At 57.5% G+C, this 57671-nt stretch carries 36 protein-coding genes and 4 pseudogenes (1 of these 40 cut by a window edge); 26 read left to right on the forward strand and 14 right to left on the reverse strand.

The window, feature by feature from the left end:
- From JHD77_RS03200 to JHD77_RS33060, 4 genes and pseudogenes are all read right to left on the reverse strand, one after another.
- On the reverse strand, positions 1–477 hold the 5' portion of the coding sequence (locus tag JHD77_RS03200) for a class II aldolase/adducin family protein (RefSeq protein ID WP_078458409.1). It extends 192 nt beyond the left edge of the window; the window shows 477 of its 669 coding nt (coding positions 1–477); its start codon is at positions 475–477; the stop codon falls past the left edge of the window.
- A gap of 27 nt (positions 478–504) precedes the next feature.
- Complete coding sequence (locus JHD77_RS03205) at positions 505–2397, reverse strand: TonB-dependent receptor plug domain-containing protein (RefSeq protein WP_370695155.1); 1893 nt, start codon at positions 2395–2397, stop codon at positions 505–507.
- Positions 2376–2463: pseudogene (locus tag JHD77_RS33055) on the reverse strand (TonB-dependent receptor plug domain-containing protein); the annotation flags it as partial. The gene JHD77_RS03205 and the pseudogene JHD77_RS33055, both read right to left, overlap by 22 nt.
- Positions 2455–3189: pseudogene (locus tag JHD77_RS33060) on the reverse strand (TonB-dependent receptor plug domain-containing protein); the annotation flags it as partial. The pseudogenes JHD77_RS33055 and JHD77_RS33060, both read right to left, overlap by 9 nt.
- A gap of 383 nt (positions 3190–3572) precedes the next feature.
- Between JHD77_RS33060 and JHD77_RS03210 the strand changes: the two are divergent.
- The 8 genes from JHD77_RS03210 to JHD77_RS03245 all read left to right on the forward strand — a co-directional run bounded on the left by JHD77_RS03210 (position 3573) and on the right by JHD77_RS03245 (position 16136).
- On the forward strand, positions 3573–4592 hold the full coding sequence (locus JHD77_RS03210; RefSeq protein ID WP_017516933.1) for a ScbA/BarX family gamma-butyrolactone biosynthesis protein: 1020 nt from the start codon (positions 3573–3575) through the stop codon (positions 4590–4592).
- Between the two features lies 1 nt (position 4593).
- Positions 4594–5274 (forward strand): HAD family hydrolase, encoded by a 681-nt coding sequence (locus tag JHD77_RS03215; RefSeq protein WP_078458412.1) that lies wholly within the window; start codon positions 4594–4596, stop codon positions 5272–5274.
- Entirely contained in the window at positions 5271–6488 is a 1218-nt protein-coding gene (locus tag JHD77_RS03220) for a cytochrome P450 (protein ID WP_078458413.1), read from the forward strand. The genes JHD77_RS03215 and JHD77_RS03220 overlap by 4 nt, the downstream gene beginning before the upstream one ends.
- Before the next feature lie 17 nt (positions 6489–6505).
- Positions 6506–8047 (forward strand): MFS transporter, encoded by a 1542-nt coding sequence (locus JHD77_RS03225; protein WP_191519431.1) that lies wholly within the window; start codon positions 6506–6508, stop codon positions 8045–8047.
- 266 nt (positions 8048–8313) lie between these two features.
- Positions 8314–8820, forward strand: a complete 507-nt coding sequence (locus JHD77_RS03230; protein ID WP_017516929.1) for a sigma-70 family RNA polymerase sigma factor — start codon at positions 8314–8316, stop codon at positions 8818–8820.
- On the forward strand, positions 8817–9776 hold the full coding sequence (locus JHD77_RS03235; RefSeq protein ID WP_033992018.1) for a FecR family protein: 960 nt from the start codon (positions 8817–8819) through the stop codon (positions 9774–9776). Before JHD77_RS03230 ends, JHD77_RS03235 begins: the two co-directional genes overlap by 4 nt.
- A 493-nt stretch (positions 9777–10269) precedes the next feature.
- The gene (locus tag JHD77_RS03240) at positions 10270–14691 is read left to right on the forward strand and encodes an NACHT domain-containing protein (protein ID WP_078458415.1); all 4422 of its coding nucleotides are present in this window, start codon (positions 10270–10272) and stop codon (positions 14689–14691) included.
- 65 nt (positions 14692–14756) lie between these two features.
- The gene (locus JHD77_RS03245) at positions 14757–16136 is read left to right on the forward strand and encodes a multidrug DMT transporter permease (RefSeq protein WP_223697219.1); all 1380 of its coding nucleotides are present in this window, start codon (positions 14757–14759) and stop codon (positions 16134–16136) included.
- 189 nt (positions 16137–16325) lie between these two features.
- Here the strand turns inward: JHD77_RS03245 and JHD77_RS03250 are convergent, their stop codons facing one another.
- Positions 16326–17183 carry a hypothetical protein gene (locus JHD77_RS03250; protein ID WP_033992023.1) on the reverse strand — a complete coding sequence of 286 codons (858 nt, stop codon included), beginning with the start codon at positions 17181–17183 and terminating at the stop codon, positions 16326–16328.
- A gap of 282 nt (positions 17184–17465) precedes the next feature.
- On the opposite strand from JHD77_RS03250, the pseudogene JHD77_RS03255 reads away from it, so the two are divergent.
- Positions 17466–17954: pseudogene (locus tag JHD77_RS03255) on the forward strand (transposase); the annotation flags it as partial.
- A gap of 189 nt (positions 17955–18143) precedes the next feature.
- Positions 18144–19754, forward strand: coding sequence for a methyl-accepting chemotaxis protein (locus tag JHD77_RS03260; RefSeq protein WP_043157817.1), 1611 nt, complete (start codon positions 18144–18146; stop codon positions 19752–19754).
- Positions 19755–19975: 221 nt separating this feature from the next.
- On the opposite strand, the gene JHD77_RS03265 is transcribed toward JHD77_RS03260, so the two are convergent.
- On the reverse strand, positions 19976–20155 hold the full coding sequence (locus JHD77_RS03265) for a glycosyltransferase family A protein (protein ID WP_153576276.1): 180 nt from the start codon (positions 20153–20155) through the stop codon (positions 19976–19978).
- A gap of 447 nt (positions 20156–20602) precedes the next feature.
- On the opposite strand from JHD77_RS03265, the gene JHD77_RS03270 reads away from it, so the two are divergent.
- Positions 20603–22750: an NERD domain-containing protein gene (locus JHD77_RS03270; RefSeq protein ID WP_172402896.1), complete on the forward strand. Its 2148-nt coding sequence runs from the start codon at positions 20603–20605 to the stop codon at positions 22748–22750.
- Between the two features lie 1005 nt (positions 22751–23755).
- Here JHD77_RS03270 and JHD77_RS03275 read toward each other — a convergent pair.
- Positions 23756–25435 (reverse strand): YfjI family protein, encoded by a 1680-nt coding sequence (locus JHD77_RS03275; RefSeq protein ID WP_161564156.1) that lies wholly within the window; start codon positions 25433–25435, stop codon positions 23756–23758.
- A 264-nt stretch (positions 25436–25699) separates the two neighbouring features.
- On the opposite strand from JHD77_RS03275, the gene JHD77_RS03280 reads away from it, so the two are divergent.
- From JHD77_RS03280 to JHD77_RS03290, 3 genes are all read left to right on the forward strand, one after another.
- Entirely contained in the window at positions 25700–25897 is a 198-nt protein-coding gene (locus JHD77_RS03280) for a helix-turn-helix transcriptional regulator (RefSeq protein ID WP_078458419.1), read from the forward strand.
- A 482-nt stretch (positions 25898–26379) separates the two neighbouring features.
- Positions 26380–27042, forward strand: coding sequence for an inovirus Gp2 family protein (locus JHD77_RS03285; RefSeq protein WP_031690911.1), 663 nt, complete (start codon positions 26380–26382; stop codon positions 27040–27042).
- Between the two features lie 181 nt (positions 27043–27223).
- On the forward strand, positions 27224–27577 hold the full coding sequence (locus tag JHD77_RS03290; RefSeq protein ID WP_043157811.1) for a hypothetical protein: 354 nt from the start codon (positions 27224–27226) through the stop codon (positions 27575–27577).
- 72 nt (positions 27578–27649) lie between these two features.
- On the opposite strand, the pseudogene JHD77_RS03295 reads toward JHD77_RS03290, so the two are convergent.
- Positions 27650–27844, reverse strand: a pseudogene (locus tag JHD77_RS03295) (IS3 family transposase); the annotation flags it as partial.
- Positions 27845–28097: 253 nt separating this feature from the next.
- Here JHD77_RS03295 and JHD77_RS03300 point away from each other — a divergent pair.
- Complete coding sequence (locus JHD77_RS03300; RefSeq protein ID WP_078451195.1) at positions 28098–28313, forward strand: YgdI/YgdR family lipoprotein; 216 nt, start codon at positions 28098–28100, stop codon at positions 28311–28313.
- 263 nt (positions 28314–28576) lie between these two features.
- Here JHD77_RS03300 and JHD77_RS03305 read toward each other — a convergent pair whose 3' ends face one another.
- Positions 28577–31297, reverse strand: coding sequence for a UvrD-helicase domain-containing protein (locus JHD77_RS03305; RefSeq protein ID WP_161564155.1), 2721 nt, complete (start codon positions 31295–31297; stop codon positions 28577–28579).
- Between the two features lie 350 nt (positions 31298–31647).
- Here JHD77_RS03305 and JHD77_RS03310 point away from each other — a divergent pair, with 350 nt between their 5' ends.
- Complete coding sequence (locus JHD77_RS03310; protein ID WP_078458421.1) at positions 31648–33159, forward strand: Hsp70 family protein; 1512 nt, start codon at positions 31648–31650, stop codon at positions 33157–33159.
- Between the two features lie 130 nt (positions 33160–33289).
- On the opposite strand, the gene JHD77_RS03315 is transcribed toward JHD77_RS03310, so the two are convergent.
- From JHD77_RS03315 to JHD77_RS03335, 5 genes are all read right to left on the reverse strand, one after another.
- A complete protein-coding gene (locus tag JHD77_RS03315; protein WP_315986081.1) occupies positions 33290–34570 on the reverse strand; it encodes a DUF1173 family protein in 1281 nt (426 codons plus the stop codon).
- A gap of 54 nt (positions 34571–34624) precedes the next feature.
- Positions 34625–36772 carry an AAA family ATPase gene (locus JHD77_RS03320; RefSeq protein WP_031690915.1) on the reverse strand — a complete coding sequence of 716 codons (2148 nt, stop codon included), beginning with the start codon at positions 36770–36772 and terminating at the stop codon, positions 34625–34627.
- A gap of 120 nt (positions 36773–36892) precedes the next feature.
- The gene (locus JHD77_RS03325) at positions 36893–37615 is read right to left on the reverse strand and encodes a hypothetical protein (protein WP_124103094.1); all 723 of its coding nucleotides are present in this window, start codon (positions 37613–37615) and stop codon (positions 36893–36895) included.
- An 86-nt stretch (positions 37616–37701) separates the two neighbouring features.
- Positions 37702–37866: a hypothetical protein gene (locus tag JHD77_RS03330; RefSeq protein WP_162836228.1), complete on the reverse strand. Its 165-nt coding sequence runs from the start codon at positions 37864–37866 to the stop codon at positions 37702–37704.
- 70 nt (positions 37867–37936) lie between these two features.
- Positions 37937–38935, reverse strand: a complete 999-nt coding sequence (locus JHD77_RS03335) for a helix-turn-helix transcriptional regulator (RefSeq protein ID WP_088171585.1) — start codon at positions 38933–38935, stop codon at positions 37937–37939.
- A gap of 252 nt (positions 38936–39187) precedes the next feature.
- Between JHD77_RS03335 and JHD77_RS03340 the strand changes: the two genes are divergently transcribed.
- The 10 genes from JHD77_RS03340 (at position 39188) to JHD77_RS03385 (ending at position 56499) form a co-directional block, all read left to right on the forward strand.
- Positions 39188–39781, forward strand: a complete 594-nt coding sequence (locus JHD77_RS03340) for a hypothetical protein (protein WP_191519432.1) — start codon at positions 39188–39190, stop codon at positions 39779–39781.
- Between the two features lie 8 nt (positions 39782–39789).
- Positions 39790–40413, forward strand: a complete 624-nt coding sequence (locus tag JHD77_RS03345) for a hypothetical protein (protein ID WP_063891119.1) — start codon at positions 39790–39792, stop codon at positions 40411–40413.
- 106 nt (positions 40414–40519) lie between these two features.
- Entirely contained in the window at positions 40520–43918 is a 3399-nt protein-coding gene (gene recC, locus JHD77_RS03350; protein WP_078458424.1) for an exodeoxyribonuclease V subunit gamma, read from the forward strand.
- The gene (gene recB / locus JHD77_RS03355; protein WP_078458425.1) at positions 43915–47547 is read left to right on the forward strand and encodes an exodeoxyribonuclease V subunit beta; all 3633 of its coding nucleotides are present in this window, start codon (positions 43915–43917) and stop codon (positions 47545–47547) included. Before recC ends, recB begins: the two co-directional genes overlap by 4 nt.
- Entirely contained in the window at positions 47544–49577 is a 2034-nt protein-coding gene (gene recD, locus JHD77_RS03360) for an exodeoxyribonuclease V subunit alpha (protein ID WP_058199749.1), read from the forward strand. Before recB ends, recD begins: the two co-directional genes overlap by 4 nt.
- 703 nt (positions 49578–50280) lie before the next feature.
- Positions 50281–52680, forward strand: a complete 2400-nt coding sequence (locus JHD77_RS03365) for a dynamin family protein (RefSeq protein WP_058199748.1) — start codon at positions 50281–50283, stop codon at positions 52678–52680.
- A complete protein-coding gene (locus JHD77_RS03370) occupies positions 52677–53576 on the forward strand; it encodes a diguanylate cyclase regulator RdcB family protein (RefSeq protein WP_058199747.1) in 900 nt (299 codons plus the stop codon). Before JHD77_RS03365 ends, JHD77_RS03370 begins: the two co-directional genes overlap by 4 nt.
- Positions 53569–54645: a patatin-like phospholipase family protein gene (locus JHD77_RS03375; protein WP_034020251.1), complete on the forward strand. Its 1077-nt coding sequence runs from the start codon at positions 53569–53571 to the stop codon at positions 54643–54645. Before JHD77_RS03370 ends, JHD77_RS03375 begins: the two co-directional genes overlap by 8 nt.
- Before the next feature lie 2 nt (positions 54646–54647).
- A complete protein-coding gene (locus JHD77_RS03380) occupies positions 54648–55415 on the forward strand; it encodes a YaaW family protein (protein ID WP_058199746.1) in 768 nt (255 codons plus the stop codon).
- Positions 55416–55494: 79 nt separating this feature from the next.
- Complete coding sequence (locus tag JHD77_RS03385; protein WP_058199745.1) at positions 55495–56499, forward strand: helix-turn-helix transcriptional regulator; 1005 nt, start codon at positions 55495–55497, stop codon at positions 56497–56499.
- The last annotated feature ends 1172 nt before the right edge of the window (positions 56500–57671 follow it).

Genomic DNA, 57671 nt, shown 5'->3' on the forward strand with positions numbered 1-57671 from the left:
CCAGGGGTGCTCGCGCAGCGCGGCGACCACGGGTTCGCTGGCATAGCGCGGGCCCCATTCGGTGACGGGGATTGCCTGGTCTTCCTCGATGCCGAACAGCAGGGCGTTGGTGTGGGCCGGCAGCGGGCGGCGGGCGATGGCGAATGCCGACAGGAACGGCGAGTGGGTATGGATGACTGCCGTCGCGCGCGGTCGTTCGCGGTAGATGGCCACATGCAGGGCCGCCACTTCGCGCAGGTTATCGCTGGGGGTTCCCTGGGCATTGCTCAGGTCAAAGTCCAGCGCCAGCGCGGAGCCTGGCTGATCACCGTTGAAGGCGGCGATCAGCAGGCGCTCCTGGCCGGGCAGGCGCAGGCTCAGGTTGCCGGCGGCGCCGGGACGCAGTGCCTGGCTGTCGAGGAGCAGGCGCAGCGATGTCGCGACGTCCTGTTCGAACTGCTGGAAGAGGGCGATCGGGTCGATGGGAGTAGTGCTCATTGGGGGCTCCTTGGCTGGCGGGTGCGATCAGAAGGCGTAATCGGCTTTCACGTAGTAGAAGGCGCCTTCGGCGCCGGCGGGGGCGATGTTCGGGTACATCACGACCCCGCCGGCGGAACGGTTGCTGGTCAGTAACTTGTCGGGGTAGGAATCGAAGATGTTGTTGCCGCCGACGCTGAGCTTGAGCGCCGAGGTGAGGTTGTAGGCCAGGCTGGCATTGGCCACCCATTGGGCGCCGAAAGTCTGGTCGTATTGCTCGCCGTTGTTAGAGTTCAGGGTGTACTTGCCGTAGCGGATGGCGCTGGTCTCCAGCTGCCATGCACCCTGGCGGTAATCCAGCGCAAGGACGAGCTTGCTCTCCGGGCTGGCGCTCTCGACGTAGCTGAGCGCCTCGCGGTTGATAAGCACTACGCCGGTTCCGCTCAGTTCAGCGGGGTTTGCCTTGACGTGGGTGACCTGGGTCTTGCTCCAGTTCAGTCCTCCGTTGAAGGTCAGGGTGGCGGCGTTGGGCAGGTCGAAGCGGTAGTTGCCGTTGAGATCAAGACCATGGGTCTTGGTGTCCAGCGCATTGGTGAAGAAGCTGACTCCGGTGTAGGAGCCGTAGCCTGCGGCGTTCAGGATGCTGCGGACCTGCGGGCCGCTGAGGGTCTCCGACAGTGCGATGCGGTCCTTGATGCGAATGGCGTAGGCATCGAGCGTCAGCGAAGCGTTATCCACCGGCCGCAGGACCAGGCCCAGCGACAGGTTGGTGGACTTCTCGGGCTTGAGATCGGTCGCCCCCAGGGCGCGGGTGACTGGGCGGTCCACGCTGATGGTGCCGACCTGGTAGGCAATCGGATCACCCGGGTGGAAGTCGGTGGTGGTCGCCGAGGTACCGATCTGCCCCAGAGTCGGAGCCCGGAACCCGCTGCTGAGCGTGCCGCGCACGGCGACGCGGGGAGTGAAGTCGAAGCGTGCGGAGAACTTGCCCGTGGTGGTGGTGCCGAAATCGTCGTAGTGCTCGGTGCGCCCGGCGACGCCCAGTTGCAGCTGGTCCGTAAGCTGTTGCTCCAGGCCCAGATAACCCCCGAATACATGGCGGGAGTAGCGGCCCTCGTCGCTGTCCTGAATCCCCGGGAACCCCTGAGCGCCGGCGGCCTTGGCATTGGCACCGCCGTGTTGCCAGGAGGCCGGCTCGCCGGCGATGACTTCGTACTCTTCCTTGCGCCACGTCAGGCCGCTGGAAAACACCAGCGGCTGCTCGGCGTAGCCGACGCTGAAGTTCTTCACGTGGTCGAGCGAAACGTTGGTCTGCTCGTTGACCAGGGTGCCGGCGTCGAAGTCGTGCGGGCTTGCGGTGCCGAAGCTGGCGTTGAGGCTGTCCCCGACGTTGTACTGAATACGGTTCTGTCCGTAGGTAGCGCTGAGGTCGAAGTTGCCCAGCGTGTCGTCATCGAACTTCAGCCCTGCGGTGGCGGCACCATCGCGTGAGCGAACATCCAGCAGCGGCAGGAATCCATCGGGGTAGACGGCGGGCAGGTTGTTGGCGTCCACCGGACGGCGGAACAACGCCTGGGAGTGGGTGGTACGGTCCTGGTAAGTGGCGAAACCGTAAGCCTCGACCTGATCGTTGAGCGAGAAGCCGGAGTTGGCGCCGATCTTGAAGTCACCCAGCCCCGGCGATCCGTAGCGCCAGTCCCGGTCGGCGCTGGCCTCGCGCGGATCGCCGGCGGGGTAGAACCGACGGCTGTCGCTACCGCCGACGGAGGTGCGTTCCTGCCGGGAGCCCTCGGCGCTGAGCGTGAGAAAACCGTCGCCCGGCAGGCTGAACCCCTTCAGGCCGCTGACGCTTCGGGTGAAGCCGTCACCCTTACTGTACTGGCCGACGCTGCCCTGCAGGTCGCCGCCGTGGTCGTCCTGGCGCAACACGATGTTGATCACCCCGGCGATGGCGTCCGAGCCGTACTGCGCCGAGGCGCCATCGCGCAGAACTTCGATTCGCTCGATGGAACTCACCTGGATGGTCGACAGGTCCACCGATTGTGAGCCGCGGCCCAGGGTCGCCTTGGTGTTCACGAAGGCCGAGGCATGGCGTCGCTTGCCGTTGACCAGTACCAGGACCTGGTCGGCAGCGAGCCCGCGCAGGGTGGCCGGGCGTTGCGAAGAGACGCCGTCAGTGCCGTTGATCTGCGGAAAATTGACCGAAGGCACCAGGGTTTCCAGGACCTTCGCGAGGTTGGTGCTACCGACCGCCTGGATGTGTTGGGCGGTGAGAATGTCCACCGGGGCTGGTGCGTCCAGCGCCGCCAGGTCGGTGCGACGGCTGCCGATGACGGTGACGGTCTTGAGCTGCGGCGCAACCGCGGCCGGAACGCTCGCTTGCGGTACATCCCGACGATGCACCAGGACCGCACCACCGGCGATGCGCGAGAAGTCCAGGCCGCTGCCCTGGAGCGCGGCATTGAGTGCCTGGTCGCGGCTCAAGGCGCCGCGAATGGCAGGACTGTTGTAACCCTGTACCAGTGCCTGGTCGAAGGAGATCGGCTGCCCGGTCAGCCGTGAAATATCCAGCAGTGTGTCGGCCAGCGGTCCCGCCTCGAGGTTGAACTGCGTGACGCGTTCCTGTGCGGCGGGTGTTCCCTCCTGCGCCCATGCGCCGCCTGCCACCAGCGCACTGGCGAAGGCCACCGTGCATGCGCCAATTCCCCTCCGGATGATCCCCTTGTCCAGCATTCAAATCGCTCCATGGCCTGCAGATGAGTCGGCCGAGCGGTCTGTGCTTGCGCCGCGTCGTGCCGTTTTGGGTTTCTGCTGCCGTTGAGTGATTTGGCGGGGGGATTTTCAGTCGGTCGTTAGACCGTTTTTGCAGCCTCTCCAAACTTTTCGGGAAATGACCGGCTGCCCCCTCCTTATTAGCGGCGAGGGCTCTGGCACAGGACCTGCGGAAAAATCCGGGCGGATTTCGCATCGCCATAAGCGGCAAAGCAAACGATCTAAGGCAGGACTGAAAAATTGCGCTGGCAGTTGCTCACTGGGATGAGAACGGCATGAAGCCGCGTTGTTGTGAAGTGCAATTTTTGAAAGTGCCTGCAACCGTCTATGAAGGAGATCCCGACATGTCCGATGTCTCTCATTACGAGAACACCGTACCGCGCAGCATGGTGCATCGCGCCGCAGTCAGCGAAGTGTTCCTGACCGGTGCCACACGTTTCGACGATGTGAGCTTCCAGTGCGCCGCGCAGCTTCCGCGCACCCATAGCTATTTCAGCGAGCACTCTCACGGTGGCGAGCACTACGACATGCTGTTATTGCTCGAAGTATTCCGTCAGGCCTCGATCTATATCTCCCACGCCTTCCTCGGCGTAAGTCCGCAGGACAAGTTCCTCTATGTCGACAGCGATACCCGCCTGGTTCGTCGCGATCTGCTGCGGATCGGCAGCAGGCCCGCCTCGGCGCTGATCGACGTGCAGGTGGTCGACCACTACTGGCGCGACACCGTGCTGTCAGGTGTGACCCTGGACATGCAACTGCTGATTGATGGCCAGGTCGCCGCGCGCCACGAGCGCATGAGCATCCGCTGGATGCCTTCGGCCAGCTGGGACAAGTTGCGCGCCCGGGGCCTGGCAAGCGTTCCCGCCGATGCGGACCCACGGGTACAGCGCCCCGAACCGCTGGCCCCGCGGCGGGTAGGGCGGCACTGGCTGACCAACGTGGTGCTGGGGCGCGACCTGGACGAACAGGAGGACGGATTCTCCGCGAGCCTGATCGTCGACCGCGACAACCCGGCGATCTTCGACCACCCGCTGGATCACATCCCCGGCATGCTGCTGCTCGAAGGCTTCCGCCAGGTAGCGCTGGTCGCGGCACGTCGTTATCGCTCCATCGAGGCCGATGCGTTGCTGCTGTCGCAGTGCAAGGTTGCCTTCACCCGCTTTGGCGAGTTCGGCCTGGAGACCCGCTATCGGGTGCGCTCGGCCGACCTCCGGCTACAGGAGGACGGGCAGACCCTGTCGTTGCCGGTGGAGGTGGTGCAGGGCGGACAGGTGATCGCTCGTGCGGAAGTTCACCTGGTGCCGATCGCCTCGGCGCTCCCCCAGGAAGTCAGCGCCGTGCCGCTGCGCGAAGAGGTGGCCTGAGATGAGCGCACCCAAGTTCGTCTGGTTCGATTTCGGCGGCGTGCTCTCGCCGCCGATTCCGGAACTCTTCACCCAGTACCAGCGCAAGACCGGCATCGCACCGGCGGCCCTGCAGCAAGCCATGCAGGATGTCGCCGACGATCTGGGACTGCCGATGCTGGCGCCCATCGAGAACGCCGTGCTGAGCGAGGTCGAGTGGGGCGCGCGATTGGCCGAGGCGCTGCGCCGCAACGATCCTTCCCTGGACCTCTCCCGGGCACGTCTGGAGCAGTTCGGCCAGCAGTGGTTCAGTGGTGTCGAGCCCAATCCCGCGATGCGCGAGGCGGCGTTGCAACTCAAGGCGGCGGGTTACCGGGTCGGCATCCTCACCAACAATGTGGTCGAGTGGGAACCTTACTGGCGTGAGTTGGTGGGGCTCGACACGGTGGTGGATCTGATCGTCGATTCTTCCCGCGAGCGCTGCCGCAAACCGGACGCGCTCTTCTTCGACATCGCTGCCCGGCGCGCAGGATTCGCTCCCGCGCAGAACCTGCTGATCGACGACGTCGCCGAGAATATCGAAGCGGCCGCCGCGCTCGGCTGGCAGACACTGCACTTCCGCGACAACCCCGGTGCGCTCAGCGCTCTTGAGGCCTTGACGGGCATACCTTTGCGCGCGCCGCAGGAGGCACTTGCATCATGACCATAGCCCTTCACACACGTCCCCCCGTGCTGGTGTCGCAGATCCCCAACCTCGACGCGGCTGCGCAGTACCGCGTTGCCGAGCCCTCTGCGGGGCTGCCGCGAATCGTCCTGCCCAGCGGGCACCTGGCCTATCACCTGACGCGCTACGAGCACGTCCAGCAGATACTCACCGACGCACGAGCGATCCGCAGCCCGTGCAACGCCGAGGACGGTGCCAGCTTCCTGCCAACCATCACGCCCCCGGAAATGCTCCTCAACAATGACGCGCCCTTCCACAGCCGCCTGCGCAAGGTGATAGCCAAGGACTTCAGCCCGGCGGGTGTGGCCGAACTGGGTGAGCTCGTGGCGAGTGTCACCCATCAGCGCTTGGACGAGCTGGCACGGGCGGGCGAGGGGGCCGATCTGTTCGGGCTGGTGCTGGATGAAATACCCGCGACGGTGGACTGCCGCCTGCTGGGTATCGATCTGGCTGACCGCGCCTATTACCGGCCCCTGAGCCACACCATGCAGATCGCCTCCGACGAGGACGTTCCGGAACTGCTGCGGCAGTTCTGGGAGGTCTATGGCTACCTCACGGACCTGGTCACCGGCGTGCGGCCATCCCTGCCCGGCGGCCTGATCCAGCGTCTGGTCGCGGGGCGCGGGGACAGCGAGCCGCCGCTCAATGACAAGGAACTCGTGGGAATCCTCATTGGCGTACTGGTGGGCGGCGACCAGAACATCCTCACCGTCCTGACCAAGGTGCTCTATACGCTGCTCGCCGCGCCCGGCCTGTGGCAGTCGCTGGTCGACAACCCGGCGCTGATCCCCACGGCGGTGGAAGAGCTGCTCCGGCTGATTCCGCTGGGCACCATTTCCACCTTCCCGCGCCTGGCCGGCGAGGACATCGACGGGCCGTGGGGCGTGATCCCCGCCGGCAGCGCCATCTATGCCGATGCCTTCGCTGCCAACCGCGATCCTGAGGCTTTCGCCGACCCATTGGTGATCCGTCTGGATCGCCAGGGGCCGCGCCACCTGCAGTTCGGTTACGGCATGCACAACTGCATGGGTGCAGCGCTGGCTCGCCTCGAGATCACCACCGTCCTTCAGGTGCTGGTCGAGCGGCTGCCGCGTCTGCGCCTGGCGGTGCCCGCCCAAGAGCTGCCGTGGGTGCACGGCGTCATCCTGCGACGTCCACAGCACCTGCCGGTGCGCTGGTCCGCCACTCACTGACCTCGACGGGAGCTAGCATGAGCAAAGCACTGATCGACAAAGCCCTTCTGGGCGTAATTCTGCTGGCGATTTTCGTCGTGCCCAGTTCGATATCCGGCACGGCGCTGGCGCTGCCGGCGATCGGCAGCGATCTGTCGGCGCCGCTGACTGGTCTTCAATGGGTGGTCAACGCCTTCAACCTCGCCTTCGCCTGCTTCACCCTGACCTGGGGAGCGCTGGCTGACCGCCTGGGGCGCCGCCGTTGCTTCGTCATCGGCGTCGGCCTGTACGTCCTGGCATCGCTGTTCTCGGTGCTGGCGTTCCAGGCCTGGGTACTGGACCTCGCTCGGGCGCTGGCGGGAATCGGGGCGGCAGCGATCTTCTCCTGCGGTATCGCGATTCTCTCCACTTACTTCGAGGGTCCGGCGCGGCTGCGTGCCTTTGCCCTGTTCGGCACGGTGGCGGGGTTAGGCGTGAGCCTGGGGCCGACCATTTCCGGTCTGCTGCTGGACAGCGTCGGCTGGAGAGCCATTTTCGCTGCCCATACCGTGACGCTGGGCCTGGTGCTGCTGGGCAGTCCGTTGATACCCAAGGATGTCGCTCGCCCCGGCGGGCAGCGGTTTGACGTGCTCGGCGCCGGCCTGTTCATCCTGGCGCTGCTGGCATTGATGAGCGCTATCGTCCAGGGCTCGCAGTGGGGCTGGCAAAGCCAGGGCATCGGCTTGCTGGTGCTGGCGGCTGCGGGCCTGCTTGGCCTGTTCACCTGGCAGGAGAGGCGACATGTGCAGCCGATGCTTGATCTCTCGCTGCTGGCCAATGCCCCCTTCGTCGGTCTCGCCCTGGTGACGGTTGCTGCATCCTTCGGCTTCGTCACCCTGCTGACGTACCTGCCCAGCTACCTGTCCGGAGTCTTGCGCCTGGCGCCTACCCACGCGGGCCTGGCCATGCTGCTGCTCACCGCGCCGATGCTGGTTTGTCCGATCCTGGCGGGCAAATGGGTCGGTCGAGGCGTCTCAGCGGTGGGGATCCTCAAGGCAAGCCTGCTGGCGCTCCTAGCCGGGCTGGTTTCTCTGGCCCTGCTCAGTCAGCCGGGTGCGCTGCTCGCCCATCTGGCGGTGCCGCTGTTGCTGGTCGGGATCGGCATGGGGCTGTCCGCGGGTCTGGTCGACGGCCTGGCGCTGAAGACAGTCCCGGAGCAGCAGGCAGGCATGGCGGCTGGCCTGCTCAATACCTTCCGGCTGGGCAGCGAGGCGGTGGCGGTAGCGCTCTACGGCTCGCTGCTGGCGACCTTCCTCGGCCAGCAACTGGGGCCTCGTATCGCCCCGCTGGTTGAAGGGCCCGGCAGCCTGAAGGGTTGGTTGGATGCCACCGCGGCGGGAAACCTCGATGGGCCTGCCGGCGCCCCCGAGGGTCTGCTGCAGAGTCTGCAACCCTTGTTGCTGGCGGGCTACGACCAGGCTTTCCATGACGTGCTATGGGTGCTGGCTGGCATCGTGCTGGCCCTGAGCCTTGCGGTGGTATGGCTGGTCCGTCCGCTACGCGCGCAGGAACGTCAGGCGACGCTGGCCGGCGCGATCTGACGGCTGCTACAGAGCCGACAATATGCGCAACGGGCTCCTTCCGAGGAGCCTGCTGGCGTGTGTCCGCGTGTCGCATTTCATATAACGAAATTGCTGCAGCTTGAAATTTTTTATTTCTTCTTTGAGGCGATTGGATCATGCAGATTGATAGCCAACCGGTTCCTCGCAGGTCCCGGGTGCGTCGCCACGGCGCACGCCTCTTTCAACGACAGGCCCACTACCGCACCACACGTTGGCGTGAGCAGTCCCCAAAGGCCTCGATTCATATGGACCATGAAGCCCTCAAGCAGAAAGTATTCGGCCAGCTGTTTCAGCAGAACTACGCCTGGCTCTGTGCTCGCCTGTCTTATCGCACCGGCTGCGCCCACAGCGCTCAGGACATCGCCTCGGAAACCTTCCTGCGGGTCTGGTCGCACACCGACCCCAGCGCCATCCGCGAACCCCGTGCCCTGCTCACGACCATCGCCCAGCGTCTGATGTACGAAGGCTGGCGCCGGCGCGAGCTGGAAAAAGCCTACCTGCAGGTGTTGGCCACGACCCCGGAGGAAACCCATCCCTCGCCGCAGGAACAGTGGATCCTGGTGGAAAGCCTCCTCGCCATCGATCGCATGCTCGATGGCCTGTCGCGCCAGGCCAAGTCGGTATTCGTCTACAGCCAGATCGACGGCCTGACCTACAGCCAGATCGGTGAACGCCTGGGACTCTCGCTCGGGCGCGTGCACCAACTGATGGCCGAGGCGTTGCGTTGCTGCTACCAGGAGTTGGCCGGATGAGCCGCAAGCCCCTTGCCGATCCACTGGTGGAAGAAGCGATTCAATGGATGGTGCGCCTGCAATCGGGAGAAACCACGGAGCAGGAACGTCGAGCGCTGGAACACTGGCTGAGTACTTCGCCGCGGCATGAGGCGGCGTTTCAGAAGATTTCCCAGGGGCTCTCGCCGCTGCGTGAATCGCCATGGCGATCGCGCTCCGGGGATCAGCTGCTCAGCGCCATGCGGGCGCCGTCAGGGCGTCGCCAGTTCCTGCGCGCCAGCCTGGCGCTTGCCGGCCTGGCACTCGCCGCAGGCGCGATTCTACGTGTGGAACGCGCAGGGCTGGCGCTGCCCGGCGATCTCTACACCGGCACCGGCGAGCGGCGCTCCTGGAACCTGGAGGACGGCAGCCGCATCGATCTGAACGCGCGCAGCGTGGTTGCCACCTGTTTCGAAGAGCATCAGCGCGGCGTGCGGTTGCGTCAGGGCGAACTGTTGCTGCGGGTCGCGCCGGACCGTCGGGGAGCTTTTCGATTGGCCACCGGCAACGGGCAGGTGCTGGTCCATCGAGGCAGCCTGATGCTGCGCGAGGAAGCGCAAGGGACGCGCCTGGTCACCCTCGACACTCCTGCGCAGTTGACTCTGGGGAATGCCGGTACCCATGATCTTCAGGCGCACCGCAGCGTACTCTTCAATGAGAACGGCTTGTTGGCCAATGATGCGATGCAGCCATCGGAGAGTGCCTGGGTGGATGGATGGCTGGCGGCGCATGATCGCCCGCTGGCGTGGGTCGTCGAGGCAATCAAGCCCTATCGCCGCGGAATAGTCAGCTTAGATGCTGCCATTGCGGGCGTTCGCGTCAGCGGGCTATACCCGCTGGATAACAGTGACCTGACTCTGGAGATGCTCGAGCGCAGCCTTCCGGTGCGAGTAGTAAGGCGCAGCGAATACTGGGTCAGGATTGAAGCTCGGGGATAATTGGCGGGTCTGTGCTAACAAGCCCGTCTCTCTAGGCTGACAAGGTCTTGGCTGAGAGACTGCTACCGACCCTTTGCGGCCGTTCGTGGATGACCTAAACCGGCCAATAGCTGCCGTCCAGCGCTGTCCGCATTAAAGCTAGCGCTTGAGACACTGGCTTCGCTGTCCAGGCATAGTGCGTAGCAAACGTCGAGAACTCGACGTGGTGTCTCTGTGCGACTGCATGTTCCGTTGAACAATTTCCCCGACCTTGTCGGTGTCGAATCGGATGCGAGGCCTTCACCTGCTAAGATCGCGGGCTCGTATTAGCATATGAGAAAGCTTAGGGGCTAAATCGCGCGCCTTCTGAGGGTGAAATTGGGCGTTAAGCCCGTACAACTGGACTAGCTTCCCAGCGGTAACGGATAACCCACATATTGTTGCCTTCAGCTGCGTCTCTGGGTTCGCAGCAGAAGCCGATGCTGTCCTGGCAGCTTCTGAGCGTGAGTCACCTATGTCTGAAGACATCAAGAACACCGCGATCACCGCCGCAGGTTACATCTACCAGAACCGTCAAGGCCTCAGAGTCCTCTGCGATTGGCTTGACGCGCCGGCTCGTTACACCCGGGTAAAGTTAGAGTGCGACGACGAGGCTGTCGCGCCGACGGGGCTGGATGACATCGTTGTCGAGCGTGCAGATGGCCTGGTTGATCTTCAGCAGGTCAAGTTCACCCCGGCTCCAAACTCCCATCCGCTCTGTTGGGATTGGATGCTGGAAAAGACCGGCAAGACGGCGCGATCGAGGTCGATGCTGCGCAAGTGGTTCGATGCCTTCAAGGCGTTGGAATCGACGCGTATTGGTGTGCTTTCGCTGATGACCAACCGGCGGCCGGATGCCGATATCGAAGCTTGCCTGGAATGCGGCAAGATCTCCTTTGCCAAGATTGCCGAGCCCAGGCGTTCTCAAGTCATTGCGGAACTTGGTGATGAACAAGGCTGCGAGGCGTTCTTCAGCCAACTGCATATTCTTCACAGCGACAAGGGGTTCGACACGCTGGAGCAAGAGGTCGATGCACGACTTCGCAAGCACGGCACTCCTGAGGGCATTGCCACCCTCAAGAACGTAGCGTTGAACTGGGCAACGCGGAAAAACTTCCCGCCCCCTAACGGTTGGATCACGCTGGAGCAGGTCCGCACCATCCTGCGCTCGACGCCACCGGCGCCTTTGCCTGAGGACTTCGTTGTCCCACTGGGCTACGAGGTGCCTGATGAGACGTTCCATTCGGAGTTTGTCCGTGACGCCATCGGTGCTACCGGGAGTGCGATCGTGCTCACAGGGCCGCCGGGCCGTGGAAAGAGTACCTACCTGAGCGCGTTGTGCGACACGCTCGCGGAACGGGACATCCCCACAGTCCGACATCATTACTTCCTCTCGACGACGGAGCGGGGGCGCGACCGGGTGAACAGCTATGTGGTCGAGCAGTCCATCGAAGCGCAGGTCAAACGGTTTCATCCCGATGTTCAGGTACCAGCGGGCGACCTGCGCTCGCTCCTTGAAGCGTGTGCCTCTCACTACAAAAAACTGGCCAAGCCGTTCGTTCTCGTCCTGGATGGGCTAGACCACGTCTGGCGTATTAACGCCGAGGACAAGCGGCCGCTGGACGATGTGTTCTCCCAACTGATCCCATGCCCGGACAACATGGTACTCCTCGTCGGCACTCAACCTGTGGACGACGCCCAGTTGCCGACAGACCTGCTTGCCTTCGCGCCCAAGGCTGAGTGGCGTACGCTGCCGGCGATGTCTGAGAACGCAGTCCTGTCCTATTTGCGCAGGGCGCTTCAGGAGGGCAGGCTTACGACTGAATTCGAGGGCGAGGATGGTTCGGAAGCGCACCTGCAGGAGGCTGCAACCGCGCTTCGCACAAAGACCAATGGCCATCCTCTGCATGTCATCTATGCCGTCGCGGAGCTTGAGCATGCCCGTCGCAGCCTGTCGAAGTGGGATGTCGAGCAGTTGAAGGGCGACTTGAGTCAGGATGCAAAGTTCTACTACGCATCGCTTTGGGAAAGCCTCCTCCCAAGCCTAAAGGACACATTGCGGCTCGTATGTGCCTTTTCGTTCTTCTGGCCGAAGCCTGCATTCACAGAGATTGCGGCGAAAGTTGGCGCGGCGGAACCGGAGGTCTCGAAAGTGGAGCATCTGCTTCATTCTTCAGCAGCTGGCCTGAAGGTTTTTCATGAGAGCCTGGCGGTCTTCGTGCGTACAACCGCCGGATACACCGACCGCATCAACGAGCTGATGCCGGCGGTGGCAAGTTGGTTGGAGACCACTGCGCCTACCTCGCTACGCGTGAACTGGCTTTGGACGGTCCAGGCGAGGCTAGGTGAACCCAAAAACCTCATCGCCGGCCTCACCCGCGACTGGATCATGCTCCGCCTGGAGGAGGGATATCCAGAGTCGCTCTTTGAGACGCTGTTGTCTGAGGCTCTGGTCGCAGCGCTGGACATCCACGAGTTCGCTGAAGCCTATCGACTGGAGCACCTCAAAGCACGGATGGTTGGTGGCAGCCAGTATCAGATGCAGAACGACGACGCGGCCAGGCTGATCTCGTTCACGTTGATCCTGACCGCAGAGGAGGGCGTCGTGCGCGAGGCTGTGGCTTCCAGGCATGAGGCAGACATCCTGCGGCTTGCCGCGCTCGGGTTGGCCCTGCGTGCACGGGGCGACCAAGTTGTCGCCGAGGCGTGCGGTGAAGAAGCGCTTCGTCGATTCAGAGGCGTGAGCCGTTTCTCCAGCAGGTACTCGTCGGGCGCCGGCTCTGATGAGTTCCAGTTCCTGGTCGACGCATTTGCGCGGCTTGGTGCCATCGGATCGACCCCGACAGCGCTGGCCCGGCTGGTGTCCGAGAACGGGCCGGTCGTTTGGCTGCCGCGAGTCCAGATGCTGGTTGAGGAAGGCAATTTGGATGACTTGATGGCAGCCGCTGCTTCGCTCGCCCCAGGTGAGAGTAAGAGTCTCATCAGTGATGCGTGCGTCCGCGCGGCAGCGACCGCTGGAGTGAGCATCGCAGAGCGCGATGACTTCAGCGAGCTCGGCCGAACCCCGTTAGTCGCTGCCGTGGAGGCAGCCAGCATGCGGGCTTCCAAGCCGTTGAACGCACCTATCCCTACCGAGTGGCTCAAAGGCGGCTACTACGAGCGCAAGGAAGATCTCGCGACGCTCGCGCACCACTGGTTTTTCAGCGCCGTTCAGTTGAGCCTGTGCATGGCTGCGGAAGGGCAGACCGCCTTTGAGTTCGTGCGGGCTCCCGCCTACGAAGACCGGAAGAACATCACCGACTTCCTCAACGCACTCTCTGTGGCTGCGGCACAGGTTGCGCAGCACTGGTGGCGGGGGGAATTGGTGGACTTCCATGAGTTGTTCAAGTTACTCAAGGCGGTGGAGTTCAGGCGTTTCAGGCAAGGCCATGACGAGAGCTCTGCAGCCGAAGACTTCCGGAACGCGCTGCATCGTATTGCCTGCGACATCCGCCTGGGCAGCGTCCTACTGGACCACTTCGACAATGTGGCCCTGACCAAAGAAACCATGGAGGCGGCCGGGCAGTACGTTTGGTTTGACAGCGAGTCCTTCCGAACTCAGTACGCGGCCGGATTGCTGACGAGGATGAGTGACGATGCGGCGGCGGCCTTCGTCGAGTCCCAGCGTGTCCTGCTTGATGCAGAGATCCGCCATGAAACCAGCGTACATCTTCAGACGCCGCTCCAGCTCTGTGCCATTGCGCTAGCCCATGGGTTGAGCAACAGCGCTCGTGAGTTGTGCAAGCAGACGTGGGAGTTGACCACTGGCTATGCGCATCGCAAGGACCCTACGCTGAACAACACTGTCGACGCAATCGGCTACTTGGTCGATGTCGCGCCGAACGACGCTCGCCGATTGCTCGGCCGTATTGCGCCGCAGGTCCACCACGTCCTGGACTACACCGACGGGAAGGGCACCAGGCATGTACTGACGGCCGCCGATCGGCTGCTTGCGAAGTTGAAGCCGTCCGCTCTGGTGATTAAGTACGAGGAGCACACGCACACAGGCGACTGGTCGCAAGCAGAAGACAGTTTGCGGGAGTACGTGGTGCAAGGCATCAAGGACGGTTGGCCCCTGGACGCGTTAATGCGAACCGGACTGCATCCTGCGATCCATGACGTGCTGAGTAGACTTGCACTGGAAGGCAGCTCAAGCGCTGCGGAGCGACTTCGAGTCCTTCGGGAGCACGCCGGTTGGGACATTGGCCTGCTGCAGCGATCGGAGTATCCCGGCAGCGGTAGCGAGAGCAAGCCTTACACGGGGGATGTCACGACCTTTGCGCCGGAACAATTCGGCGACCTGCTCGACAGCCTATCGGCGAGCTACAACGAGCAAGCGAGACTTCTTCGCGACTGGTATCAGCACTGGGACAAAGCGGGGCAGGGAATGCGACTGCTCGCGGCGCTCGACGGCTTGCTTCTGTCAGAAAAGGGTTGGCCCAGGGGAGTCCTGGTACTGTCTGACCTGGTCTTTCAGACGAGGCGCAAGCTAAGTGGCGTAAAGTCGGCATGGAAGTACCTTGTCCAGGCGCACATCCGAAACGGGGCTTGGGTCGGGTTCGCGGAGAAGGAAGAGAAAACCCTCAGTAGACTCGATTTGGTCGTCAAACACTATCCGCAGCGCTGTGACGAGTTCGTGGCTGCGACGACCTACGGCATGTTCGGTGACCCCGAACTGCCACGTGTGGCGCCCACAGAAGTGATGGTCTACTTCTACGCACGACAAAAGCGAATCGCGGAGGCCGTGAAGTTTGCGGAGACGATGGTCAATTGCGTCATTGAAGACACCCGCACCCTGCCGTTGGAGCGGCCTCGCTGGGCGGCTGAGTTGATCTGCTCTACAGGGGCGGAGGCTTGATGGACGAGCTTCGTATACTCATTGGCCGGCTTGGTTGGCCGTCGACGTCTACACGGTGGTGGACCATGCAGGAGCTGGCAGCCCTGCTAGGTGAGTCGAGCTCGAGAGCTGAAACCGAGACCGCGTTGCTCCAGCTGCTGAGCTCACGCAAACTTGAGGCCGAAGCGGTCGAGGTCCTGTGTATCTTCTGGATGGCGGCACACGCATACGACTACTCACCCACTCCCAAGCTGGCTGGGAGCATCCCGAGGTTATCCATCCTTTCGGACCTGCTACTAGAAAGCCTTGGTCTGTTGAGAGAAGGCGACGACAGCGAGTTGGAGGAGGTTCCCGAGGAATTTGAGATCCCCCAGGATTTTGATGGCGTGCAAGGCATAGATCTGCCCCGGATTTTCCGCACTTCTATGCGCGAGCTCGATAAGCATACTCGGCTGCCTTTCGTTCGGCAGATGGCCTTTGAGTGGACGTCGAACCGCGCCGCCTATCCAGAAGCTCCGTTCCAAGGAGACCCCTGGCACTTCTTAAGGCCCATGGGCGAGGGTTTCATCGGACAGCTCTCCTCACGGACGGCCCTTCGTGCCATCTCCGCCTACCTTCGGACGCTGGCGGTTGCCGAGGATTTGTGGGGCATGCCAACGGAACTGGCGGAAGAAAAGGCACTTTTGGCATTGCCTGTCCATCCGACCTTAGCTTTGCTGAGACCTCAGCGCCCGACTTGGTTCCCCGCGACAACTGACTTCGACGGTGATTCAGAGGCGATTGAAACATCGTTACGAGCCCTGCTTGGCCGTATACATACAGCGCGGCCGGGTGACGAACTGCTCGCGTTCAGCTCACCAATCGTGATGTCAATGGAGCGGTGCGTTGAGGTTTCGATTATCAGATGGTCGCAAGCGGCGGGCAGCACCACCACCGATGCGGAATTGGCTGCGCATTTGGCGAGCTTCTGGTCCCACGGGCGGATGCTGCGCAGCGTGGCCCCAGAGCCACTGAGCACGACGACCCTCTTGGCACCGGCCGATCTTGACGGACTGATAATAGATGAGCAGTGCAAGGCCTGGCCGCTTGCTGCGCCGCTCGGCCTCGACCGTTTAGGCTATCTTCAGCACGATCTATATCCGGGGCGGCTTTTCCTTCCAACGCTACCTGGCTCCGACCTGGCTGAACTCATCCCTTGTGGCGGGGAGTTGGAGGTCAAAGTGGACGAGCAGGTCATCGCGGACCTCTGTTATTGGAATACAGGCTGGGGAGTCGCGCGCCCGATGCAGTTCGGTGGCAACTGCGGTACAGCACTCATTTCACGAGGCACGAGCTACCGGGAAGGGGTTGCCTCAACGGAAGGAGCGGTGCGCTCATTCTATCTTTGGCAGGTGAGAACACTGCACCGAGACAACACCTTCGACAGGTTTAGCCAAACGCTGACGATGGGCGCTATGTTCGTCTAGTGAATTCCACATCACTGTTGATGACCGATGACCGCTTATGGCCGGTTTCTGCCTGTCGCGACCGACAGAAGCCGACCCATTGCAACAGCTCACAGGTGACCTGAACCGGCCAGAAGTGGGCGCTGGCGCTCCCAGCCTCAAGCCTAAGGCGTCCCCGATTTTCCAATTCTCGTGGACAGGGGCATCTGATTACAGCTTGAAGTCATCGTATCCACTATTGCTTCGCTTCGTTCTGGCGCCGTGGCCTGGTCCATCAGTGACTGGCGACGATGAAGACACTGGAGGGAGCAATGGCTGGGTACCGTTTTGAGGGTCAGAGAAGTTGATCCAGCTGTTGAACGCATTGGCCTCTTCGGCGAGAAAACGCTCCAACTGCTTTTGCTGCTTTGGGTTTAAGAACCTACCGGTGGCGCCGATCGTTAGCGTATCAATTAACTGATCCAAATCATTGGCGGTTGGTTGATCCAAAAGCTTCACGGAGCTTGTTCCGTAAATCAGCATCATCAGCCCATTAGTAAGCAGGCCTTCTGAACGTATAGCGGCGAAAATCCGGGCGAATCTTGTCGTGTTGTCTCCTCCAACTGGCACCTGCTTTAGCCACTCCAACAAGCTGTAATGCTGTTCCATGGCCGGATATTTGTCGGGCAGCATTGAGGGCTCTGAGTAGTTGGTGGCTGCCAGTGTCATCTCTGGGAAGTCGTAGGGCTGAGGCTTTTCGTAATACGGCATTAGGGATGCCGTGTTGTAAACGTAGATAATGGGAAAACCACATCTTTCGAAGCTCAGATTCTCCTTGTATTGCTCCTCCTCAAATCTGATCAGCTCCCCCCCTTCCTGCACCTTCGTTTCGGCGAGCAGGAGTGTTGAGTCATCCAGCGTCGCAAGGAAATCCGCGCAAACTCGATTTACCCCATCGCCCTGTTGGTTTGCAAAGTACTCAAGGTGGCTGCAGCGGATCCTTTTGTCGCGGCAGTAAGCCCCCAAAGCGCCGATGATTGCGGATTGCAGCTCGTTTTCCTTCTGGGTGCGTTCACGTCTTTGTCGCATTGGAATACCTAAATCAGAGAGATAAGCAGGGAGGAGGATGCTTGGATGAGCTGGCCATCGTCGCTGGTGATGACGGCCTTACTCTCATCAGCAAAAAACCGCTGTGCGCCAATATGCCAGAGTCCCCTGGCCAGTACTGGCTGTTTAGCAGCTGAATCGCCCCTAGTTTCGTCGTGACTACCGAATCTCATAAGGGGCTTAATCAATGGCGGCTTCTGGTCCAGGCTGTGTGAAAACGTCGCCCTCGCCTAGAGTTGCTGGAGTATTGTCGCGGGGCGGGGTATGAAGCGATTCATCGAAGAGGTGAGCCGGGCGCAGGTCAGCTTGCATTCCCGAATGCCTGGATGACTTCGTCGCCGAAGAATATCCGATTCGCTTCGTCGAAGCCTTCGTTGAGCAACTCGACTTGGTGGCCCTGGAGTTCGATGGGGTCACCCCTGCCGTAACTGGGCGACCGTTCTATCACCCCCGTGGTGGTGGTGAAGGTCTACATCTACGATTACCTCAACCGTATTCAGTCCAGCCGTCGTTTGGAGCGCGAATGCCAGCGCAACCTCGTGTTGAGGTGATTGACTGGGCGGTTGGCACCGGACTTTAAACCGTTGCCGACTTCTGGCTCGACAATGGCACAGCCATTCGCAATGTCTGCCGGCAGTTTGTCGCCCTGTGTCGTCAGCTCGACTTGTTCTCCCGGTCGCTGGTTGCCATCGATGGCAACAAGTCAAAGCGGTCAACAACCGCGCTCGAAACTTCATTCATGGCAAACTCCGGATTAATAGAGTCCAGTGCGGTCTCTTCAGCCGCTCGGAAATAGCTGCAGTCGGCAGCCGAGGCTGCAACTTTAGTGGCCTCAGACCATGGTCTATTCGGGCGTACTTTTCCGGTCAACTTCATAAAAAAGAGTTTCTACTGTGTTCCTTGACTGCCAATTAGTCACTTCTACCTACGAAGGAACCTACTATGTCCATCAGAAACATTCGCGTCTCGACTCGTATCAGCCTGGGCTTCACCGGGCTAGTGCTGCTGCTGATGGTGGTCGGCGGTGGCTCGCTGCTACAGATGCAGCGTATGAACACGAGTTCGGCGGAGGTTCATGACAATTGGCTGCCGAGTATTCTCGCCTTGGATGAGCTAAATGGCGCCTCCATGCGCGTGCGAATTTCGACGTTGCGCGCGGCGGTCCGCCTGGAGGCCGATGCTCTGCCGCGCATCGAGCGGGAACGGGCCGGCCTGGCTGAGGCCCAGGAGCGCTACCGCAAGTTGATTTCCAACTCCGAAGAACAGCAGATCTACGAGCGCTTCGCGGCTAACCAGCAGACCTACATCGAAACCCAGAATCAGTTGCTGGAGCTGCTGAAAAACGCCAAGAGAGAGGAGGCCGACAACCTGATCGGCCAGATGAGCAGCCGAGCGACGAGCATCGCCAGCGACCTGGAAGCACTAACGAAGCTGAACAGCGATGGCGCTACCAGCGCGGCCATGACCAGCAAGACCGCCTATGAGAACGCGAAGCTTATGGTCTGGCTGATCCTGGCTGGCACTGTGGCCCTTGCCATTGGCCTGGCCGTGCTGCTCTCGCGCAGCATCGTGCGGCCGCTGGCACAGGCGGTGCAGGTGGCACGTACGGTGGCCTCGGGCAACCTCAGCGAGCATATCCAGGTGGAGGGCCGCGATGAGGCGAGCCAGTTGCTGGAAGCGCTGCGCAGCATGCAACAGGGCCTGCGCAAGACCATCAGCACCATCTCCGATTCCTCGGCGCAACTGGCCTCGGCCTCGGAAGAGTTGCATGCGGTGACCGACGATTCTAACCGCGGGTTGTTGCAGCAGAACCAGGAAATCGAACAGGCGGCAACCGCCTGCAATGAGATGAGCGTGGCGGTGGATGGCGTGGCGCATAACGCCGCCAACACCCTGGAGGCTTCTCGCCACGCCGACCGCACCGCCAAGAACGGCCGCGAGCAGGTGCAGCAGACGGTGCAGTCGATCAATGCCCTGGCCAGCGATGTGACCGGCAGTGCCGAGCGCGTGGAGCTCCTAGCGCGGCAGATGCAGGATGTCGGCAAGGTGCTGGATGTGATCCGCGCCATCGCCGAACAGACCAACCTGCTGGCGCTCAACGCTGCCATCGAGGCGGCGCGGGCCGGCGAACAGGGCCGTGGCTTCGCCGTGGTGGCCGATGAGGTGCGGCTTCTGGCGCAGCGCACTCAGCAATCGACCCAGGAGATTGAGCAGATGGTCGGCGCCCTGCAACAGGAAGCCGCCAGCACCGTGCAGACCATGCAGGATAGCACCACCCTGGCCCAGTCCACCGTGCAGCTGGCGGAGGCCGCCAGCGCCTGCCTGGACGATATCACCGACACCATCGCGGCTATCAATGAGCAGAACGTGCTGATCGCCAGCGCTGCCGAGGAGCAGGCCGCGGTGGCCCACGAGGTCGAGCGCAACCTGACCAACATCCGCGACCTCTCGGCGCAAACCGCAGCTGGCGCCAGCCAGACGAGCGCCTCCAGCCAGGATCTCTCGCGCCTGGCGGTGGACCTGCACTCGGTGGTGGCGTCGTTCCGCCTGTAAGGGCGACTCAAGCATTGTTAGGCGGGTATGGTGGGCGCTGCTCTTTGACTGTGCCGCTGCTACTCGCCTGCGACTCGCCACCCAGTTCGGGATGATTGCTGCCCAATATAAAACGCGCCTTGGCCCGCTCGCAGGCGCGTGCCATAGCGGTTGACGCCTCCGCGCAGGAAAAACGGTCATCCGCATCCAGCCGCGCGTCCCAGGCCGCCGCAGGCAGGTGCTCATCCACCCAATCCCAGTAGCGCATTGCGGGCCTTGGCTGCGCTGCCGCAGTTCGCTGTGAGCACGATTAGTTTCGGATTGGACAACAAGGACTCGAACGCCGATTGCCAGTTATCACTGGAGCCATCATCGAGGATCACGACTACTCCTCGGCCCTGCTGCACGATCTGCTGCCTCATGGCAGAGTCGAGTGCGCTTGGCAGCTTGCCGGCTTGATTGTGCAGACAGATACCGATGACGACTTCGGCCGTGCTTGCGCTGGCCGATAATTCACCGACCAAGTGAGTCCCGCGCGAGTAGACGATACGCGAGCGTCGGCGTGGCGCACGAAGGTGGGCGCAGACTGATGCTATTGCCCGGTGCAGCAACTCTGTGCGCCTCGGCACTGTGCTAATCAAAACCCTGATCCCTGGCATCAGCTCTCCAAATTCAAGTCAACAGATGTTGTTCGAGGTGGTCCTAGACGTGTTCGTGTTGGTCGCTGGACATTCGAGTGGGCTCGTACGATGAGCATTTCCCCTGGAGGGGCAGGGCTCAGGCGAAATGCGGAGCTGTTTCAATGGCAGCCTCAGTTTTGAATGCAGTAGGCTCTTGTCAGGCCAAAAGCGCTAATAGGAGTGCAGTGGGTGAGCGAGAAGGGAAATCGATGCCTGCAGCATTACCTGGCGGTCTACAGAAGGACTTTGTTAACTGGTAGCAGCCGTGCTCTCGATGAGTGCTTACACCACTTCTTGGATCAGCGACCTGCAGGCAAGCATCTATCGGCTCTCGATCGTGCGATCGGCTTAGCTTCAGCACCGTTCTGGTGGGACCCGCAGGCCGTACAGGGATCCGAAGTGGCCAGTTTGGCGCTTAGCCGAGTACTCCATTTCGACAACGCCATCAGTCTCGATCTGCTGGTACATCTGGCTAACCAAAACCCTGAGACGCTCAGGTGGGCAATTCGCTACTCAAAGCTCTTTGAGCGTACAGGTTCGCCTCTATGGACTGGCCTTAGAGCAGCGCTCGAAGAGGAGGGGTGGCAGATCTTCTTCGGTGTCTGCGAGCGCCTGCTAGAGCAGCTAGAGCCTTTCGATGAGCTCATATCCAAGGCCGAAAATCAGCTCAAGCATTTATCGCTGCTTGAGCTGCTCTCTTACCTCAGTGTTCTCGCCTATCAGGCGTTTACTGATGAGGTTCAGGCCGATCCTTCCGGACAGCAATGGGAGGTCTATAACCGCATCATTTTACGGAAGCTCCAAACCTGCCAGGAGGGAGATTTCCGTCTGAATGAGCTACGGTTGGGGCGCTCCCTGAAACAGCATCTCGCTCCGATTCTCTTCAAGGAACCAGGGGCAGCAGACTCGGCAGAGTGTCGTGCCAATCTCGAATCGTTGGCTGTGCTGGTCGCTGCAACCCACGAGCGAGTCGATTATGAAGGCTCGATCAATTGGTTCTGCTACGACCCTGAGTGCCGGTACCAGTTAGCGCCTGGTGAGTCTGTTCTCTACAACGCCACGGAAGAGGGAGCAGAGCGGTGGCGGCGAACTGAGCGTAAGCATGACCTGCTGTGGCACTACTGGATGAAGCGCGCCGTGCAGGAGCTCGTCGACTCCGGTATGGCAGGGGAGATGATCGGATCCGCTGAGAATCACGAGCTGAACCAATGGGCCTACATCAAGACGCTTCGCAGCAAGCTGCAGCTGCAGACGATCTATGGTGTCGAAGAGCATCTCTCGCTTGGAGATGGTTCCAAGGTTCAGCTTCAGCACGTGCTGCTGGCGAGCGAGCTGACCTCTGTTTTCTTTCAGAAGGAATTCATTCAGCCATTCCAAGAATACTTCCGTAGGTCCGGCGTGGTCGCCCATGCGCTGGGACTACTAGCTATGAAAGGCATGCAGGTGGGTGAGAATCGATTTCCAATGACCTGGTCGGAGGAAGAGGAAAAGATTCGAAGGATCAGCGGGTGGACTGTCTGTGAGGAGCATCCCAAGGGCAGCGCAGATTCGGCCAAGTCGATCCTGAAATTTTGGACCAGCGACCTAAAGTCATTGTCGCTGCAACTGAAGGCGAAGCCTCGAATGCCGGTGCCTAGGCTCTATGAGCGTCCTTTCTACAAAATTGGGCGCTACAGCTTTCAGTTCCCTTGGATTGTCGCGCAACAAAACAACCTGACCGCAACCCTCAACAATCTAAGGCGATTGGGTGCTCGCAGAGTCGATATGCAGGCAGAGACTCGGCAGGTAGAGCTCCTGCTAGCTGAGAGTTTGAGGCGTCGTGGCTTCGCCGTTGAGGTTGGCTTTCGGCCGCCGGTAACTGAGGACGATGATGCGGGTGAGGTCGACCTGATTTGTCAGCTGGATGGCGTACTGCTGCTTTTGGAGGTCAAGTCAGGATACATCCGCTCGACAACTCATGAAGTCTGGCTCCATCGATCGAATACCTTGCGTAAGGCCGCGTGGCAATTGCGACGTAAGCTCGTTGCAGTTGCAGGCGCGTTGAGGGAGGACCAAAGCCTACGATCGAGGTTGGGATACCGTGGCGAACATCTGGAAAGAGATCTGCGTGCTTGGATCGTCGATACTTCCATCGAGCTAGATGGGCAGTCAATCGATGGGTATAGAGTCGTTTCTCGTGAGGCCCTTGAGGTCATCTTACGGGACGAAAAGCACCTACTGCAGCCGGTTGGGCAGGTTGGCGCAGATGACCAGGACTCGTTGTTTCCTGATGGATTCTCCGCGGGCCGATTCGTCGAGATTGTCGAATCAGGGGCGCTTTGGCGTGATCTCTGTTAACGATCAACATCCAGACGATGACTGACCTGTTCACCTAGTGGGGTAGCAAACTCCGGGTCGCCCCCCTGGAGGGTGCTTTTAATCGAAACGTCCCTACGCTTGTCGATTTCCGGTTTTGGCGCAGTTTCGGCATTGGCTCAATGAAGGAGAAGTGATTGTGGCCTCGGTCGGCACGAGAGATGAGTTTAAAAAGGAAACTATCCGCACACTTCAGGAGCGTGCTGGGAACAAGTGTTCAGCTAAAGGGTGCGAGCGCCTTACTTCCGGTCCTAATCTTCAGCCAGATAAGGCAAGTCGTATCGGCGTGGCTGCGCATATCACAGCTGCTGCACCTGGTGGACCGCGTTACGATCCCTCTCTTTCATCTGAAGAGCGATCCTCTATCCGTAATGGGATATGGCTTTGTCAGAACTGCGCCAGACTTATTGATGTTGATCCCAGTCGCTACACGGTTCTGCGCTTAATGGGCTGGAAAGAGGACGCTGAACGTGCTGCGCTGGCCGAACTTGAAGGACGGGGAACTCCTCGTTCCTTACCGAATGAGGAGTTGGACGAGGACGGATGGATCTGCCCGCATTGCCGGTCCTTTGTAAAGCTTCAGCAGACTGTCTGCTTGGGATGTAAGGCAGAGGTGATAACAGGGGCGACTCAACAGGAAAATGCGAACGCTATGCAATTGGGGGCAATAGCCGGTGGCGCTATTTCTTTTGGCGTCCTCACTTACGTGCCCCAATGGCTGAATTCTGCATTCAACTTACACGTTCCTGGGAGTTTTGGGCTCGGATTTACAGCGCTAGGGGTCGGGGGAGGTGTGGCGCTGATAGGTGGCTTCGCTGGCTTGATATTTGTCGAGAGGTATTGGAGAACTCAGCCGCCGCGGTTTGTTCGTCGAAAAATGGAGTAGCAAAGTTCTTGGGAATTGCTGGTTGGGATTGTTTTAAGTTTCAATTCGCAGCCTTTCCAGGTTGTGGGCCTTCCCTAAGGCCCACTTGCTTCTGGGTGGTTTCATTTGTTATTAAAAATACAATAACGTCCAGATCTTGGTCGTCCGCTCACTCGCTCATCAAGTAAAAATTCTTGGTTTTTGTATAGTGGTAGTGCCGTGATCGTGACGGTCTCGCCATTTCGTAGTATGGGTTCCTCTTCCGTAATGATTGATTCTTTGAATTTGTATCGACCTTTTTCCTTTATGAGATGCCCGAGTTTCCCCAATAGCTCAATAGCAGCTTGTAATCGGTCTGCATTGGCTCTGCCTCGAAGCCTATAGGGGCCGAGCTGCTTAATTTGAGTGAGGGTGATGGTGGTCTTGAATCCCTCTCTCAGATGCGGTGGGAGATTTGATCTATTTATTCTCAGATTCGCACCAGGCGCGCCCTCGTCAAAGATGTGATTGTTGCGAGAGTCATCTTGAGATACCCGCAGCAAGAAGTTTGCAAGCTCGCAGGCGTCTGTGACGATCTGCGGTTCATTAGCCAGATTTTTGGAGAAATGCCCCGAGCAGGCCTGGGCAAATCTCCAGCTAAACTTCAAGGTGAAGAGGTCAATATCGACGTCATCACTCGAAGTTCTTTCAAATGCGTGCATAACAGCGGCTATGCGACTGGTGTTTTCCAATAGCTTTGATGCGTGATCTTTCATGTAGTGGAATAGGCCGCCTTCTTGCATCTGGTCTTCTATGTATTTGTTGATTTCAAACCATAGGCTCTTGGCAGGTTCTGAAAATTTAAGCGTTTGTCGGGCGGCTGGAAGTGGAGTTTCAAAAATCTCACGAATTCGATTGTCGAAGGCCTCCTTACGTGGTTGGGCAGCAGATCTCATACTGTTAGTGCGCTCGCCAGCTTTGGGTTTTGGCTTTGCGACGAGAAACCGTGCGAGAAATCCAGTCCCGCGCGCCTCTTCCCCGCGCCGTCCCATGAAATTGGAAATTACACTTGGCTGCGCCATAAGCGCCATGGTAAGGCGAGCGCCTCTAAGCGTAATAGGGGCCCTGGATAGGCGATCTACAATTAGGGTACCTCCATCCCAAAGAGTATTTAGCTTGTCGAGCTCACTCATGGCTTTTCCATTGAAGATACTGTTAGCTTCACTGGTCAGCAGGCAGCCATTCTCTGCGTTCTCGTAGAGAAACTGAACCAAGGCTTGGGGCGTCGTATCCTCATATAGGAACTTTCCTGAGGGGGTGGGGACTGGCTCAAGTCGTAAATGCACTTCAATGTCCTTAGTTGCAGCGTCAGCAGCTTCATCGTCACCCACACTTGCATACTTGCCGTACATTCTTTCTAGGTGACGCAGCTCCGTTTTCCAAAGCTTGTGCTTTATACGATGTTCTCGGAGATCTTTAGAATTAGCTTCAATGGCTTTTCCATTTATCTTGTCGATTGATCCAGAAAAATAGTTCTGTGTAGTGGTCTTACGCTCTCCTGATTCGGCGATTGTTAAAAGCATCAGGGATGTGGGTGCTCTATTTCCTGGGGGTAACTCTACATCTACATATCGTTGGCAAGCCGTAGCCATGGCTCCGAGTGCGCACATCATGGCCATCTCCCTAGGGACCTCCAGCTGTCGGATTGACTCCTCCACCGCGGACTCAAAGAGACTGTGCTCTCGATAGCATGGCCACTCGTCTTGCTTTCTCGGCTCTTCTGGATCCGTAAATTTAAGTGTGTCGTTGATAAGTTCGCTCATGATTTTCCTGCTATTCATGCTAGGCCTAGCGAAAATAGCAGGGTTGCGTTGATTCCTGGTTGTGTATTTTGTGCTGATTCGAAGAAAACATACGGAAAATTGATATTTATCAAATTTCACTTCGAAGCCAGCGTGGCCCTCTGTTGGTTGAGCTTTGACTCTGCCTCTCGGCGGCAAAAGGCGTAGCAACTGTATTCGATTTGCCAAGTCAGTAATTTTTTAACGAACCCGCCAATTCTCTGGACGAACATGAGGAGCACGTTCATGAGAATTATTCGGCTGCAAGAGGTCATGGCTACAACTGGTCTGGCTAGATCGACTATTTACAAACTGATCAGCGAAAGCACGTTTCCCAAGCCTGTTCCTTTAGGGGGGCGATCCGTGGGGTGGGTCGAAGAAGAGGTGCAGGATTGGGTGCTGGAGCGAATTGAAGAGCGTGATGCGGCATTGAATGCTGCATAAAAATGACTTGGCTAGATTCAATGCTTAGGCATAAACACCATGACTGGATGTGATTCCAGTCATGGTGTTTATGCCGTCCACGCTGGCTGATTGAGAAAATATCACGGGCGAAAATATTAGTTCGTGCCAGGTGGATGGCTCAATTTTATTTGTGGCGGATTAATGGTTAAGGACGTATCTGGGGGTATTAGGTAATATGTGCGGTAGCCTTGTGGGCTCTTAGGATGGGTTTGATATTTTGTAGGAGCAATAATCTCCTACAATGACTCAATCATCTATGCTGTTTTGATGTAGCTGTGCTCGGAAAGCTTGAGGGTTCTATTTTCGGTGCGGGTAATATGCTTTAACTGTCTTCATGCATAGTGCAAAGCTAATGTCCGACTACTCCTCAGCTCTGTGATCACCTCTTGGTCACCTAACCAGTGCGCGGTAAAAAAATACCTCCTGTGCAGAGGGTGTGAACCTCACATAGGAGTACCCTCATGCGGCGCCATGTAATCAACACCAATCTTCACTTGTACCATGATAGGACCTTCGAAGGCCTGCCCGTTATGGACAAGAAGGGCCCATTTATTGAGCAGTACCTTTCTCGCTGTAAATACACGATCGAGAGAGCCCTGGAGCATTACTCGAGAGTATTCGCCTTCAGAGTGGACCTACGGCTGCCACTGACGCGTGAGCTGCCTGAGCATGCTTACACGAATGTAGTCATCAGGGAGTTCCTGGAGTCATTCAAAGCCAAGATCGAGCATGACCGGCAGAGAGCCCGGGCGCGCAATCGGTACGCTCATGACAGCAAGGTTCGTTACATTTGGGTCAGGGAAGTGGGGAGGGGAGATCGACCGCATTATCACCTGCTCTTCCTTCTCAATGCGGATGCCTACTTCAAAGTAGGTAAGAAGACCTCTCGAGAGCAAAACATCTTCCATCGCCTCCAGGAAGCATGGGCCCAAGCGTTGTGGCTAAGTGAAGAGGATGTCAGTGGGCTGGTAGGGATTCCTCCAGCGGCTGAGTATCGGCTCTCTCGACGGGCCGCAGATGAGCGCTCGTTAGAGAGGTTGTTCTACCGAACCAGCTACCTGTGCAAGGCTGCCACTAAGACCTATGGAGATGGTCAGCATTGCTTCGGGAGTAGCCGGCACTGAAGCTTTCGTTTGTCAGAGGACTTGGCCAGCTTCTGCTTACTTATTATCGTTGGCGCTGATCGGAGACTGATAGGCTTGACATCGTGTTTCCCGTCTGACGCTCGGGTCATGTCTAGGATGATCCAGTAAGAAAAAACGGATGCAGCACCTGATGTGAGTAGTGATAATCAGGTGGCGCTCCATGACAAATAAGGTGTTCCCTCGCGCTGGACTTGCCAGCGCAATTGAGATGCTTGTAATCAGCATCCAGAAATCTTCTGGCTCGCATGATGACGCAGGAGTGGTGCTTGCCCACCTGTCGAGCTCTCTTCAAAGCCTCAAGCATATGTATGAGTTTGTCGTTGCGCTTGACGAGGGCGAGATGGGTGGGGGCTTAGGTGTCTTTCTAGTAGCCTGTCAGAGCGTGGGTATAGAGTTCAGCCCACTGGTTGGGCTTACGTGCCTCGATGAAAATGATTGTAGGTATCTCAGCCCAGGGGAGACGCTAGAGATGCTTGTGCGGCGTATCCATGAAGTAGCTCTTGGCTTTGAATAGCCAAGACGCTCTGGATGGTGGGCGGTTCAGCGAGAGGGAAGAATTGGACTACCAAAATTCCAATAGACATTTTCAGGCCTCATAACTCGGCTGCTTCAAGTCATCGGGACTGACTCCACCCAAGTGGCTGTGACGGCGAGTTTGGTTGTGTAGGATCTCGATGTAGTCTAAAACATCGGCTAAAGCTATATCTTCGGTTCTGTAGGGGTGTTTGCGAATGCGCTCCTTATTTAAATTACTGAAGAAGGATTCCGCCACGGAATTATCCTCTCAAAGGAAACGGTTAAATGTAATTTCTTGTGGTGGGAGTAATTGGCTTGTCCAGTTTTCGTTTCTCATTTTCGAAGCTTGGGTATGGGGTGGAAGTGGTAGTCCAAGCGGTGCTCAGCGGACAGGTTTTTGGTGCTTCGGGACGTTGCTGTTTTTTGGGGTAATTGCTAGTTTGAAATTGATTTTTCTGCAGTCTGTGTTTGTGCGGGAATTTGTCTTATGTTTTATGAGCTGATTTTGGAGATCTAGTGTGAAGAAGTTCTTGCTCGTTTTGGTTTTTTCCGCTGGCGCGATTGCTGGATGCTCAACTCCGTCTGAAGTCGTACTTAACGATGGGAGGGAGCTCCAGACTTTAGATACTCCTCGTTATGATTCGAAGAGTGGGTTTTATGAGTTTAAGCAGTTGGATGGAAAGCTGCAGCGAGTTAATAAGGATCAGGTTAAGTCGATCAAGGATCTTGAGTAGAATATAACGGGTTCCAGCTTCTTGTGAGCTGTTGCCCCTTGATTGATCGTTCTTGGGCTGAGCGGCCGAAGAGTTCCGACTGCAAGAGGGGCATCATGTGCGATAGAGGCCGTTTTTCTGGTCTTTCAAATGCGAGGCGGCAGATCAGGTAGCTACTAGTATGCTGCTTCGTCATTTTTCATAGTCTCATGAAGCTCAAGCACGTGTTGTTGAATTGGTTGTGGAGTAAAGTCGCCCTCATCGATATAGAGGTCATAGCTCACCTAGCGCGGGGTAGCGAGGTTCTGCGTCCATCTGCAAGCTGGATAACGGGAGCACCCATAGAAATCTCCATACCTGCCCGATCTGAGCTTCCGGAATCCGCTGCCGCACGCGGGGCAAGGTTCAGATGAGACCGCGGCTCCATCCTGGCCGATTATGGTGATCTGACCCTTTTTCGCCAGCTCGTCCAGAAATGCAGAGCGGCGAAATTCAAGCGTGTAGATAAAGACGCCACGCCGTGCCCTGGTGAGCGCAACGTAGAAGAGCCGCCGCTCTTCTGCGAAAGGGAACTCCTCTGGAAGGGGCATGGCTGCTTGAAGGATAGGGTCGTCGGCGATCTCGCTAGGAAAGCCTTTGCGGCCGCGGATGACATTCAAGATAAGAACGTAGTCTGCTTCGGTGCCCTTACTGCTGTGCACCGTAGTGAAGTTGATCTCGATATTGGGACCGCAGATTCGCTTGAGCTCGGGCATGTTGTATGGCCGATCGCTGCGATACCGGCCAAGCAGCATGATTGTGGGTTTACGCGGCAGATCCCACACGGTTTTGAGTTTTGCCGCGATCCTAGTTAGGGTGCTTTCGACGAGCTCCAGCAGCTCATCATTGCTCTGCGCTGCGTAGCACTGGAGCGCCTTTCCGCTCACAGTGGAGGTTGTCTTAACCTCCTTTTTTAGCTGTAGCGGATTTTGCTGTACGAAGTCGGAAGAGATCTTGCAGATATCCTCCGGACAGCGAAACGTTTGCGTCAGCTGCAGTACCGTTCCTGAGCCGTAGAACGCCTGGAAATTTCGCATCACACTGATATCGGCGCCAGCGAAACGGTTGATGCTCTGGGCGTCGTCACCCACGGCTGTGAGAAATGTGTCTGGCCGTACTGTGATCGCGCGAAGAAGTCGCGCGCGGGCAGCGGAGGCATCCTGATACTCGTCGGCGATGACGAGCTTGTATGGGGAGCGATACCGGCCAGATTCAGCATGATCGATGGCGAGGTTGATCATGTCGTCGAAGTCGACTGTGCCGGCTGCCTTTAGCTCAGCTTGCCAGCGCTCAAGCACCCCCTCATACAGACGGATGATCAAGGGACCACGAATAGGGTCGACTTTAGCAGCTCGCTCACTGAGCTCGCTCGGCGTTAGGTGGTTGCCTTTGGCGTGCTGGATCAGGTTGCGAATGATCCTTGCCAGAGCTTCGTACTCTAGCGGCGGACGGCCTGTTGGAATTCGATCCGGATCTGGCTTGAGGATTACGCCGCGACTCTCCAAGGCGTGTTGCAGCGCCGGCAGGCCTTCACCAGTGCGAAGCGTATGACTAGTTGTCTCGAACAGATCCGTTTCATGTTGCTGGTGTAGCGCGCGCTTCCAGGTAACGCCCTGGGCATAACCCTTGAACTCCATCGGCGGAACGCCGTGGGCGTCCAACGCGAAGTGCTCATGGAAAAGCTTAATTTGTGGATAGTAGAAGTCCGGGTGGTATTGGCTGTGCTGGGCGTCGGCCGTATTGACGGGGTAGGGGGCCTCGTACTGGTAATCCACCCAGTGGAAGAACAACCAGTCAGCAATCAGCTGCTCTTCGCGGCTTTTCACCTTCTCCCCTCGGGAGGTAACCAGTTCATCGTCGTCACTCTGCGATGACGTGACTGTGCCGGGCGCCGCGCCAATTGGACGTGCGAAAACTGTCCTGACTAGCATCAGATTGCTGTGGAAGGACGCGTCTGACTGATCCAGCGCGTGCATCAGAGCGACTACTTTGGCGATGTCCTGACCGGACTCAAGCCACGGCGCTGGGCGTGGCTTGGAGCCAGTTGCTTCACCGATGACAGACAAGCCGAAGCTGTGGAAAGTCTTGCACGCAATTTGGTCAGCATCTGGGTATTGGCCCAGGCGCTTAGTCAGTCGCTGCTGTAGTTCTTCAGCTGCATCGGTGTTAAACGCTAGCATGAGAATTTCATGGGGTTTGGCGATGCCAGTGGCGATTGCATAGGCGGCCTTAGCAACCATCGTGGCGGTTTTTCCGGAGCCAGCAGCGGCTACGAGCATCAGTTTTGAGTCGAAGCAGATGACAGCCCGCCGCTGCTCCATGGTGAGCGGCGTGGCTTCCAGAGTGTCAAACAGCGAGAGCGACTTGTGCTGCTCAAAGAGTGTCTCGTTGAGCTTGCTCAAGTGAGCATTTAGGCCTTGAGCCGGACTGATGGGAGGTGTCGGTAGAATGCTCGGGTATGCCTTGCTGGCCTCCACTATCAACGGGTGTGAAGCAATGGCTTCAACGGGTAGCCCGCATTTGAGTTCAGCAGTTGGTTTGGTGCTAGCCAGATGATCCCCCATCCATGAGGGATGCCAGCTGTTAGGTAGCCGGCTGATAATCCTCTTCGACCATTTGGCATAGTCTGCCAAGGCCTCCTTTCCTGCGGTGGCAAGGCATTTGAGCTGCAGAGATTTGAATGCGCCTTGCCAGCGATCACCCTCGATCTTTTCGATCCCGTCGAGCTTAACGTCATCGCCGTTGAGCGTTTTGATCTGCGCTGCTGCCCAAACAATGCCGGGCCGCAGCTCAATCTCCGCGATAGCCACGAGCGGCCAGGAGTAGTTCTGGTCTCCAAGCTTCAGGGTGAGCTCGTCCTCGGTCAGATAAGCAGTGAAGCGAGGTGAGAATGTGAGGCTGGCGCCAATGAGGCTATTTCTGAGTATCACGTCCTTGTTCCGATAAACGGGATTCAGGGATCCCATGAGCCGGTTCGTCGTTGTCGATCGAGGATGCGCTGAGTTCTTGGTTTGTGCCAAGCCGGCGAGCATTCGGCAAGCTTTGGCGCCACATCCAGAGCACTGCGAGCAGCATATGGGCAGCTGAAATACGTCTGAGCCAGTGTTGAGAAACACACTACGTCATTGCGCTCAGAAGGATCTCTTAGACAGAAGCCTTAGACCTTGTCCTGAAGACCCTTCCGTGACCAGATAGTCAGGCCGTAGCTTCAAAATCCAAGCTGGAATCCCCCCTCTGAGTGATGGCATAAAGCCTTTGTGTTGTGCGGGGGCGTGGTGTGTCCATCGCGCTAAGAGGTAGTCATGGAGGGCTTGAAATGCGCATCGGGATCGATTTTGGAACTAGCTACACCGCTGCGGCGGCCTACATAAATGGCTCCATTCAGCACATTCTTTTTCGCGGCGAAAGCCAGTTTCGTACGGCTGTTTTTGTTCCTGAAAAGCCAGTCGACATGAGCCAGTTCGATGAGTCGCTCTACGTGCAGGAGGTCGCCAATAGCATCCTCAGCTCAAAGAGTAGCTACACCCAGAAGCTCAAAAAGTATGAAGAAGCGGCTAGCCAGATCCGAGTGGATTACCGCAGGCAGGTTCGTGATGGATACCTTTCAGAAGAGGAAGCCATCGCGAAAATAGGTCAAGCCATCTTTGCCCTGAACAAGCCTACCCTGAGGTCCGATGACGATCTCAGAAAGTCTGCGTATGGCGAGATTCGTCGCCGCTGGGTTCAGGCTCAAATTTCTGCTGGCCGTGAGCAGACGACCAGCATTGATGACTCTGCTGTCTTTGGTGAAGAGGCGATTGAGCAGTTCTTCGCCTATGAGGCCGGTCGGCTAATCCAATCACCTAAGTCCATGCTTGGCTTTAAGCTGGGAGAGCCCCAGCGCGTTGCGATCGTGCAGATCGTTGCGAACGTGTTGCGTCATATCCGTTTGGCCGCTTCTGAGCAGCTAGGTGCAGACGTAACCGAAGCAACTATTGGGCGCCCCGTTACGTTCCGGAGCTCAATGGGGGAAGCCGGAAGCAAACAAGCTATCAGCTTGCTGCGTGAGGCCGCATCGCAGGCAGGATTTACATCAGTAGATTTTCTCGCTGAGCCCGCGGCTGCAGCAATCACCTATCACGCCAACTCGTCTGTAAAACGACGCACAGTCATCGTCGATGTAGGGGGCGGCACCACGGACATAGCGTTCGGAGAAGTCGGGGGCTCATCTAAAGAGCCAAAAATCGAGACGACGTGGGGGATAGGAAAGGGAGGCAGCGATGTGGACGTCGGTCTCTCACTCAAGGCTGTCATGCCGGCGTTCGGAAAAGGCAATTGCTCCTTGCTCGCCCCTGTGTATGTGAATGCTGCAATGGTCAGCGATCTCAACCGGCAGAAGGATTTTCGGCAGAACCCGTTGGTGGGAGTCCAGGAGCCGTTTTTAAGCCGTGTTCGTTCACTGCAGCGCAATGGAGTAACGGTGCGGCTGAACCGTGATGTTGAAGCCCTTAAGGTGGCCCTCAGCACACACACACAAGCCGCGACGACGCTCGACTACATTGAGGCAGATCTTTCGGTGACTGCGACGCGATCCGACCTTGAGTATGGACGCGAAAGTTTCGTGCGGTCTTTCGATAAGCTTTTACACCAGGTAAAGGAGTCGACTGCCGAAAGCTCTCCAGTCCTGTTTCTCACTGGGGGAATGTCCCGAGCACCCTATATCGCGGAGACTGTACGCAAGCACTTCCCCGGCAGTGAGATCGTCCACGGTGACGCATCGCTAGGTGTCGTAGGAGGTTTGGCGATTCATACGGCGATGAAACACTCTTCTCGGCCTACGGAGGCCTAAGGGAAGATAACTTAACGGTTGATGTCCATTACGGTTGGTTGGCTTGCCATGCTGCGTCGCCTCACGTTGGCCATCTGTTCGTTCAACGATGGTCGCGCGCAATTGCTAGCTCTTGTCCTGCTTTGAGCAATCAAGCTCGCTCTGAGGCAGGCGAAGGTAGCAACGGAATCTCTTTATGCTCGAATAGGTCCCAGTACCACCAACCTTTGGGGTACTTCTGGCGGTTCGCGTAATGAGTGCGTTTGACAGCCTTGCGCTGCTGGTATTCCGGCGTATTCATGCCGAAAACCTCAATGGGGTAGTCGCACTCCATATCCAGCAGCCAGAAGTCCGGGAAAACTGCGTCGTTGTGGTCGAACCTCATCGGCTTTGTGAAGCTACGTCCGGCCTTAACCAGCTGCTTCTCCAAAATTCCTTCGTAGCTTGAGTCCAGTGGAATGAAGCGCTCGCTCAGACGTAAAAGGCTGATAGCCAGGACGTCGGCAGTATCTACGAACGTGCCGGGGGATTTTGGACAGAGCGCCATCTGAACGATTGCGTAAATCTTCTTCCCGTCTTGCCAAGCACCAAGCTCGTCGGCATAGCTACGCCGGAGTGCTACTCGAGTAGCCTCGTCTATCTGCAGCTTGGGCACGCCGAAGGGCGCTCCGAGGCGCACGTAGGGCATGTCATTGTCCCGTACCGGGTCGAAGTACGCCAAAGGCCCGATTGCCACTAATCGCAGTCCGCTTCTGCGGGCACTGCTGACTACCTCCTTGTTGCGGTCATGTTCTTCCTCGCCTTTGCGTGCGGGTAGTAATAGGACGCCGTCCAGAGTTCTGCGGCCAACATGGATTCGTCTTGCCTGTTGGAGTAACGCACCGCCTACGTCCTGATCCGATAGTTTTCTCGGTTGGTCGCTGTGCCAAGTATTGAGCTCCGCTTCCGTCCACAGAAGGTCGAGCAAGCCGCCCAGGCTCATTGTGTTACGGCGTTGCCTTGCAGCACGATCCTGTGGGGGCGCTAGCACAGGTTCTGGCGCCCCCGCTCGCGGAGGTGTCAGTGCTCGATCTAGCCGGATAGCCAGATCGCCGTCCTCTCGAATCTGAACGGCTTGCCGGGTGTAGCCTTGCATTCCGCTCTGCTCGTTGCTGGGAGCATAGAACCGGCATTTCTTGTGATGGTGGTGGCTCGTATCACGAAAGCGGGCTACGTAAAAGTTCTCACCTAGGCGTCGGATAGATACGGGCCGTCCGCGGTCATCATCCAGGCACATGCACTGACCATGAGTGGATCGATGAGCTTTCTCGAGGGCGTCAATCCATGCTTTGCCGGATTGCTCCGAGGGAGGGAAAATTTTGCCGGTGTTAGCAATCTTGATCGAGTATTTATGCACTGCGCATCCGTCCTTTGTTGTCGCCGGTCCTGCCACGATGTTAGGGCATAGAGGCGAGCTAGTTAGGGGCCTATTCCACTAGCTACACTTTCAATGCACGAAGCCAATTGGGCGCTGAGCTGGCGCCTCTTTGAGTGCTAGCTCCGATTGCAGTGCACGGAAAAACTCATCCACATCCGAGAAGGGGCGGAAACGAGAGCGTCGAGCGAGGGTGGCGAAGTCACCTGGCGTTAGGCGTTGGAGGGTTCGCAATCTCACTTCTTGCTCAGGGCTAGGGGCGCTAAGCCCCATCTGTTCCAAATGCAGGCGAAACAAATGACTGACCTGCTCCGGGCGCAGGTAACCAAAACCAACCTTGAGATCAAAGCGCCTCAGGGCCGCTTGATCAAGATTCTCCATTAGGTTGGTCGAGGCAATCAGCAAGCCCCGGTGGCTATCCATTTGCATGAGCATCTCGTTCACAGCGGTGACCTCCCAAGAGTGCTGGGCATGCCTGCGTTCCAGGAGGAAGCTGTCTACTTCGTCGAGAAGAAGAACAGCATCCTCATCCCGGGCTTGCTGAAAAGCATGGGCAAGATTCTTCTCGGTCATGCCGAGATAGGGCGAAACAAGATCGGAAACTCGCTTAACCAGTAGCGGCCGACCGATTTCTCGGGCCAGCCAATGGCCATATGCCGTCTTGCCCGTTCCAGGTGGCCCGTAGAAGCACAGTCTGGCATCGCGATTGTGCGATAGGCCTTCCAGAAGTCCCTCCAAAGGAACATCCGTGTTGCTCTGCTCCGGGGAGTAAAAGACTGGGAGGATCTGGTCTTGGGTGCGTGCGAGCTTGTCAAAGCCTTGAGCCTGTAAAGTGGCGTTGACCATGTACTCGACCGCATGGTTGAGATTGGGAGCATCAGCCAATCCACGGAGGCTTTCTGCTACCCGTAGAGCCCGCGTGGCAACGGCAGGAGTGAGATTTTCATGGCCTGCCATCCGTAGGACCAATGCATCTTCCAGGTCTCCTCCCGCATTACGGATGATCCGCTCACGCTCGGCTTTCGGAGGGTTCTGCAGCTCTAGAAGCAAGTCGAAGCGGCGAATGTAGGCATTGTCCAAGGCTTGAATATTATTGGTGAGCCAGAAGCAGGGCAGCAAATTCTCCTCCAGCATACGGTTGATCCAGCCCTTTCGTTTGCCCTGGTCGGGAGAGTAGATGCTGGGCTCGCTGATCAGGTCCTCAATCTCGTCGAGCACCAGCATCGTCGCCTTCTGATTCAGGATACCCATAGCTGTACGCAGGGCACAGAGGCGTCCACGACCATCGATAGGATCGCCATCACGATTAGTGCAGGCGATCTCGTAGAGCTCAGCCTTCAGCTCCTCCGCAAGAAGGCGAGGCAGCTGACTCTTTCCCGTTCCGGGAGGCCCGTAGATCAGTACGTTGACGCCGCGCGAGGCGTCCTGAATAGCCCGTTTGAGATAGGGGCGAGCGATCGAAAGGGGAAGGGCTAGGTGCCGATAATCGTCGATGCAAAGCTCGCCTTCTGGTGCCTTGCGAAAAGCACTTTGGAATAGGCCTATTGGCGAGCCTTGATGAAAGCGCAAGTCGTGAAGCAAATCCTTGTTGCCAACACCTAGCCGGTCGATGAGGCCCGAGCGGTAGGTGCGAGACATGTTCACCTCAACAAGCCCTGTGCGTACGAGTGGGCTATGAGCCGATAGGTGCTGTCTGATCGCCTCTGGCGGGTACCCAAGCAGGTGGGATAGGACGCGCAAGGTGCGGTTGAATCCGATCTGGCCGAGTTGATCGGTTGCCTCCTCCAAGAGCGCATCGCTGTGCAGGAGTACGCAAAATCCGAGAAGCGCTCGATCAATTTCTTCCAGGCCGATCAACTGCGACAACTGGCCCAGGTTTACTGTCAGGTTGTCCGGGTAGCTGGGGGAGGGGAACTCGCGAAGGAAGAGACTTTGCTCTTCAGCCATGCGGTCGAGCACTTTATGACGGAAGCTGGCTTCTTTCTTCGGGGGCGAGTCATCCTCGTCCTCATCATCGAAATGGAAGCGCCGATTTTTGAATTGCTCCTCGAGGTCCGCCACTCCCAGTTCAGCGGCAAGAGCATCATCATTGAAATTGCGCTCGCCAATCAGCTGGCGGTGACCGCCCAGGTCTAGGGTCAGAGCGAAGATCCACTTCAAAGTAAGCGGAGTAACGTCATCAGAGTGCGGGCCTGCGGCGCGGACAGTCTTACTGCGCATGATGTCTCCTGGCGTTCTTGGATAGTGAGAGGCCTCGGCAAAGCCTTCACTAGATCGATGGGAGGATTAACCAAGTGGGCGACAGATTGTGTCGTGGTGGCATTTGGAGAGCGTTAGCATTCACCCGGGGCCAAACCTTAGGAGACGAAGGCCGCATCCCGAGAAGCCTCGAGACAGCCATCCGGTGGCGATGACTTGGTGCTTGCTTGATGTTTCCAGCAGGTCCAAAACGCTTATGAGGTCGCCGACGGTGAGATCCAAATTGGCCTCGATTAGCAACAAGGCCTGGGGTGTGGCTGCATGATCCGCAGGTTTTATTTGCGCCAACAGCCCGGCCGCGGCGAGGACCGCAGTAGTGGCCCAGAAACTAGCCACCCGACCAAGGCCGGGACCTGGCGACCATGTGGAGTAACTGTTCCAGTCCAGCCCCGGGACGCATGGATTTTCTCGAGCTAAATACAGGCTTGCCCAGAACGCAGCCAGTTCATCCCAATTACCCCATAGGTAGTGGCGGGCATGAGGATGGGTATCGGCGTCTGGTGGCTCCAGGTGATGTACATGGACGATATCCGCATGAGCGAATAGTTGCAGGTAGGGGATAGGGGCGGAGGGAGGAACCCTGAGCCAATGGACCTCATCGAATCGCTTATCGGGCCAGCCCTGGGCTGCCTCCAGAGCCGTTATGTGATGCCGACGGAACCGCAGCTGGCCCAATGTCGGAGAGCTGTTGCAGAGCGTGTTGATGTCTTGCACGACCTGCTTGGCGTCGACATATGCCGTGGAAGACCATCCAATGGTGATGTGGCCGTCAGGTGGGGTCTGCTCCGGAATCTTGTCTGCCAATAGCGATGCCGTGCCGTTGATGCTTTCGTCGCGAGACAGTAGGCGGCACGGGGCGTCGCGAGAATGCCAACGGCGCGGCCCCATAGTCAGCGCACTTGAGTCGGTGCGTTCAAACACTTGTAGCCGGGATATTGGGCTTCAGCCGTTACTCGGGCCATATCCGAGCTGACAGCCTGAACCGTGATTTTGAAGTTGGCTCGAGAACCCGCAGTGGGCACAACACGCTGCAAAAACGCGGAATAGGTTTTCATCACTAGGTCTCCTTTGGTTGTCGACGGGAGACAGAGTGGTGGTTACTTGCGACACCCCATGTCGCATGGGCTATCTGATTTCATAGAGCACCGCCATGCGCGTGATCGTCTCACGGATTTGCTCGCGTAGCTGGATAGGCTCAAGCACCTCCACGTGTTCCCCCTGACTTAAGAGCCACAGGTCTAATCCTTGACTTAAATGGAGGCTGCCGGTCATTAGCCACCAGCCGTCTGTGAGTGCTTTAAGTTGCTGGTCGGGGCATAGCGCATTTTCCTGTAGGCGGACAGAAAGCGCCGGGCTTACGCGCAGCTTCAGAGGGACTGGCTGATCTGTTTTCAGACTTACCAGACTCTTCTGGGCGGCGTTGGAGTTGATGTCATATTTTTCGGGTGCCGGGAGGTCCTCGAAAGTGGAGCGAGCTGACAAAAAACGGTGCAGAGGAAGGGCGGCGATGTCGCCGTCTGGAAGACCCTTGAATACGCAGGAGAGGTAGATGTTCGAGTCCTGGTAGGAAAGCCCCAGAGGCTTGAGATGAAGCTCTTTTGGCCGTTGTGCTCCTCGTCTGAGATAACTGGCCCTCACGCTGGTGCCGTCCAGAAGCGCTTGCTGTATCACCTCTAGGACTTCATGGGGCACTGCGCTCGGAGCGAGAGTCACGAACCGGGTATTGCTGACAATTTTTCCGGTGCAATCCTGAGCTGGGCGGTTTCCCTTTAGAAGGGATACTGCGTATTCCCGAATAGCAGCCAGCTTCTGTACCTGCGGCTCCATCCCGAATCGCGACGCATGATCCATGATCATGACGAGGTTCATCGCATCGGTCGGCAACATGCTCAAGCGTGAGAGAGACCTATCCGCCCACCACAATTTGGCTTTCCCTCCGCCTTTGGGGCGGCTGTGTACATGAGGGTACTTCAGTTCAAGCTCACTGAGATCGCGTTGGATGGTGCGCTTGTCGACATCGATCCCTTGGCTGGTGACGCGTTGGTGGACCGCGGCGCTTTCGAGCGCATTTTCTTTGTTCGGAAGCAGGCCAAGAATTAGATCTTGGCGGTAGAGCTGTTCCACTCAATAACCCCTGTTTGCTTGCGACACGAGCTGTCGTATGGGTGTTGAAAATGAACTGAAGCAAATGATCAGCGAAGAGGCGTTAGCTCGGGCGAGGCAATCGATGCTAACCCAACGCTACGGATGCCGTGGTGCGAAGGCAAGGCTGCCGTAGGGGCGAAAAATCTCTTCGAAATTTGATAAATATCAAATGGCCATCCATCGGTAGTAGGATGCTGGAGCTAAAAAATTAGTATGCAGCAGGGAGGCGGCATGGAGCTTTTCAGAGCGATCCCATCCAATCACATAGCCAAGGCAAGAGATGGCCTACGCAGGCATGCGTTTGCTCGTGTTCCAAGCAATGTGCCATATGTGGTCGATAACCTCTGGGAGTGGCTAAGGCCTTTGGGCATGCCCTCTCGCCGGTACGCTATATATGCCAGTCCTACCCCCGAAATGGCGCTTGCCAATGCAAGTGCTCCCCTAGATGAGGGGGAGCAATACATTGCCTGTCGCGTCATCGTCGATCCTAGTCAGGTAAAAATTGCGCAGTTATCCGTGCGCGATGCGCGTGAGCACCCGGACATTCGGGAGATCGCTCGCTGGGTGAGTCGCAACGGCAATGTATTCACCGGACTAGGGGGCACGGAAAAGCAACAAGTGGCGCCACTGTTTATGCCGGGTTTGCGGCGTGAAGAGCTCGAGGATTTGCTCCACAAGGACAGCCTGGTTGCGGAGCTCTGCTGCTACATGCGCCAGGCTTCGACCTTCTGGAAGGCTGAGCTGAAACCAGTTGCTGACTCTGACGGGGAGCTGTTTTTCGAGCTTATTGACCAGCTTGTCACCTGCCGGCTGGAGCCGGTCTGAGGACTGAGATGAAAGACGTTTTCCAGATTGAGCCACTTACGCACATTGATCGGGCTCAGTCTTACATCCGTTCGTATCCCCATATCTTGTCGGCAATGAAGACGCCGCATGTACTGGATGAGCAGGCCTTCGTTTGTGGTGCTCACATGGTTTACGGGTGGATGCCAACCATTTTGGAGATCCACATCAGCGAGTCGGTCGATGTCCATGCCGGGGTGGCATTGCTCAACAAGGCTCGTATTGCCGGGCGTCTCAGCTGTGAAGAGATTGAGCAACTAGCCAACCTGATCAATCACTCTGTCGTTGGGGCATCCAAGCTGCTGCACTTTGTGAATCCTGAGGCGTTCGCGATTTGGGACTCCAAGATCTACCACTTCCTGCGCCGGAAGGCTCCGCACGCTTATCGAGTCAACAGCGCCAGTGAGTATGAAGCTTATCTGGACCAGCTGCGGCGCTTGCAGCAGGACGATCGCTTCCCTGCGCTCCACGCCTCCGTCAACCGGAAAATGGGATATGCCGTATCGCCGTTGCGCGCCCTTGAAGTGGTGATGTTCCTTAACTCTCCAGGTGCGACGAAGCTTGCAGAGAGTACGTCGCCCGCGGCAACTGCGGTTGTCGCTGAGCCAGATTGATTCGAAGGTGTTGTGCGCTTTATGAGTCATGAGTTTGCTGCGACGACAAAGGTTGTCGTCGCAGCCCTTTACTGTTCCCTTCAGTGCACATGCAGGAAGCTGACCTATGCAGGAGCTTGAACCTGGTCTGATCATCATCCACGGCAATCATCTGGAAGAGCTGCGTTCTCTTTCGGTGCAGTGGATGCGACGTTACCCATTGCGGCCACTGGAAAACGAAGTGCTTTTGGTGCAAAGCAATGGGATTGCTCAGTGGCTCAAGCTTGCACTCGCTGAACGAGAAGGCTGTGGGATTGCCGCAGCGCTGGATGTCGATCTACCTGCGCGCTTTCTGTGGCAAGCCTATAGGGCTGTATTGGGCAAAGACGCGATTCCTCAGCAGTCGCCGCTGGACAAGGCCCCTCTAACCTGGCGCTTAATGCGGCTCCTACCCGGCTTGCTTGCTGACGATGTTTTCGCTCCTTTGCGTCGCTTTTTAGCGGACGATCGGGATCTGCGAAAGCGATACCAACTGGCCGAGCGCCTGTCTGACTTGTTTGATCAGTACCAGGTTTACCGAGCGGACTGGTTGGCTGACTGGGCTGCTGGGCATGATCGACTACGCACATCGCGTGGTGGCGAGCAGCTGTTGGGCGATACATCTCAGTGGCAGCCTGCCTTGTGGCGAGCCTTGCTCAGCGATGTGGGGCAAGAGCATTTGGCGGAGAACCGGGCCGGAGTACACCCTCGCTTTGTCGAGCGCCTGGGGGAGCTTAAAGAGCGACCGCCAGGCTTGCCTCGCCGATTAACTGTCTTCGGGATCTCGTCCTTGCCGGCGCAGGTGCTGGAGGCACTGCAGGCAATGTCGCGATTTACCCAGGTCATGCTGTACGTCCACAACCCCTGCCAGCATCACTGGGGCGATATTGTCGAAGACAAGGATCTGCTGCGTCACGAGTACCGCCGCCAACAGCGAAAGGGTGGATTAGGCGGACCACTCGACGAAACGCAGATGCACCAGCATGCGCAGCCACTGTTAGCTGCGTGGGGGAAGCAGGGGCGCGACTACATCAACCTACTCGACCAGCATGACGAACCACAGCGTTATCGTGATCGGTTCGATCGTATCGATTTGTTCAGCTCGGCTCCTGAAAACACGTTGCTTGGTCAGTTGCAGAACGACATTTTGGATCTACGCACACTGGCCGAGACTCGAGCAACTCACCCGCCGGTGGATCCTGATCTTGATAGCTCGTTGCGCTTCCATGTAGCCCACAGCGCTCAGCGTGAAGTGGAGGTGCTGCACGACCAGCTTCTGGCGTGCTTTAGCTCCGACCCGAGCCTACGGCCGCGCGATGTAATCGTCATGGTGCCGGACGTAAATACCTATGCGCCACATATTCAAGCGGTGTTCGGTCAGTTCACCCCTGGGGACCCGAGGTTCATTCCGTTCACTTTGGCTGACCAAGGCGTGCGTGGCAAAGAACCTCTAGTGATTGCTTTGGAGCATTTGCTGCGTCTGCCCGAGAGCCGGCTTAGTGTCAGCGAAATACTCGACCTTCTGGATGTAGCCGCTGTGCGTGCGCGCTTTGGCATCGTTGAAGAGGACATGCCGACGCTTCGTCGCTGGCTTGAGGGGGCTGGCGTGCGTTGGGGTTTGGACGCTGCCCAGCGTCAGTCCCTAGGCCAGAGTGAAGGGCTGGAGCAGAACACATGGCGCTTCGGTCTTCGACGCATGCTGCTGGGCTACGTAGCCGGCGGCGTCGGCAGCTATGCCGAGATTGAACCTTACGACGAGGTTGGTGGCCTCGATGCAGTGCTGATTGGCCCACTCACTCGTTTACTGGACGCACTCGATTGGCATCTGCAGCTTCTTCGAGAGTCAGCCACCCCGTTGGTTTGGGGAGAGCATTTACGGGGGCTGATGGAGTCCTTCTTCCTGCCTTGCAGTGAAGGCGAGGAGATGTTGCGCACGCAACTGTTGGACGCTCTGGATGGATGGCTGGCGCTTTGCGACGCGGCGGCCATGAGCGAGGTTCTGCCATTGCAAGTAGTGCGCGAGGCCTGGTTGGCAAACCTCGATCAGGGGAGGCTGAGTCAGCGATTTTTAGCGGGTTCGGTGAACTTCTGCACGTTGATGCCGATGCGGGCCATTCCGTTCCGTCATGTCTGCTTGCTAGGCATGAATGATGGCGACTATCCGCGCAGCCAGGCTCCGCTGGACTTTGATCTGATGGCTGGTGATTACCGTCCAGGTGATCGCTCCCGCCGTGAGGACGACCGATATCTACTGCTGGAGGCATTGCTGGCCGCTCGCGAGCGACTTTATGTGAGCTGGGCTGGGCGTAGCATCCGGGACAATAGTGAGCGCCCCCCATCAGTGCTGATCGGTCAGCTACGTGATCATTTGGCTAGTGGCTGGCGATTGCCGGGAGGAGGGAAGTTGCTCTCGGCACTGACGACAGTGCACCCGCTTCAGCCCTTTAGTCGACGGTATTTTGGAGCTGATCCAGATCTCTTTAGCTACGCCTATGAGTGGGCCGAGCTGTATGGGGAAGTTACATCACCCACAGCATCGTCCGTTCTTTCCCAATGGGAGGAGGGCAGGCAGGTCAGCCCCGAGCAATTACAAGGCTTCCTGCGTGATCCCGTTAAGTACTTCTTTACTCGTCGCCTGAAGGTGTACTTGGACGAGGATGAGCAGGCGCAGTTGGACAGCGAACCCTTCAGCCTTGATGGTCTCGAGCGCTACCAATTACAGGAGCAATTGCTAAGGGCTGCGGAGGCAGTACCGCCATCAGATTGCGATGACGCGTTGAACGCTGCTGCTGATCGATTAACTCGCAGCGGTCAGCTGCCTCTTGCCGGATTTGGTGAGCAGTACCGCTCAGATCTTTTGGAGCCACTACCGAATCAAATTCATCGATACAGCGCGCTATCCAGGCTCTGGCCCGAATGCCAAGCGTCCTCCTTGCCGCTGGCTTTTGATGCATCCGGTGTCCACCTGCAAGGCTGGCTCAATGAGCTGCGTTGTCATGCCGACGGGGCCTTAGCCCGTTTAGAGTTGCTACCTGGCAGTCTCGCCAAATCAAAGGAGCTTAAGTGGCATCGTTTGTTGCGGCCGTACGTCATGCACGTAATTGCAGCAGCCTGCGGAATACCGATGACGACTTTGTTGGTGGGTGAGGACAAGTCGCTGAGCTTCTCTCCGGTACCTCAGGAGGATGCAGCGGATGTGCTGACAGGGTGGCTGCACGCTTGGAGCACTGGTATGGCGGCCCCTCTGCCGATCGCTCTCAAAACCTCTGTGAAGTGGCTGCAGAGCCAGGATGAGGATAAGGCGCGTACCTGTTATGAAGGCGCCGTCAAGGTCAACGGCGAGGTCACGACTAGTGCCAGCCTTGCCCGCCAGTATCCGAATTACTCCGCGCTGGTCGCAGATGGGCAGTTCATCGATTTGAGTCAGCAGCTCTATCGACCTCTTCTGGATAGTCAACCGACAGTACTTGAGGAGCACCAGGAATGAGCTCGTCACAACGGCCTCTGGCTTTGCGCTTCCCGCTGTACGGCAGTCGTCTGATTGAGGCAAGTGCGGGTACCGGCAAGACCTTCACCATTTCTGCGCTCTACCTGCGGCTGATCCTTCGTCACGGAGGCGACGAAGCCTTCCGTGAGGCACTCTTGCCGCCGCAGATACTCGTTGTGACCTTTACTGATGCGGCCACTCGTGAGCTTCGAGATCGTATCCGCGCGCGCTTAGTGCAGGCCGCGGCGGTTTTTCGAGGGGACGCTGAGCCAGATGAATTGCTAGCTGAGTTACGCGCAGATTTCCCTGAGTCTGAGTGGTCAAGTTGTGCTCTTCGTTTGGAGTTGGCTGCACAGTGGATGGACGAGGCGGCAGTCTCGACCATTCACGGTTGGTGCCAACGCATGCTGCGCGAACATGCATTCGACAGCGGGAGCTTATTCAGCCAAACGCTGGAAACAGACCACAGTGAGCTGCTGGCCGAGGTGGTTCGTGATTACTGGCGGCAGCAGTGCTATCCGCTAGATGGCTCGGCGTTGTCTTGGGTTATCCAGAACTGGGAAAACCCTGTAGGGCTGGGCAAGATGTTGAAGGACTTGCTCGGCGAGACAGGCGAACTTGGCGATCAAGCGCTGGGGCAGTTACTCGAGCGGTACCTGAGGGCGCGAGAGGAAGCGTTGGCTACCCTAAAGGCACCATGGTTGGCCTGGGCAGACGAAATTGAGTCGCTTCTAGATGAGGCTAGAGAGTCCAAAGCGTTCAACGGAACCAAGCTCAAGCAGCCAGATTACAAGCGCTGGACTGGAAAATTGAGGGAGTGGGCTTCTGGTGCCGAAGTGGCTCTGGATATTGGCAAAGGCTTCGAACGTCTGACCCCCAGCGGCTTGGCTGAAGTCTGGAAATCAACTCCGCCCGATCATGCTGCCCTGAGCGCCATGGTCACGCTGTCCGAAGAACTAATAGGTCTCCCTGATCCGGTTGAGCCGGCCTTGCGCCATGCAGCTGCTTGGGTGCGTCAGAGGTTCGATCATGAAAAGCGTCAACGGGCGGAGATGGGCTTTGATGACATGCTCTCCCGACTGGATGCGGCGCTGCAGAGCGACAATGGCCTGCGCCTTGCTGAGGTGATTCGCCGTCAATTCCCGATTGCATTGATTGATGAGTTCCAGGACACCGACCCATTGCAGTACCGCATCTTTGACACGCTTTACCAGGTCGAGGCTAATCGGGACGACTGCGGCTTATTCATGATTGGAGACCCTAAACAAGCCATCTATTCGTTCCGTGGTGCCGATATCTACACCTATCTGCGAGCGCGCCGAGCAACCCAGGGCCGGCACTACAACCTAGAACGCAATTTTCGGTCCAGCCAAAACATGGTTGATGCCGTTAATGAGCTCTTCTTGCGTGCTGAGCGCTCTGACGTTGGTAGCGGGGCATTCCTCCTGCGTGAAGAGTTGCCGTTCATTCGTGTGGGCGCGCAAGGACGTGAAGAGGTCTGGGTGGTTGAAGGGGAGGAGCAGTCGGCGCTCACCGCTTGGTATTTGACCCAAGACGAGCCAGTGGCAAAAAAAACGTACTTCAAGGCTATGGCAGAAGGAGCTGCGAGCGAGATTGTCCGCCTGCTTGATTTAGGCCAGCGGGGGAGGGCTGGATTTACTCATGAAGGCGAGTTGAAGCCGCTGCTGCCGAGTGACATCGCAGTGCTCGTGCGCGACTTCAAGGAAGCTCAGGCTATTCGAGGGGAGTTGGCAGCTCGCGGCGTGCGCAGTGTGTATTTGTCAGATAAAGATTCGGTATTTGCAGGGCAGGAAGCTCGCGATGTGATGCTCTGGCTCCGTGCATGTGCCGAACCTGACCAGGACCGCTCGCTACGTGCAGCCCTCGCTAGTGCAACGTTGGGACTAGGCCTTGATGAGCTCGAGGCTCTCAATCTGAATGAGCGCTCCTGGGAGCGCCGAGTAATGCAATTTCGAGGCTACCACCAGCGTTGGCAACGCCAGGGCGTCCTGCCAATGCTGCGTCAGCTTTTTCAGGATTTCACTTTGCCGCAGCGCTTGATGACGCGCGCGGATGGCGAGCGGGTACTAACCAACTTGCTGCATTTGGCAGAGCTTCTACAGCAAGCATCCGCCGAGCTTGATGGCGAGCTAGCGCTCATCCGCCACCTAAGTGAATTGCTAGCCAATGAAGGTCAGACGGCTGACGATCAAGTGCTTCGTTTAGAGAGTGATGAAGCACTGGTGCGCGTGGTGACCATCCACAAATCCAAAGGCCTGGAGTACCCGTTGGTATTTCTGCCGTTCATTTGTGCGTTTCGATCGGTAGATGGAGGTAAGCCTTTCCAGGTGTTTGATGGCGAGCGACGGCGGCTGGTGCTCAATGCAGACGACCAAGCTCTAGCAAGCGCTGAGCGTGAGCGTTTGGGTGAGGATTTGCGCTTGCTCTATGTTGCTCTCACACGTGCACAGCATGCGTGCTGGATCGGCGTTGCAGATCTGAGGATCGGTACCGCACACAAGTCTCGGCTACACGATTCTGCACTGGGTTACCTGCTCGGCGATGGTCAATCGCTAGCCGCTAGCAAAGAGTTGACGAATTGGCTGGACCCTTTGATCAACCCCTTGCGCAGTACAGTGGCGGTGGCCCCAGAAGCCAGTCAGCAGTCTTATGCCGCTACGCAGGAGGACCTCCCTCCGGTCCAGTGGAGCACGCCAGTTCGAAGTGCAGCGGAGCATTGGTGGATTGCGTCCTACAGTGCTCTGCGCCTCGAGGAGGGCGCGACAGCCCCTGCTAGCCGGCACGACGACGCTGCACCGGACAGTTTGGCAATGCAAAATTCCACGGATGATGACAGCTCCGACGCGGTGCCGGCAGCGCTGCTGACGTCAGCCCAAGGTCTGCACCGATTCCCTCGCGGCTCGAATCCAGGAACCTTCTTGCACGGCCTTTTGGAGTTGGCTGCTGATGAGGGTTTTGCTCACTGTCTCGCGAACCCAGCGCAGTTGCGCGAAGCCGTAGCACGACGTTGCCAGCGGCGCGGCCTCGAGGCGTGGATCGATCCGTTGTGCGAGTGGCTGTCGGCATTACTGAGTCAGCAAATGGCTCTTGGCGGGGGAGGCTCGGTGAGCTTGGCGGACCTGACTCAGTATCAGTCCGAGCTGGAGTTTTGGTTCGAGGCCCAGCAGGTCGATGTCATCCAGCTCGATCGAATGGTTCGGAGCACTGAGTTACCCGGAGTGCCTCGCCAGCCTTTGCAGGCGGACACACTGAACGGCATGTTCAAAGGCTTCATCGACTTGGCCTTCGAATACCAGGGGCGCTATTACGTAGTCGACTACAAGTCCAACTGGCTCGGTGCTGATGATGGTGCCTACACCCGAGAGGCGATGGAGGCTTCGATGGCGGCTCATCGTTACGACCTGCAGTACGTCCTTTACGTGCTAGCGCTGCACCGTCAACTGCGTTTACGTCTGCCGGATTACGACTATGACCGTGATATGGGGGGAGCTCTCTACTTGTTCATGCGCGCTCCAGGAAATGGTGTTTACCAAGTTCGCCCTGCGAAGGCGTTGATCGAGCAACTAGACACCTTGTTTCTTGGCCAATCCCAGGAGAGCTTCGCATGACTGTTGAATTGTCCTCGGCACTTTCCGGCCATACTGCGACGCTTGAACTGCTCGAAAGCTGGTGCGAGCGAGGCTGGCTTCGCGATCTGGACCGGGCGTTAGCCCAGTTCTTCATTGAATTGGACCCGGCGGCTTCTCCGCTCCTCATCTTGGCCGCTGCGCTAGCAAGTCATCAGCTAGGGCAGGGCCACGTTTGCTTGGATCTTCAAGCAACTCTTCAGCATCCAGACCTGACACTGTCACTGCCGCCCGAGGGCGAAGACCCTGAGGTAGCGGAGCTACTGCCCTCGCAAATACTGGCAGGATTGAGTGTAGAGGCGTGGCTACAGTCGTGTTCCGCTAGCGTGTTGTTCGAAGGGGATTGCGCTCCACTCGTGTTGATCGGTCCCTGCATGTACATGCGACGTTATCGGGATTACGAGCAGCAAGTTGCTACCAGCATTGCGCGACGGATGCGATTGCCGGCAGATGCACCAGCGGACCTTGCTGCTCGCCTGTCGACATTATTTCCCGAACCGTTTCTGCTGGATGGTGAGCGCAAGACCGACTGGCAGAAAGTGGCTTGTGCGCTCGCTGCGCGAGAACATTTCACTCTCATCACGGGCGGGCCAGGTACCGGGAAGACCACCACAGTAGTTCGGCTCATTGCCTTGCTGCAGGAGTCAGCGCTTGCTGTGGGCGCACCGTTGCGAGTGAGTTTGGCCGCACCAACTGGTAAGGCCGCTGCACGTCTTACCGAGTCAATTGGTGATCAGGTGGCATCGTTGCCGGTGCCAGCGAACGTGCGTGAGCAGATACCTACCACCGTAACGACATTGCACCGCTTGCTTGGCAGCTTGCCTGACACTCGCCACTTCCGGCACAACGCAAGCAATCCACTTCCGCTGGATGTGCTCGTGGTGGATGAGGCGTCGATGATTGACCTGGAAATGATGGCCAATCTTCTCGGGGCTTTGCCTGACCACGCTCGTTTGATACTGCTCGGAGATAAGGATCAGCTTGCTTCAGTTGAGGCCGGAGCAGTACTGGGCGATCTCTGTAGGGCGGCTGAGAGGGGCGGTTACAGCGAAGCCACCACTGAGTGGCTAGAGTCTCAGACCGGCGAGCAATTAGTGGCAGCAGAGTTGGTGCCGGGCGAGCAAGAGCTGGCGCAGCACGTCATGATGTTGCGCCACTCTCGGCGCTTTGGCAGTAGGTCTGGAATTGGTCGTTTGGCGCGCGCTGTTAATGCTGGTGATGCCGCAGCTGCCCGGGCGACGCTTGTCGATGGAGACGAGAGCTTGCATGTTCAGCGGCTCTCGGGAGAGCAAGATCGAGCTTTAGAATCGCTGCTACTCGATGGCGTCGGAACTGGAGATCGACGTCCCTGCGGTTACGCGCATTACCTGGAGGTGATGCGGGTTAATCGTCCTTCGCCTGGCGAAGGTGGTGGGGTCTGGGATGCCTGGGCTAGTCGTGTGCTATCTGCCTTTGACCAATTCCAGCTGCTATGTGCTCTTCGTAAAGGGCCTTGGGGAGTAGACGAGCTAAATGCGCGCATCGCTCACGCGCTTCAGGGGAGGGGCCTGTTGGAACAGGACCATGGCTGGTACGAGGGGAGGCCGGTGCTAGTAACTCGAAACGACTATGGCTTGGGGTTAATGAATGGAGACGTCGGTATCGCCTTGCGTCTGCCTGAGCCCTCGGAACTGCCCGGTTCTCCGCCGAATCTGGTCTTGCGCGTAGTTTTTCCTCGTAACGATGGCAGTGGCGAGCTGCGGCATATCCTGCCGAGCCGACTGAGTGCGGTCGAAACTGTGTTTGCGATGACCGTACACAAGTCCCAGGGCTCAGAGTTCGAGCACTGTGCATTGATTCTGCCCGATACGATGAGCCCCCTGCTGACTAAGGAGTTGCTCTACACCGGCATTACTCGCGCTAGAAGCTGGTTCACCCTATTGGAAAGCCGGACGGGCCTATTGGAGAGCGTCGTGCGCAAGCGGATAGAACGACGTAGTGGGTTGAGAGAGTCACTGATTGCTGAGGGCTAGGACTGCTAACTGCTGCAGGACGACATGAATTGTCGCTCCTGTCTGCCAGTTTGGAATCACTTGGTCGCCGTGAGTACATGTGATGCCGATACCACCCCACCCCTATGTGTTCAGCTGTACATCCTGCCGGTGGAAGAAAACCATAATCCCTCTCAGCGACGCGCTGGCTTTGGGCAGGGATTGGTTCGATAAGTGTCCTCAATGTGGATGTGAGGTTTTGCAGCAGCGGTACGCTTCGCAAGCGGAAATTCTTGGGGCGAAGGTTGTGCGTCTGCTCCTATCTCGTCGGTGGTGAGTAATCATCTATGTAAGGCTTTTGTTGCATGGCCAAACGCCATCTTCCGTTGTACGCTTGCACCATTGCGCGTGCCAATCGGCTGACGTCGTGTGTTTGACAAGCTTTAGGGAATCGAAGCAATGCCGCCATCAAGGATGCGATGCACTGGCCTGATCTCAGATTTTGCCGTGATGCGGTTTTCCGCGGCTCCATCTCCCGCCGGAACTGGCGCATGCTGGATAAATACTCCCGACGGCTTGCGGAGCAAGTCCGTCAATTCAATTTTCTGCCACTTATCACCTAATGGTGCACGCCTGCCATTAGGGCGTCTGGATACTTCAACCGAACTGTTCAAGTGTGCTGTAGACGCAGCCCGCTCGTAATTTGCTGGCCTCAGAAAAGAAGAGGCACGTTCAAGGAGATGACATGCACGAAAACACCATCGCAATTCTTCAGGACGAAGCGCGCAGGCTTCTTGATGTTGAAATTGATCTGCTTGAGCGGATGCAGGCCGAACCGGGTGTGGTGGTAGATGAGCAGGATGGTGGGCATCAGACGTTCTCCAGCTCGTCGATTGGCAAAGACATTGAGATGCTGCGTGGTGAGCGAGCCAAGCTAGAGAACCTGGATATGGTACTGGCTGTCGTTGGCACGATGAAGGCAGGGAAGTCCACCACCATCAATGCGATTGTTGGTACTGAGGTGTTGCCGAACCGTAACCGGCCGATGACTGCTTTGCCGACGCTGATTCGTCACACTCCCGAGCAGATCGAGCCAGTGCTGCGCCTGGAAAATAATGCTCCGATTAACGATCTTCTGGGGCAGCTGTATGAAACATCTCACACTCCAGCTGGGAGGCAGGCCATCAATGGCCTCGACAGTACCGACGATATGAAGGAGCTGCTGAATATGATTCAGCGGCAAGAGCGTTTCGGTAAGAAATATGAAGGAGCTGAGGAAATTTTCGGCTTCCTTAAGAATCTCAATGACTTGGTGCGACTGTCGGCAACGTTGGAGGAGGAGTTCCCGTTCTCTAGCTATGACGAAGTGCATGAGCTACCTGTGATTGAGGTGCGCTTTGCTCATTTGGGAGATCAGGCCGAAACAGGGGGACGTCTCACTCTGCTGGACACACCTGGACCGAATGAGTCGGGGCAGCCTCATTTGCGCAAGATGCTCCGGGAGCAACTGAGAAATGCCTCTGCCGTCTTGGCTGTAATGGATTTCACCCAGCTCAAATCGGACGCTGACGAGCAGGTTCGCCAAGAGTTGGAGAGTATTTCTGAGGTGTGCAGCGGGCGTATGTATGCTTTGGTCAATAAGTTTGACCAGAAGGATCGGCATGGTGACAGTGCAGAGCAGATTCAAAGCTTTGTCGCTGACACCTTAATGGGGCAGCGTCTTAAGCGAGAGCATGTCTTCCCCGTTTCCTCTCGTTGGGGATATTTGGCAAATCGGGCCCGCCATGAAATCGCTAATGGACGGTCCTTGTCCGCCAACCATGCTTGGGTAGCTGACTTTGGTGAGCTGGCGCTAGGTATGGATTGGGAGGATACGATCGAAGACGCAGATGAGGTATTGCGCAGGGCGAACATACTCTGGAAGAAGTCTCTATTCAGCGCGCCACTCGACAACGTCATTCGCATGGCCCATGGGCAGGCGGCAAAGCTTGCTATCGCCTCCGCCGCGTCGAAGCTGGTCGAGATAGCATCACGTCTAAATAGCTTCTTAGAGGTTCGTGATAAGGCGTTGGCCAAAAGCTCCAAAGAGCTCGAGGCGCAGATCAAATCGATTCTAGAGGACGTCAAAAAAGTCAAAGGGCTTGAAGAGGAGAGTGCTGACAAGTCCAGCAAGGTATTGAAGGAGATCTCAAGCGAGCTCGAGGAGATTTTCCAAACTATCAGAAAGGGCATCGAGCAGGAAATTGAGGCTAAATTCAAGGCCGGCAAAGCCTCGGAAAAAGAACGTGCCCGTTCGCAGCGAAAAGATAACGTTCCCTCCGGTTTTGGTGGTGTGCTCAGAGCGATGCTGGGGGCCCCGGATCGCCAAAGGGAGGGCTTCGGATTTGAGTTTGACGAGAGCCATCCCTTGATTGCGTTCAACAATCAGGAAGAAGCGGTTGCTCTTGTTAAGAATATAGAAAAAGGGGTTGCAGACGTAATATCAGATGGCGAGAAGGTGATGACCGTAGATCTGGAGGCTCTGCTCAGAAAATTTCGAGAGAGTTTTTCCAGAGACATCAAGGGTGAAGCTGAGAAGTTGGTGAATGCGCTTAATAAGCGATTTAACCAAGAAGGATTCTCTATTGATATTCGCCTCCCTGACCCTGCTCCACTTTCCTTCCCTTACACAGCCAGCGAGCTGTTGGGGGAAATCGTCGACAGCAGAACTCGCTCAGTTACTCGTTATCGCCGCAGCACCAGCGTTTGGGGGAAGCTCTGTGGCCTTTTCGATAGCTCCGATTGGGGGTGGGAATCCTATCAGTCCTCCGAGGGGTACTACGAAGTCAATATACACAAAGTCCGGAAGCAGATTAATAACTCTGTTAATAAGATATTTTCTGATCTGCGCGAAACAACCGATACCACCATTAAGGCTCCTTTGGAAGCTGGCGTTCGCCAGTTTTTCGAACAGCTCAAGCTCACATTGGAAAATATTCGTAGTGACTTGGCTCAGAGCCTAGTTGATAAGCAGAGTAGTCGAGGGGAGCAACAGGCCTTGGCTCAGCGCCTCTCTGGACTGAAACGAAATGTCCCGGGAGTTCGCAAGGACAGTGAGGAGCTAAAGAACGACGTTCAGCCGACTGTTAAGGAGGTGGTGGCATGAGCGAGGCTAGCGCGCTGAACTTAGACTCGGACGTCCTCCAGCTGCTTAATTCTCTGCCGGAAAAGTTCGTTGTCGATTTTGCCAACGGTATTGATGTGGCCCGGGAGCGCCAGCGCTATATCGCCGGTAGAAATACTTTCTTCTCGCGGATGTACGATGGTTTTACTGGCCAGGGTGCACGGCATCAGGCTGAAATAAATGCAAATCTTACAGATGGGATAGAGGGTGCGCTGGAGTGGTTACAAGACCTTACTGGATCTCTAGCTAAGAGTAATCACGCCATTGTCCAAGTGAATGCTCGTGTGAGTGCCCTAAAAGAAGATGTTGCCAAAATTGCAAACTACTCAATCACTACTCGCCAGTGCTTAGAGACGTTAGAAGTTCGGTGCGGGAAGCTGGAGCAGCAGGTCGACCGAATTGATAGCTTGCAGAAGGCACAAGTCCATCAAGAGGCCGTTTTCAGTAAATGGGCGGCAGGGCGTTTGAGCAGTTTCTCATTGTCAGGTCGCTGTTATGCGGCGCTGGAGGAGCTTCGGTGGGGGGCGTTTGGTGACCACCTTCAGCGGCTCTCGGGTTCTGAGCGTCAGCAGCAATTGGAACTGCTGGCTAATCGAGCCATTGCCCAGTTGAGAAAAGACGCGAATCTAAGCCATGGAGAGCGGATTGGAACTCGAGATCACTGGCTCGCGCAGCCGCAAGGGCGGCACGTATTGGCTGATGCAGGTGATGCTTTGGAGTATCTAGGCGATTGGGCTGACGTAGAGCGTAATCCATTTGTCTTTGTTGTCTCCCAGAAGGCTGAGGAGTTGCCGCTACAGGTTCCGCGCTTGGGTTCCGCGCAGCGATTCACTGAGACACTCATTAGTGAGCTTTTCTTGGAGGCGCGGCATGGCTGAGTCGATGAAGGTTGGTTTAGTTCTCTCCGGCGGTGGGGCTAAAGGCGCTTATCAGGTTGGAGTGCTCAAGGCTCTCAGGGAGCTCGGTACGCGCATTGATGCTGTCTCCGGTGCCAGCATTGGGGCGCTGAACGGTGGCGTCTTGGCATCTGCTCCGTCTCTGGACGTAGCGATTGAGCGCCTTGAGGAACTATGGGGGCGTTTGGCTAAGCAATCGCCGCTGAATATGAAAGTCCCCGGCTATCTGATGATGCTTGCCGCGGCGGGCTTGCGGCTTCAGGGGGCAGGAACTGCGCTAGCAGGTCTTCATGCTGCTCAGAGCATTGCTCGCCGACTAAATTATGAGCTGCCCGAATGGCTGGAGTTTCTTGAGGACAGCTTGCTCGACGACCAGCCGCTCAGGGAGCTAATGGATGAGTACCTCGTCTCTGATGACCTTGACACTGGTCTGCCGCTGTACGTCTCCATCTACAAGAGCAATGGCGGGTTGACTGATCTTCTCTCCGCTTTCAAAGCAGAGCTTGGCTTCATCGATACTCCGGATTCTGACTTTGTTCATATCCAGTCGATGGAACCTGCCGAGCGCAAGAAGCTGCTTCTAGCGTCCGCTGCGATTCCAATGTTGTTCAAACCCCGGACCATCGAAGGCCAGCGGTACACCGATGGTGGTCAAGGCGGTTGGCAAACCATGCAAGGCAACACTCCGATTACGCCGCTCATCGATGCTGGCTGCAACCTGGTCATCGTTACCCATCTCAGCGATGGCTCCCCTTGGAGCCGACACGATTTTCCAGATGCAACCATCTTGGAGATTCGGCCGAGTGAATCGCTCAATCGCGCTCAAGGCCCCCTTGGGGGCGCTCGTGATCTGCTTGGCTTTGATGCTGAAAAGATCCCCTCCTGGATTGAGCAGGGTTATCGCGACACGCTCGCTTGTGTCGGCAGGGTCATGGAGGCTCAGAAAAGTCGAAATGAACTGCGTGTCTCCGAAGCGGCGCTGGGGACTCTCGACCAGCAGGGTGCACAGGCAGACAAGGTGTTGGCGGACGCAATGGCTAGGTTGAAGTAGAGATGGCAGTGGACGACGTAAGTGAAGTTGAGGTGCTGAAGCAGCTGCTGGCAAAGGCGAACTCGGAATACCTGGATCTATTGGTGGACTACATCACTGATGGTGGGAAAGGGCGCCTAATGCTATCGGCCGTCAACTGTAAGGCGCTGGTTCAGGCCAAGGCTGAGGGCGAGTATTCCGAAGCCCAACTGGAGCTGCTAATCACCGAGCTGCTGCATTTTGGAGGCAACAGCATCGCCAACCTGTGGCGTAGCGAGGGTGCCCCTTGGGCATCAATCGTTGTGGATGTGCTCGATCATCTAAAAGGAAAGCGCGAAGACGGAGACTCGATCATTGAGTTGGAGCGTCGAGTACTTGTACAGCTCCTTAGGCACTTTTGGAGCAAGTTGTCGGGGGCTGAACTTGAGCCCTTATGTGAAGTGCTCAAGGTTAACGGCATGCCGGACAAGGACCAGCTAGAGGTGCTACGCCAGGCGGTAATGGGGGCAACCGAGGTTGGTACAACGTTAGCGAAGATACTGGCTGCTTCCATGGCGAGTTCAACCTTCGGAGCCAGCGCGGCGTTCACTGGTCTTTCTTGGGGAGGCGCTGCTGCAGGAGTTGCGCAGTTTGCGGCTGGCCGCGGAGTCTCAGTAGCGTTGGGTCCTATTGGATTCGCGCTGGGGGGCATCTGGGGTGCCTACAACCTAACTGGGCCCGCTTTCCGGGTCACAGTTCCTTGTGTCGTGTTGATCGCGCTGATCCGCCTTGAGGCGCGGGACCTCGGTTAACCTCACATTCGTTGCGACTGATCGGTGTGCAATCGCACTGTGAGGCCGCTGGAAGAGTGCAACAAGTAAAGGTAGTGCTATGTCTGAAGCGAAGGATACGCTGCTCAGGATGTTTGCTTTGCTGCGCCTGATCCCAGAATTCCCAGGGCACATCGCATCGACGACGTTGTTGGAGAAGCTGCGCGACCGCGGCTTTTTCGTTGATATGCGCACGGTGCAACGCGATCTGAACCGGCTTAGCACACCTTTCTCGTTGATGTGCGATGAGAGCGTTTCACCGTATCGGTGGAGCTTCACAAAGGATGCGGAGCTGGATTTGCGAGAGATGGACCCCTCCACTGCGCTGGTTCTGTATCTGGCTCAGGATCATCTGAAGAGCCTTCTACCGCAAAGCGCACTCGATCTGCTAGCGCCTCAGTTCAACCGGGCTCGTAACTACTTGGATGGGTTGGGGCAGAACGGTTTATCACATTGGGCGAGGCGCGTACGCGCTGTGCCTAATGGCAGAGCCTTGGTCCCGGCACCGATCCCGCTACAGATATGGGACCAGGTGTCGACGGCGCTACTGGAGCATCGTCAGTTGCGAGTCCTTTACCTAAGCCGCAGCAAGGCGACGCTTAAGGAGATGCGACTGCACCCTGTCGGTTTCATTTCTCGCCACTCGATCAGCTACCTGATTGCTACGGTTGATGGTTACAGCGATGTCATTCAATTTGCTGTGCACCGCATCCGTGAGGCTGAATGTCTCGATCTCCCTGCTGGCGGGGACGCGGACGTGGATCTTGATGAGTATTTGAACGGCGGTGGCTTCAACAGCGCAGGCCCTGTGCCCATGGTAGAGCTGAAGGCTGACGTCTCACCTCAAATTGCCTGGCATTTGGGTGAAACTCCATTGAGCCAGGAGCAAACGATCGAGTCTTTGCCAGGATCGGACTGGAAACGCTTGAAGGCTTGCGTGCCGCAGGATCAGGAAACGCTGTGGTGGATATTCGGATTGAACGAGAACATTCGCGTTTATGAACCGCAAATTTGGGTAGATGCAGTTAAGGAAAAAGCGGAGAGAGTCAGGCAGCTGTACGCCTAACTGCGCAATTGCACTGACTTGACCACCCGATTGCATTCCTCCTGACCAAGCATTTGCATTCGTGCTGACCACCGCTTGCATACGGCCTCAACAGTCACACCGTAGCCACGACCTGCTGCAGCCGATAGCTGCCCTCGGCGAGAGGCCGCTACCGGCCCATAGCGGACGTCAGGCAATGCGATCAATGGGCGGTGCACGCCGATGTCCCTTCGCAATCTCTGCACGATAGATCTCAATTACTTGGGCGGCATAGTCTGCTGGCTGCTTACCGCATTGACGCGCCGCCTGGCATAGCTCTGCCCATGCTTTCTGTCGAAAAAGGTTCCAGCTTGCTCGCGCGTGTTTCCTTGCGGGATCAGAAGCTGAATCTGGTGACGTAGGGATGGGGTTAGCTCGAGAAATGCAACGTTCGCCAACTCAATGTTGACGTGATTTTGTGCGGTCATAATGTCGCTCTCGTGCACTGGCAAATGGCTGCGTACAGGCGTAAGCGAGAGCGCCAACGGGCGGGGCGGGACAACCGGTCGTGAGTCGGAGGTAGTCCGAGGAACTCAAGTCTTAGGGTCACTGTAGGCCTTTTACGTATCAGCGGGTGGAAATCTGCTAAGCGGAGCGTATGAAGAATTTTGTGCTACGGTCACTTCGTCGTAATGAATCCCCGCGAAGGTTTCGATACGGCACGGCCGCCCACTGGGCGGCTTTTTCATCTTTTCTTTGAAGCAGTTAACGTCAGCTGCAGCCCTAAAGCTATTTCCAGACCACTAAGGGGGGCTCTGTGAACATCTCCAGAGTCCCTATCGCGACAGCACACGATGGTCGCCGCTCGCCAGTAACTGATTACCTCTTCGCGCTTCAGCCAAGTGAGAAGCGCCCGTGCATACGCGCTAGGTCTAAGACCAGCTCTTTTAGCAGCCTTTGACAATGCAGCTATGGCCATCTGCTGCGTAATTAGCTCACGCTCGGCGGCAGTGGATCCCGGAGCAATCGCCCCCTCGATTTTATGAGCAAGAGAGGGCACTAGCCGAAGGTAGGCAGATGCTCCATGCTCAACCAAAAGCGAATTTGCTTTCCGCATCGCTCCAACCTTGGCGGCAAGTTCTAGGGAGTTCAGCAGTTCAGAACACACAAATTCCGCCTTGTTCGTTGAGCCTCGAAAATAACCTTGCCGTTAC

The sequence above is a fragment of the Pseudomonas sp. P20 genome, assembly GCF_016463925.1.
GTDB lineage: Bacteria > Pseudomonadota > Gammaproteobacteria > Pseudomonadales > Pseudomonadaceae > Pseudomonas > Pseudomonas aeruginosa.

Coding starts and splice junctions, on each gene's coding strand:
- JHD77_RS03380 (WP_058199746.1), top strand. CDS start 54,648: ATGGCAGTGGACGACGTAAGTGAAGTTGAGGTGCTGAAGCAGCTGCTG.
- JHD77_RS03225 (WP_191519431.1), top strand. CDS start 6,506: ATGAGCAAAGCACTGATCGACAAAGCCCTTCTGGGCGTAATTCTGCTG.
- JHD77_RS03235 (WP_033992018.1), top strand. CDS start 8,817: ATGAGCCGCAAGCCCCTTGCCGATCCACTGGTGGAAGAAGCGATTCAA.
- JHD77_RS03215 (WP_078458412.1), top strand. CDS start 4,594: ATGAGCGCACCCAAGTTCGTCTGGTTCGATTTCGGCGGCGTGCTCTCG.
- JHD77_RS03280 (WP_078458419.1), top strand. CDS start 25,700: ATGAGAATTATTCGGCTGCAAGAGGTCATGGCTACAACTGGTCTGGCT.
- JHD77_RS03320 (WP_031690915.1), bottom strand. CDS start 36,772: ATGCGCAGTAAGACTGTCCGCGCCGCAGGCCCGCACTCTGATGACGTT.
- JHD77_RS03345 (WP_063891119.1), top strand. CDS start 39,790: ATGAAAGACGTTTTCCAGATTGAGCCACTTACGCACATTGATCGGGCT.
- JHD77_RS03245 (WP_223697219.1), top strand. CDS start 14,757: ATGCAGGAGCTGGCAGCCCTGCTAGGTGAGTCGAGCTCGAGAGCTGAA.
- JHD77_RS03250 (WP_033992023.1), bottom strand. CDS start 17,183: ATGCGACAAAGACGTGAACGCACCCAGAAGGAAAACGAGCTGCAATCC.
- JHD77_RS03265 (WP_153576276.1), bottom strand. CDS start 20,155: ATGAGGCAGCAGATCGTGCAGCAGGGCCGAGGAGTAGTCGTGATCCTC.
- recB (WP_078458425.1), top strand. CDS start 43,915: ATGAGCTCGTCACAACGGCCTCTGGCTTTGCGCTTCCCGCTGTACGGC.
- JHD77_RS03365 (WP_058199748.1), top strand. CDS start 50,281: ATGCACGAAAACACCATCGCAATTCTTCAGGACGAAGCGCGCAGGCTT.
- recC (WP_078458424.1), top strand. CDS start 40,520: ATGCAGGAGCTTGAACCTGGTCTGATCATCATCCACGGCAATCATCTG.
- JHD77_RS03260 (WP_043157817.1), top strand. CDS start 18,144: ATGTCCATCAGAAACATTCGCGTCTCGACTCGTATCAGCCTGGGCTTC.
- JHD77_RS03230 (WP_017516929.1), top strand. CDS start 8,314: ATGGACCATGAAGCCCTCAAGCAGAAAGTATTCGGCCAGCTGTTTCAG.
- JHD77_RS03385 (WP_058199745.1), top strand. CDS start 55,495: ATGTCTGAAGCGAAGGATACGCTGCTCAGGATGTTTGCTTTGCTGCGC.
- JHD77_RS03290 (WP_043157811.1), top strand. CDS start 27,224: ATGACAAATAAGGTGTTCCCTCGCGCTGGACTTGCCAGCGCAATTGAG.
- JHD77_RS03305 (WP_161564155.1), bottom strand. CDS start 31,297: ATGGGATCCCTGAATCCCGTTTATCGGAACAAGGACGTGATACTCAGA.
- JHD77_RS03210 (WP_017516933.1), top strand. CDS start 3,573: ATGTCCGATGTCTCTCATTACGAGAACACCGTACCGCGCAGCATGGTG.
- JHD77_RS03310 (WP_078458421.1), top strand. CDS start 31,648: ATGCGCATCGGGATCGATTTTGGAACTAGCTACACCGCTGCGGCGGCC.
- JHD77_RS03370 (WP_058199747.1), top strand. CDS start 52,677: ATGAGCGAGGCTAGCGCGCTGAACTTAGACTCGGACGTCCTCCAGCTG.
- recD (WP_058199749.1), top strand. CDS start 47,544: ATGACTGTTGAATTGTCCTCGGCACTTTCCGGCCATACTGCGACGCTT.
- JHD77_RS03240 (WP_078458415.1), top strand. CDS start 10,270: ATGTCTGAAGACATCAAGAACACCGCGATCACCGCCGCAGGTTACATC.
- JHD77_RS03375 (WP_034020251.1), top strand. CDS start 53,569: ATGGCTGAGTCGATGAAGGTTGGTTTAGTTCTCTCCGGCGGTGGGGCT.
- JHD77_RS03340 (WP_191519432.1), top strand. CDS start 39,188: ATGGAGCTTTTCAGAGCGATCCCATCCAATCACATAGCCAAGGCAAGA.
- JHD77_RS03220 (WP_078458413.1), top strand. CDS start 5,271: ATGACCATAGCCCTTCACACACGTCCCCCCGTGCTGGTGTCGCAGATC.
- JHD77_RS03330 (WP_162836228.1), bottom strand. CDS start 37,866: ATGAAAACCTATTCCGCGTTTTTGCAGCGTGTTGTGCCCACTGCGGGT.
- JHD77_RS03285 (WP_031690911.1), top strand. CDS start 26,380: ATGCGGCGCCATGTAATCAACACCAATCTTCACTTGTACCATGATAGG.
- JHD77_RS03275 (WP_161564156.1), bottom strand. CDS start 25,435: ATGAGCGAACTTATCAACGACACACTTAAATTTACGGATCCAGAAGAG.